The sequence below is a fragment of the Paraburkholderia sp. J7 genome (genome assembly GCF_905220155.1).
GTDB lineage: Bacteria > Pseudomonadota > Gammaproteobacteria > Burkholderiales > Burkholderiaceae > Paraburkholderia.
This window is the reverse complement of record NZ_CAJMYZ010000024.1, coordinates 1-55768: the sequence shown is the minus strand read 5'-3', so window position 1 is coordinate 55768 and position 55768 is coordinate 1. Positions and strand designations below refer to the sequence as shown.

At 63.1% G+C, this 55768-nt stretch carries 55 protein-coding genes and 1 pseudogene (1 of these 56 cut by a window edge); 21 read left to right on the top strand and 35 right to left on the bottom strand.

Features of this window, described 5'->3' with window-relative positions; genetic code table 11:
• Window positions 1–219, bottom strand: partial view of a DMT family transporter gene (locus U5A58_RS32060; RefSeq protein ID WP_321964414.1) — the 5' end (the start) only. 693 nt of this gene lie to the left of the window's left edge; 219 of the gene's 912 nt are visible here — the first part of the coding sequence; it begins with the start codon at window positions 217–219; the stop codon falls past the left edge of the window.
• Between the two features lie 124 nt (window positions 220–343).
• Between U5A58_RS32060 and U5A58_RS32055 the strand changes: the two genes are divergently transcribed.
• From U5A58_RS32055 to U5A58_RS32045, 3 genes are all read left to right on the top strand, one after another.
• The gene (locus U5A58_RS32055) at window positions 344–1258 is read left to right on the top strand and encodes a LysR family transcriptional regulator (RefSeq protein WP_321964413.1); all 915 of its coding nucleotides are present in this window, start codon (window positions 344–346) and stop codon (window positions 1256–1258) included.
• Between the two features lie 139 nt (window positions 1259–1397).
• Entirely contained in the window at window positions 1398–2795 is a 1398-nt protein-coding gene (locus U5A58_RS32050; RefSeq protein WP_321964412.1) for a dihydrolipoyl dehydrogenase, read from the top strand.
• Window positions 2796–2847: 52 nt separating this feature from the next.
• Window positions 2848–3828 (top strand): zinc-dependent alcohol dehydrogenase family protein, encoded by a 981-nt coding sequence (locus tag U5A58_RS32045; protein ID WP_321964411.1) that lies wholly within the window; start codon window positions 2848–2850, stop codon window positions 3826–3828.
• A gap of 641 nt (window positions 3829–4469) precedes the next feature.
• Here U5A58_RS32045 and U5A58_RS32040 read toward each other — a convergent pair.
• From U5A58_RS32040 to U5A58_RS32025, 4 genes are all read right to left on the bottom strand, one after another.
• On the bottom strand, window positions 4470–5357 hold the full coding sequence (locus tag U5A58_RS32040) for an ABC transporter permease (RefSeq protein ID WP_321915177.1): 888 nt from the start codon (window positions 5355–5357) through the stop codon (window positions 4470–4472).
• Entirely contained in the window at window positions 5354–6211 is an 858-nt protein-coding gene (locus tag U5A58_RS32035; protein WP_321964487.1) for an ABC transporter ATP-binding protein, read from the bottom strand. Before U5A58_RS32035 ends, U5A58_RS32040 begins: the two co-directional genes overlap by 4 nt.
• Before the next feature lie 261 nt (window positions 6212–6472).
• Complete coding sequence (locus U5A58_RS32030) at window positions 6473–7528, bottom strand: ABC transporter substrate-binding protein (protein ID WP_321964410.1); 1056 nt, start codon at window positions 7526–7528, stop codon at window positions 6473–6475.
• 62 nt (window positions 7529–7590) lie between these two features.
• Window positions 7591–8511, bottom strand: coding sequence for a TauD/TfdA dioxygenase family protein (locus U5A58_RS32025; RefSeq protein WP_415774323.1), 921 nt, complete (start codon window positions 8509–8511; stop codon window positions 7591–7593).
• Between the two features lie 538 nt (window positions 8512–9049).
• Here U5A58_RS32025 and tkt point away from each other — a divergent pair.
• On the top strand, window positions 9050–11167 hold the full coding sequence (gene tkt, locus U5A58_RS32020; RefSeq protein ID WP_321964409.1) for a transketolase: 2118 nt from the start codon (window positions 9050–9052) through the stop codon (window positions 11165–11167).
• A gap of 4 nt (window positions 11168–11171) precedes the next feature.
• On the opposite strand, the gene U5A58_RS32015 is transcribed toward tkt, so the two are convergent.
• Both U5A58_RS32015 and U5A58_RS32010 read right to left on the bottom strand, forming a co-directional pair.
• Window positions 11172–11459, bottom strand: a complete 288-nt coding sequence (locus U5A58_RS32015; RefSeq protein ID WP_321915181.1) for a DUF1488 domain-containing protein — start codon at window positions 11457–11459, stop codon at window positions 11172–11174.
• A gap of 72 nt (window positions 11460–11531) precedes the next feature.
• Window positions 11532–11693: a DUF1328 domain-containing protein gene (locus U5A58_RS32010; protein WP_158761410.1), complete on the bottom strand. Its 162-nt coding sequence runs from the start codon at window positions 11691–11693 to the stop codon at window positions 11532–11534.
• A 196-nt stretch (window positions 11694–11889) separates the two neighbouring features.
• Between U5A58_RS32010 and U5A58_RS32005 the strand changes: the two genes are divergently transcribed.
• Both U5A58_RS32005 and U5A58_RS32000 read left to right on the top strand, forming a co-directional pair.
• Window positions 11890–12876, top strand: a complete 987-nt coding sequence (locus tag U5A58_RS32005) for an alpha/beta hydrolase (RefSeq protein ID WP_321964408.1) — start codon at window positions 11890–11892, stop codon at window positions 12874–12876.
• Between the two features lie 156 nt (window positions 12877–13032).
• The gene (locus U5A58_RS32000) at window positions 13033–13851 is read left to right on the top strand and encodes a sulfotransferase (protein ID WP_321964407.1); all 819 of its coding nucleotides are present in this window, start codon (window positions 13033–13035) and stop codon (window positions 13849–13851) included.
• A 149-nt stretch (window positions 13852–14000) separates the two neighbouring features.
• Here the strand turns inward: U5A58_RS32000 and U5A58_RS31995 are convergent, their stop codons facing one another.
• Window positions 14001–14690, bottom strand: coding sequence for a carboxymuconolactone decarboxylase family protein (locus U5A58_RS31995; RefSeq protein WP_321964406.1), 690 nt, complete (start codon window positions 14688–14690; stop codon window positions 14001–14003).
• An 84-nt stretch (window positions 14691–14774) separates the two neighbouring features.
• Window positions 14775–15203, bottom strand: a complete 429-nt coding sequence (locus tag U5A58_RS31990) for a cupin domain-containing protein (RefSeq protein ID WP_321915187.1) — start codon at window positions 15201–15203, stop codon at window positions 14775–14777.
• 117 nt (window positions 15204–15320) lie between these two features.
• On the opposite strand from U5A58_RS31990, the gene U5A58_RS31985 reads away from it, so the two are divergent.
• Complete coding sequence (locus U5A58_RS31985) at window positions 15321–16220, top strand: LysR family transcriptional regulator (protein WP_321964405.1); 900 nt, start codon at window positions 15321–15323, stop codon at window positions 16218–16220.
• Window positions 16221–16330: 110 nt separating this feature from the next.
• On the opposite strand, the gene U5A58_RS31980 is transcribed toward U5A58_RS31985, so the two are convergent.
• From U5A58_RS31980 to U5A58_RS31970, 3 genes are all read right to left on the bottom strand, one after another.
• Window positions 16331–16705, bottom strand: a complete 375-nt coding sequence (locus U5A58_RS31980; RefSeq protein ID WP_321964404.1) for a gamma-glutamylcyclotransferase family protein — start codon at window positions 16703–16705, stop codon at window positions 16331–16333.
• A gap of 291 nt (window positions 16706–16996) precedes the next feature.
• A complete protein-coding gene (locus tag U5A58_RS31975; protein WP_321915191.1) occupies window positions 16997–17200 on the bottom strand; it encodes a hypothetical protein in 204 nt (67 codons plus the stop codon).
• 397 nt (window positions 17201–17597) lie between these two features.
• A complete protein-coding gene (locus U5A58_RS31970; RefSeq protein ID WP_321964495.1) occupies window positions 17598–17837 on the bottom strand; it encodes a hypothetical protein in 240 nt (79 codons plus the stop codon).
• Here U5A58_RS31970 and U5A58_RS31965 point away from each other — a divergent pair.
• Window positions 17766–17930: a zinc ribbon domain-containing protein gene (locus U5A58_RS31965; RefSeq protein WP_321915192.1), complete on the top strand. Its 165-nt coding sequence runs from the start codon at window positions 17766–17768 to the stop codon at window positions 17928–17930. The genes U5A58_RS31970 and U5A58_RS31965 overlap by 72 nt on opposite strands.
• Window positions 17931–17945: 15 nt before the next feature.
• Here U5A58_RS31965 and U5A58_RS31960 read toward each other — a convergent pair whose 3' ends face one another.
• The 3 genes from U5A58_RS31960 to U5A58_RS31950 are packed head-to-tail and all read right to left on the bottom strand — an operon-like array spanning window position 17946 to window position 23777.
• Window positions 17946–20999 carry an efflux RND transporter permease subunit gene (locus U5A58_RS31960; RefSeq protein ID WP_321964403.1) on the bottom strand — a complete coding sequence of 1018 codons (3054 nt, stop codon included), beginning with the start codon at window positions 20997–20999 and terminating at the stop codon, window positions 17946–17948.
• Between the two features lie 11 nt (window positions 21000–21010).
• Window positions 21011–22162, bottom strand: a complete 1152-nt coding sequence (locus U5A58_RS31955; RefSeq protein ID WP_321964402.1) for an efflux RND transporter periplasmic adaptor subunit — start codon at window positions 22160–22162, stop codon at window positions 21011–21013.
• A gap of 37 nt (window positions 22163–22199) precedes the next feature.
• Complete coding sequence (locus U5A58_RS31950) at window positions 22200–23777, bottom strand: efflux transporter outer membrane subunit (RefSeq protein ID WP_321964401.1); 1578 nt, start codon at window positions 23775–23777, stop codon at window positions 22200–22202.
• Window positions 23778–23921: 144 nt separating this feature from the next.
• Between U5A58_RS31950 and U5A58_RS31945 the strand changes: the two genes are divergently transcribed.
• Entirely contained in the window at window positions 23922–25448 is a 1527-nt protein-coding gene (locus U5A58_RS31945; protein WP_321964400.1) for an FAD-dependent oxidoreductase, read from the top strand.
• Between the two features lie 21 nt (window positions 25449–25469).
• On the opposite strand, the gene U5A58_RS31940 is transcribed toward U5A58_RS31945, so the two are convergent.
• From U5A58_RS31940 to U5A58_RS31915, 6 genes are all read right to left on the bottom strand, one after another.
• Window positions 25470–25814, bottom strand: a complete 345-nt coding sequence (locus U5A58_RS31940; RefSeq protein ID WP_321939508.1) for a hypothetical protein — start codon at window positions 25812–25814, stop codon at window positions 25470–25472.
• Window positions 25815–25831: 17 nt separating this feature from the next.
• Window positions 25832–26173 carry a hypothetical protein gene (locus U5A58_RS31935; protein WP_321964399.1) on the bottom strand — a complete coding sequence of 114 codons (342 nt, stop codon included), beginning with the start codon at window positions 26171–26173 and terminating at the stop codon, window positions 25832–25834.
• Window positions 26174–26259: 86 nt separating this feature from the next.
• Window positions 26260–26781, bottom strand: a complete 522-nt coding sequence (locus U5A58_RS31930; RefSeq protein WP_321964398.1) for a hypothetical protein — start codon at window positions 26779–26781, stop codon at window positions 26260–26262.
• A 267-nt stretch (window positions 26782–27048) separates the two neighbouring features.
• A complete protein-coding gene (locus U5A58_RS31925) occupies window positions 27049–27741 on the bottom strand; it encodes a CBS domain-containing protein (protein ID WP_321964397.1) in 693 nt (230 codons plus the stop codon).
• Window positions 27742–27946: 205 nt separating this feature from the next.
• Window positions 27947–28216: a hypothetical protein gene (locus U5A58_RS31920; RefSeq protein ID WP_321964396.1), complete on the bottom strand. Its 270-nt coding sequence runs from the start codon at window positions 28214–28216 to the stop codon at window positions 27947–27949.
• A 351-nt stretch (window positions 28217–28567) separates the two neighbouring features.
• Entirely contained in the window at window positions 28568–29368 is an 801-nt protein-coding gene (locus tag U5A58_RS31915) for a helix-turn-helix transcriptional regulator (protein WP_321964395.1), read from the bottom strand.
• Window positions 29369–29617: 249 nt separating this feature from the next.
• Here U5A58_RS31915 and U5A58_RS31910 point away from each other — a divergent pair, with 249 nt between their 5' ends.
• The 4 genes from U5A58_RS31910 (at window position 29618) to U5A58_RS31895 (ending at window position 34042) form a co-directional block, all read left to right on the top strand.
• The gene (locus tag U5A58_RS31910; protein ID WP_321964394.1) at window positions 29618–30592 is read left to right on the top strand and encodes a LysR substrate-binding domain-containing protein; all 975 of its coding nucleotides are present in this window, start codon (window positions 29618–29620) and stop codon (window positions 30590–30592) included.
• A gap of 100 nt (window positions 30593–30692) precedes the next feature.
• Window positions 30693–31751 carry a proline racemase family protein gene (locus tag U5A58_RS31905; protein ID WP_321964393.1) on the top strand — a complete coding sequence of 353 codons (1059 nt, stop codon included), beginning with the start codon at window positions 30693–30695 and terminating at the stop codon, window positions 31749–31751.
• Between the two features lie 11 nt (window positions 31752–31762).
• The gene (locus U5A58_RS31900) at window positions 31763–32695 is read left to right on the top strand and encodes an ornithine cyclodeaminase (protein ID WP_321964392.1); all 933 of its coding nucleotides are present in this window, start codon (window positions 31763–31765) and stop codon (window positions 32693–32695) included.
• Between the two features lie 210 nt (window positions 32696–32905).
• Entirely contained in the window at window positions 32906–34042 is a 1137-nt protein-coding gene (locus U5A58_RS31895; protein ID WP_321915213.1) for a branched-chain amino acid ABC transporter substrate-binding protein, read from the top strand.
• 98 nt (window positions 34043–34140) lie between these two features.
• Here U5A58_RS31895 and U5A58_RS31890 read toward each other — a convergent pair whose 3' ends face one another.
• The 7 genes from U5A58_RS31890 to U5A58_RS31860 all read right to left on the bottom strand — a co-directional run bounded on the left by U5A58_RS31890 (window position 34141) and on the right by U5A58_RS31860 (window position 42262).
• Window positions 34141–34953, bottom strand: coding sequence for a class I SAM-dependent methyltransferase (locus U5A58_RS31890; RefSeq protein ID WP_321964391.1), 813 nt, complete (start codon window positions 34951–34953; stop codon window positions 34141–34143).
• Window positions 34954–35068: 115 nt separating this feature from the next.
• Window positions 35069–35353 carry a DUF3303 domain-containing protein gene (locus U5A58_RS31885; protein WP_321915214.1) on the bottom strand — a complete coding sequence of 95 codons (285 nt, stop codon included), beginning with the start codon at window positions 35351–35353 and terminating at the stop codon, window positions 35069–35071.
• Between the two features lie 342 nt (window positions 35354–35695).
• Window positions 35696–36364 carry a response regulator transcription factor gene (locus U5A58_RS31880; RefSeq protein ID WP_321964390.1) on the bottom strand — a complete coding sequence of 223 codons (669 nt, stop codon included), beginning with the start codon at window positions 36362–36364 and terminating at the stop codon, window positions 35696–35698.
• An 18-nt stretch (window positions 36365–36382) separates the two neighbouring features.
• The gene (locus U5A58_RS31875) at window positions 36383–37288 is read right to left on the bottom strand and encodes a S1C family serine protease (protein ID WP_321964485.1); all 906 of its coding nucleotides are present in this window, start codon (window positions 37286–37288) and stop codon (window positions 36383–36385) included.
• Between the two features lie 206 nt (window positions 37289–37494).
• The gene (locus tag U5A58_RS31870) at window positions 37495–40236 is read right to left on the bottom strand and encodes an MGH1-like glycoside hydrolase domain-containing protein (protein WP_321964389.1); all 2742 of its coding nucleotides are present in this window, start codon (window positions 40234–40236) and stop codon (window positions 37495–37497) included.
• Window positions 40237–40352: 116 nt separating this feature from the next.
• Window positions 40353–41093, bottom strand: coding sequence for an acetoacetate decarboxylase (locus U5A58_RS31865; protein ID WP_321964388.1), 741 nt, complete (start codon window positions 41091–41093; stop codon window positions 40353–40355).
• Entirely contained in the window at window positions 41090–42262 is a 1173-nt protein-coding gene (locus U5A58_RS31860) for a patatin-like phospholipase family protein (RefSeq protein ID WP_321964387.1), read from the bottom strand. The genes U5A58_RS31865 and U5A58_RS31860 overlap by 4 nt, the downstream gene beginning before the upstream one ends.
• 310 nt (window positions 42263–42572) lie before the next feature.
• On the opposite strand from U5A58_RS31860, the pseudogene U5A58_RS31855 reads away from it, so the two are divergent.
• The 3 genes and pseudogenes from U5A58_RS31855 to U5A58_RS31845 form a co-directional block, all read left to right on the top strand.
• A pseudogene (locus U5A58_RS31855) lies at window positions 42573–42692 on the top strand (DUF3300 domain-containing protein); the annotation flags it as partial.
• Window positions 42693–42951: 259 nt separating this feature from the next.
• Complete coding sequence (locus tag U5A58_RS31850) at window positions 42952–43275, top strand: HdeA/HdeB family chaperone (protein WP_321915221.1); 324 nt, start codon at window positions 42952–42954, stop codon at window positions 43273–43275.
• Between the two features lie 416 nt (window positions 43276–43691).
• Window positions 43692–44279 (top strand): YSC84-related protein, encoded by a 588-nt coding sequence (locus U5A58_RS31845; RefSeq protein ID WP_321964386.1) that lies wholly within the window; start codon window positions 43692–43694, stop codon window positions 44277–44279.
• A 141-nt stretch (window positions 44280–44420) separates the two neighbouring features.
• Here the strand turns inward: U5A58_RS31845 and U5A58_RS31840 are convergent, their stop codons facing one another.
• Window positions 44421–45215, bottom strand: a complete 795-nt coding sequence (locus tag U5A58_RS31840; protein ID WP_321964385.1) for an HpcH/HpaI aldolase family protein — start codon at window positions 45213–45215, stop codon at window positions 44421–44423.
• Between the two features lie 346 nt (window positions 45216–45561).
• Here U5A58_RS31840 and U5A58_RS31835 point away from each other — a divergent pair, with 346 nt between their 5' ends.
• On the top strand, window positions 45562–46584 hold the full coding sequence (locus tag U5A58_RS31835) for a hypothetical protein (RefSeq protein ID WP_321964384.1): 1023 nt from the start codon (window positions 45562–45564) through the stop codon (window positions 46582–46584).
• Window positions 46585–46591: 7 nt separating this feature from the next.
• On the opposite strand, the gene U5A58_RS31830 is transcribed toward U5A58_RS31835, so the two are convergent.
• Both U5A58_RS31830 and U5A58_RS31825 read right to left on the bottom strand, forming a co-directional pair.
• Window positions 46592–46789, bottom strand: coding sequence for a hypothetical protein (locus tag U5A58_RS31830; RefSeq protein ID WP_321964383.1), 198 nt, complete (start codon window positions 46787–46789; stop codon window positions 46592–46594).
• A gap of 151 nt (window positions 46790–46940) precedes the next feature.
• Window positions 46941–47447, bottom strand: coding sequence for a hypothetical protein (locus U5A58_RS31825; protein ID WP_321964382.1), 507 nt, complete (start codon window positions 47445–47447; stop codon window positions 46941–46943).
• A gap of 559 nt (window positions 47448–48006) precedes the next feature.
• Between U5A58_RS31825 and U5A58_RS31820 the strand changes: the two genes are divergently transcribed.
• Genes U5A58_RS31820 through U5A58_RS31810 form a run of 3 tightly spaced genes read left to right on the top strand, consistent with a single transcriptional unit; the run spans window position 48007 to window position 50493 of the window.
• The gene (locus U5A58_RS31820) at window positions 48007–48783 is read left to right on the top strand and encodes a DUF4118 domain-containing protein (protein WP_321964381.1); all 777 of its coding nucleotides are present in this window, start codon (window positions 48007–48009) and stop codon (window positions 48781–48783) included.
• Window positions 48784–48799: 16 nt separating this feature from the next.
• Window positions 48800–49705, top strand: coding sequence for an alpha/beta hydrolase (locus U5A58_RS31815; RefSeq protein ID WP_321964484.1), 906 nt, complete (start codon window positions 48800–48802; stop codon window positions 49703–49705).
• On the top strand, window positions 49705–50493 hold the full coding sequence (locus tag U5A58_RS31810; RefSeq protein ID WP_321964483.1) for a MipA/OmpV family protein: 789 nt from the start codon (window positions 49705–49707) through the stop codon (window positions 50491–50493). The genes U5A58_RS31815 and U5A58_RS31810 overlap by 1 nt, the downstream gene beginning before the upstream one ends.
• Window positions 50494–50527: 34 nt before the next feature.
• On the opposite strand, the gene U5A58_RS31805 is transcribed toward U5A58_RS31810, so the two are convergent.
• The 4 genes from U5A58_RS31805 to U5A58_RS31790 are packed head-to-tail and all read right to left on the bottom strand — an operon-like array spanning window position 50528 to window position 54983.
• Window positions 50528–51760 carry an FAD-dependent oxidoreductase gene (locus U5A58_RS31805; protein ID WP_321939541.1) on the bottom strand — a complete coding sequence of 411 codons (1233 nt, stop codon included), beginning with the start codon at window positions 51758–51760 and terminating at the stop codon, window positions 50528–50530.
• Window positions 51761–51787: 27 nt separating this feature from the next.
• Window positions 51788–52141, bottom strand: coding sequence for a RidA family protein (locus tag U5A58_RS31800; protein WP_321915231.1), 354 nt, complete (start codon window positions 52139–52141; stop codon window positions 51788–51790).
• A gap of 2 nt (window positions 52142–52143) precedes the next feature.
• Window positions 52144–53670, bottom strand: a complete 1527-nt coding sequence (locus tag U5A58_RS31795; protein WP_321964482.1) for an amidase — start codon at window positions 53668–53670, stop codon at window positions 52144–52146.
• 26 nt (window positions 53671–53696) lie between these two features.
• The gene (locus U5A58_RS31790) at window positions 53697–54983 is read right to left on the bottom strand and encodes an MFS transporter (RefSeq protein ID WP_321964380.1); all 1287 of its coding nucleotides are present in this window, start codon (window positions 54981–54983) and stop codon (window positions 53697–53699) included.
• 102 nt (window positions 54984–55085) lie between these two features.
• Between U5A58_RS31790 and U5A58_RS31785 the strand changes: the two genes are divergently transcribed.
• Window positions 55086–55727 carry an XRE family transcriptional regulator gene (locus U5A58_RS31785; protein WP_321964379.1) on the top strand — a complete coding sequence of 214 codons (642 nt, stop codon included), beginning with the start codon at window positions 55086–55088 and terminating at the stop codon, window positions 55725–55727.
• The last annotated feature ends 41 nt before the right edge of the window (window positions 55728–55768 follow it).

The following is a 55768-nucleotide window of genomic DNA, read 5'->3' as shown; positions in this document are numbered from 1 at the left end:
GCCAAGCACGCCAATGCGCTCGCGCCACATCACGTGACGCAACCCGCGCAGCGCGGGCGAAAGCAAAACAAACGTGATGCCAAAGCGCAGGGCAAGCAGCCCCAGCACCGGGTAGACGAGCAGCGCGCCCTTCACCACGCCATAGCTCGTGCCCCAGATGAGCGCGACGACAACGAGCAGCAGATCGACGGTGCGGGACGAACGGGTCAGGGCATTCATGGCAACGGGCTTGCGGATTGGTCAGGGACGAGCACATTGTCCGATAATGCTTTCGCAGCGATAATCCACTTCACCGGAACATCATTTATGCTCTGGATGCACAGATGATTTCGCCCAGCCAGCCATGACTCCCTCCGACCTCCTGCCCCTGCTGCCCGATCTGGCCACCTTCGCCCGTGTGGTCGATGCCGGTAATTTCTCGGTTGCGGCGCGCCAGCTCGGCAGCACGCCTTCCACCGTGAGCCGCCAGATGCAGCGGCTCGAACGCGCGCTCGGCACGCGCCTGCTGGAGCGCTCCACGCGCAGCCTGCGGCTCACGGAATCGGGCGCGGAGGTCTACCGGCACTGCACGGACATGGTCGAAGCCGCCGCGAGCGCGGCCCAGGCCGCCAGCCGCCTCACTGGCCGCCCGCATGGCCGCGTGAGCATCAGTGCCCCCATTTCGTTCGCGCAGAGCGTCGTTCATCCCCTGATTTCCGGCTTTTTGCGCGCATATGAGGAAGTCGCGGTGCAGCTCATCTTCACCGACCGGGACGTCGACCCCGTGCGCGACAGCGTCGATATCGTGATTCGCCCCACGCCCACGCCGCCGCCGGGGCTCGCGGCGCGCCGGCTCGGCACGCTGCAATGGATGCCGTGCGCGTCGCCCGCTTACCTGCGCGAGCGCGGCACGCCGAAGCACCCGAAGGACCTCGCGCGCCACGACTGCCTCTATCTCGGCGAAACGCCCGACGACAACCGCTGGACGTTCCGGCGCGGCGCGCAAACGCAAACCGTCGAGGTGAAGGGCCGCTATATCGCCAACGACGTGGGCGCGCGGCGCGACGCGGCGCTTGCAGACTGGGGCATTGCGAGCCTGCCAGAATTCGCCACGGCGGATGCGCTGCGCGACGGCCTGCTCGTGCGCGTGCTGCCCGAGTGGTCATTGGAGCCACGTGCGTACAGCGGCCCGGTGTGGATGCTCTATCCGCCCAATCGCTTTTTGCCGCCGAAGGTGCGCGTGTTGATCGACTGGCTCGCGCAGCATATGCCCGAGTGAGCGGCGGCCCGCCTCACCTTGCCTCGCCTTGCGTGAGACGATCGGGCATGAACTTGAGCAGCGCCGACATTCACCCACGTACGTCGACCTCCTAGACTGGCACATGTCAACGAATGCATGAGCCCTTCAAGGAAACACGATGCAAACTCTGCGAACGGATGTCGCCATCATCGGCGCCGGCACGGCCGGACTCTCCGCTTACCGCGCCGCGAAGGCGGAAGGTGCGAGCGCAATCATCATCGAAGGCGGCGCCTACGGCACGACGTGCGCGCGCGTGGGCTGTATGCCCTCGAAGCTGTTGATCGCAGCGGCCGAGGCGGCGCACGCGGTGAGTCTGGCGCCGCGCTTCGGCGTGAATCCGCGCGGCATGGAAATCGACGGGCGCGCCGTGATGGCGCGCGTGCGCAGCGAGCGCGACCGGTTCGTCGGTTTCGTCGTGGAAAGCACGCTCGCACTGCCCGAGGCGGACCGCCTGGTTGGGCATGCACGCTTCATCGACGACGGCCTGATCCAGGTTGGCGAGCACACGCGGGTGCGCGCAAAGAGCGTCGTGATCGCAACGGGATCGACGCCCACGATACCCGGGTCGCTCGCGGGACTTGGCGACCGGCTCATCGTCAACGACGACGTGTTCGCGTGGGAGGACCTGCCGCGCAGCGTGGCGGTGGTCGGTTCGGGTGTGATCGGCCTGGAACTTGGCCAGGCGCTCGCGCGGCTGGGTGTGCGGGTCACGTTGTACGGCGGCTCGCACGGCAGCGTGGGACCGCTCACAGACCCGCGTGTGATCGCCGAAGCGCACCGCGTGTTTGGCGCGGAAATGCACTTCGAAACGCAGGGACGTGTCGTATCCGCGACGCGCAACGATGCGGGCGTGACGCTTCGCTACGCCCGCGCGGATGACACGGAGTCCGAAGAGACATTTGATTACGTATTGGCGGCAGCGGGTCGGCATGCCAACGTGGCGACCCTTGGCCTCGCGAACACCTCGCTCGAACTCGACGCGCACGGTGTGCCGCGCTTCGACCCGGCTACGCTGCAAGCCAGTGGCGCGCCGGTGTTCGTGGCGGGCGACGCGAACGACGTGCTGCCGCTGCTCCACGAAGCCGCCGACGAGGGCCGCGCAGCGGGCCGCAATGCGGCGCGCTTTCCGGAGATCGAGGCCGTTGCGCGCCGCGCGCCGCTTGCCATCGTCTTCTCCGACCCGCAGATCGCGATCGCCGGCAAGTCGCACCGGCAACTGGCGGCGGGCAGTTTCGTGACGGGCGCCGTGAGCTTCGAGGACCAGGGTCGCAGCCGCGTGATGCTCAAGAACCACGGCGTCGGCCACGTCTACGTGGATCGGGCGACACGGCGCTTCGTGGGTGCGGAATGGTTTGGACCGGCGGCGGAGCATATCGGCCACCTGCTCGCGTGGAGCGTGCAGATGGGGCTGAGCGTGGACGACATGCTGGCGATGCCGTTCTATCACCCCGTAGTGGAAGAAGGATTGCGCACCGCGTTGCGTGACGCCGCCTCGCAACTGAACGACAAGGGCTAAGCAAGTTTTGCTTAGGCAACCTCACTAACTCACAAGGGCACACACACCGAAAATGAAAGCGCTCGTTCTCAACCAATACGATGGCCCGCTCGAACTTGCCACGCTCGATCGTCCGCAGCCGCAAACGGGCCAGGTGCTCGTGCGCATTCATGCGGCGGGGCTCAATCCGCTCGACGTGAAGATTCGCGCGGGCAAGGCCGACCATGCGAAGCATCCGTTGCCGCTCGTGCTAGGTATCGATATGGCGGGCGTGGTGGAAGCGGTTGGCGCGGGCGTCACGCGTCTCGCGCCGGGCGACGAGGTGTACGGCATGACAGGCGGCGTGGGTGGCATTCAAGGCGCGTTGGCCGAGTACGCCGCTGTGGATGCGGACCTCCTCGCGCGCAAGCCCGCGAATCTGTCCATGCGCGAAGCCGCCGCGCTGCCGCTTGCATTCATAACGGCTTGGTCGGGCATTGTCGATCGTGCGCATCTGGCGGCGGCTCAGAGCGTGCTGGTTCAGGGCGGTGCGGGGGGTGTCGGACACGTGGCCGTGCAGATTGCGCGGGCGCTTGGCGCTGAGGTCTTCGCGACGGGAAGCGCACGCAACCTGGATGTTATTTCGCAGTTGGGCGCGACGCCTGTTGACTATGGCTCGCTAAGTGTCGAGCAGTACGTTCAGGCGCACACGGCAGGCGCGGGCTTCGATCTCGTGGTGGATACCGTGGGCGGCAAAACGCTCGACGCTTCGTTTGCCGCGGTCAAGCATTTCGGGCATGTGGTGAGCGCGCTCGGGTGGGGGACGCATGCGCTCGCGCCGCTGTCGTTTCGTGAGGCGACGTATTCGGGTGTGTTTACGCTCTATCCGCTGTTGAGCGGGAAGCATCGTGCGCATCACGGTGAAATGCTCGCCGAGGCGACGCGGCTTGCCGAGGCGGGCAAGCTTGCGCCCCGGGTGGATGCGAGGCGCTTTGCGTTCGCGGATGCTGAGAGCGCTTATGGGGCCGTCGCCGACGGTAGTGCGGCTAGTAAGATTGTTGTTGAGATTGGTTGAGGGCTGCTTTGCGCGGGGCTTTTTTTTGCGGGTCCTGGCGCTTTGGCCTTTCCTTGTGTTCGTGTCGGTGTGCCAGCGTTGCCCCTGTGCGGGGCGGCACCTACTTTTCTTTGCAGCGGCAAAGAAAAGTAGGCAAAAGAAAGCCGCTCAAACCGCCAATGCCTGCCACAGTTCATCTCGCACCACGACAGGTGAATGGCTCCGGAGCGTCTGTCGCCTCGCACCATTCTCGTTAGTGACAAGGGGCTCGCCCGTTCCCGCTGCTCGCTACGCGCGCAGCGGCCGGGTCTGCAAGGGAAACCAGGGGTACGAGTCAGCTTTGCGGGAACTCACGCGCCGCAATGGTTTGGGGTTATGCCCTTCGGGGCGCGCAGCGCCGCCGGAAGGATGAGCGCCTTGTCACTCAGTCCAGTGGTGCGAGGTGACAGACGCTCCGGAGCCATTCACCTGGGGTGGTGCGAGGTGAACTGTGGCAGGCATTGGCGGTTTGAGCGGCTTTCTTTTGCCTACTTTTCTTTGCCGCTGCAAAGAAAAGTAGGTGCCGCCCCGCACAGGGGCAACGCTGGCATACCGACGCGAATACAAGGAAAGGCCAACCCGGCAAGAGAGCCACAAAAACAGCCCCAGCGGAGCCCACACTCTTAATGCTGCACACCCCAGCGCCGCACAGTGAGCCGCTCCAGCGTATCAAACACCAGATGCTCAACGAGCAGCCCAATCACAATAACGGCAGCAAGCCCGGCAAACACACGATCGGTATAAAGCTCGTTGCGGTTCTGAAAGATATACCACCCAAGCCCACCCTGCCCGGCGCTCGCGCCAAACACAAGTTCCGCGGCGATCAACGTGCGCCAGGCGAATGCCCAGCCTACACGCAGTCCCGCGATGATCGAGGGCAACGCCGCAGGCACGAGAATCAGCACGACCTGGCGCAGCCCGCTCAACCCATAGTTGCGCCCCGCCATGCGCAGCGTCGCGGGCACGCCCAGAAAACCCGTGTACATGTTCAGCGCGAGCGGCCACAGCACGGCATGCACGAGCACGAACAGCAAGCTGCCGGTGCCGAGCCCAAACCAGAGCAGCGCAATCGGCAGCAGTGCGATAGAAGGCAGCGGATTGAACATCGCGGTAAGCATGGAAAGCAAATCGCGACCCACACGCGTGGAAACCGCAAGCGACGTGAGCACGAACGCCAGCACCACGCCAATCGCATAGCCGCGCAGCAGAACCGACATCGATATGCCCGTTTTCACGAGCAATTCACCGCTCACAATGCCCTGCACAAACGCGGCAAGCGTCGCGCCGAATGTCGGCACGAGCAAATCGTTCGCTACCACGCGCGCCGTGACCTCCCAGCCCGCAATCAGCACGAGCGCGATGAGCGTGCGCCGAAACCAGCCCGCATCGAGCACACGCCGCGCAAGCGGCAGCGGCGCGGAGTCGGCGCCTGCCTGCACCGGCAGCAAGGGACGCTCGTATTCCGCGCGCACAGGCGGCAAAGGCGGCAGCGTAGGGTGTGGCGTGCTCATCGGCCGGCCTCCTTTTCAGCTTCGTTGTCGGCTTCGTTGTCGGCTTGACTGCCGGCTTCAGTATCGGTATCGAATAGCAGGCGATGGATGCGCGCCACGCTCTCGCGAAAGTCCACGCCACCCATGCTCGCGTGCGAATACGCGTGACTGTTCACCTCGGCGCGCACGCGCCCCGGGTGCGGCGAGAGCAGCAGAATGCGGTTGCCGACCACGAGCGCTTCCTCGATCGAATGGGTGACGAACAGCAGCGTGAAGCGCGCGTCGTCCCACAGGCGCAGCAGTTCCTCCTGCATCTTGCGGCGCGTGAGGGCGTCAAGCGCGGCGAAGGGTTCGTCCATCAGCAGCACGCGCGGCTGCATGGCGAGCGCACGCGCAATCGCCACGCGCTGCTTCATGCCGCCCGAAAGCGTGTGCGGGTAAGCATCGGCGAACGCGGCGAGTCCTACCTTGTCGAGGTAATGGAGCGCGCGCTCGCGTGCTTCGGCGCGCGGCAGTTTGCGCGCCACGCGCAACGGAAACGCCACGTTCTCGGCCACCGTCTTCCAGGGCGGCAACTGGTCGAACTCCTGGAACACCACCACGCGGTCGGCGCCCGGTCCGCGCACGGGTTCGCCCGCCAGCGAGATCGATCCCGACACCGGCTCGATAAAGCCAGCAATCGCCTTGAGCAAGGTGGACTTGCCGCAACCCGAAGGGCCCAGCAGCACGAAGCGGTCGGCGCCGTAGACGTCGAAGCTCACGTCCTGCGTGGCGCGCACGATGCGCTCGCGGCTGCGGTATTCGAGGCTGACGTTTTCGATGGCAAGCAGGCGTTCGCTGTGCGCCCCTGCCTGCTCTGCGCGTTCGGTATGCACTGGCCGCTCGCTCGCAGCGACGCGTTGCGCCGCGCCCGCTTCACGGCGCACGGCCGGTGCGCGCTCCCAGAATCTGGTGGTGGTGACGTTCACTTTTCGCAAATCCAGCAGATAAAACGTCAACATACGGGCACCCGGCGCGCCGCCCAACCAATGAATCGACATATTCAAACCAGGCCTGCATATAAGCGCTGGATGCTTGCCATCAATGCAAACGGGCCCACAAGGGGGCCCGTTATCCGGTGCTCGAACCGCGCTGGCTCAACTGCCGTTGGCAACCGCCGGATCGTCGAAGAAGTAATCGCGCCACGACTTCGGCTCGTTGCGGATCGCGCCCACGCGATACATGAATTGCGCCAGCGCGAGCGTATTCTGCGGCGCGGTCTTGAACTGCACCTGCGGATCGCGCAGGATCTTCAGGAGCAGATTGCGGTCGATCTTCGAGTCGTTCACGCGAATATAGATGTCCGCCGCCTGCTCGGGATGCGCGGCGATGAAGCTGGCCGCGTCGGCGAGCGCCGCCACGAATGCGCGATACGTCTTCGGGTTCTCGTCGCGGAACTTCTGCGTGGCGTAAAGCACCGTGGCCGAACTCGGGCCGCCCAGCACGTCGTACGAGTTGAGCACGATATGCGCCTTCGGGTTGGCCGCCAGTTCCTGCTGCTGGAACGGCGGATTGCCGAAGTGCGCCGTGATCACGCTGCTATTCGCGATGATCGCCGCCGTCGCGTCCGGGTGCGGAATCGCCTGACTGGATGCGTCGAGCCGGTCGAACTGCTTCTCGCCCCACTGTTTCGCCGCCGCGTATTGCAGCACGCGCGACTGCACGGAAACGCCCACTGCCGGCACGGCAATCCGGTCCTTGCTCGTGAAGTCGGCAATGGTCCTGACGTTTGGATTCGTGGTGACGAGGTAGTACGGCAGATTGCCGAGCGACGCCACGCCTTTCACGTTCTGCTTGCCGTGCGTGCGGTCCCACACCGTGAGCAGCGGGCCCACGCCCGCACCGGCCACGTCCACTGCGCCGGAAAGCAATGCATCGTTCACGGCCGCGCCGCCGGAAAGACGCAGCCAGTCGACCTTGATGTCGATGCCGGCCTTGCGGCCCTCCTGCTCGATGAAATGCTGGTCGCGCGCGACATTGAGCATCAGGTACACAACGCCGAACTGCTCCGCAATGCGGATCTGCCCTTCCGCGCGCGCCGGCGCAGGCGCGCTCAGGCCAAACGATGCGAGCACAACGGCGAGTGAAGCGGCGCCCGCGCGCCGCCACGCGTTCGCGCGGCTGGCGAACACATTACCGATAGAAAGCGACATGCTATGGATTCCTTTTTATTTTGTGCAATACGCTGCGCGCGAGAAGCGCGCCGCAGCGCGTATCAAAACGGCGTGTCGCCTTCGATGGTGGTGCGATAAAGCTTGCGGCGCAGATGATCGGGCGTGCCCGCCGCGAGATGCATGAGCGAACGGTTGTCCCAGAACACGAGGTCTTGCTCGCGCCATTCGTGGCGGTAGCAATGCTCCACCCGCACGCTGTGGGCGAACAACTCGTCGAGCAGCGCGCGGCTTTCGTCCTCAGGCAGATCGACGATGCGCGTCGTGAAGTGCTCGCTCACGAACAGCGCTTTGCGGCCCGTTTCGGGGTGCGTGCGCACGACCGGATGCACAACGGGCTTGACCTGCGCGATCTGCTCCGCGGTGAGATTCGGCCGCCACGGGCTGCGCGCCTGAAGTTCCGCATAGCGCGCGAGATAGGTGTGCTCGGCGCGCCGCCCTTGCACGGCGCTGCGCAAGTGCGCAGGCAGCGTGTCCCACGCGAGATGCATGTTGGCAAACAGCGTGTCCCCGCCCTCCGCGGGCAACTCCTGCGCGTGCAGCAGCGAACCGAGGCTCGGCTTCTCCTTGTATGAAAGATCGGAATGCCAGAAATGGCCCGCATCGCCAAGGCCAATGGGCTTGCCGTTCTCCACGATGTTCGAAACGATCAGCACTTCCGGGTGGCCCGGCAGCGCGAACTGGTGCAGCACGTGGATCTGCAGCGGCCCGAAGCGGCGGCTGAACTCGACCTGTTGTTCCGGCGTGATGCGCTGGTCGCGAAACACCAGCACGTGATGATCGAGGTGCGCGCGATGAATGCGTGCGAAATCCTCGCTTGAAACCGGCTTCGCGAGATCGAGGCCGACGACTTCCGCGCCAAGTGGCGCATTCAAGGGAACAATCTCGAAGTGCTGGGACGCGGCGGCCGCGCTCGAAGGGGCAAAAGCAGCGGCAGAAGCCGTGAATGTGGCGGGGGTAGTCACGCAGCAAGCCTTTCAGGTAAGCAATAGCTTCAATCTACGTGATCCGCACGCCGGCTGACAACGAAGCAAATCCGATACGTTTATCCGTTCGAGTCATAAAGGCGCTGTTAAGGCATACGGCGCGTGCGCCGGTGAAGCACGCGGCGTACCGCCATTTCGCGCACACCGCGCATAACTTCCATGCGCGGTGCGCGCGCCTGGAGCGAGCGTGTCCAAATGGGAATACGATCACAAGCGTGAGCACCCCTGCCTGCGCGAACGGGCACTGCCTTCGCCACACCGCCCATCAACGTTTGAACGTCCCGCTCCGTGAAGCGCGGCGCGCCCACGCTCGCGCCGCTCTCGGCAGCAACCTTGTGATGCGCTTTCTATGCATCGGCTCGGTAAGCCAAATGGAGGGACGCGATGGTGCCAATCCGCAAAACGTGCGCCCCCAGGGTCCCAAGCGCGGTTGACTAGCTGGCACCGCTTTTGCGCATCCATGCCTTCGCGCGCTGCCGCCCGCATGCAGCGCGCCCCTGCCGAGGAGTCCGAGCTCATGTCATCGAATGCAACCTCGAATGCCACGCCCACCAAGGCCGATCCATCCGATCTCGACCGCCGCGTCATCGACACGATCCGCACCTTGTCGATGGACGCCGTGCAAAAAGCCAATTCCGGCCACCCCGGCACCCCCATGGCGCTCGCGCCGCTCGCATACCAGATCTGGCAGCATCATCTGCGTTATGACCCTGCCGCGCCGCTATGGCCAAACCGCGACCGCTTCGTGCTCTCGAACGGTCACGCTTCCATGCTGCTCTACTCGCTGTTGCACCTTACAGGCGTGCAAGCCGTAGACGAGCAAGGCAAGCTCACGGGCAAGCCCGCGGTCTCGCTCGACGATATCAAACACTTTCGCCAGCTCGACAGCGTGACGCCGGGGCACCCGGAATATCGCATGACAACGGGCGTGGAGACGACCACCGGGCCGCTCGGCCAGGGGCTCGGCAACAGCGTGGGCATGGCCATGGCCGAGCGCTGGCTCGCGCAGCGCTTCAATCGCCCCGACGCCACGATCTTCGACTACCGCGTCTATGCGCTGTGCGGCGACGGCGACATGATGGAAGGCGTCTCGCACGAGGCGGCTTCGCTCGCGGGCCACCTCGGTCTGTCGAATCTGATCTGGTTTTACGACAGCAACCACATCACGATCGAAGGACGCACCGACCTCGCCTATCGCGACGACGTCGAATCGCGTTTTCGCGGCTACCACTGGCACACGCTGCACGTGGACGACGCCAACGACACGAACGCGATCGAAGCCGCCATCGAAGCAGCGCAGGCCGTGACCGACAAGCCGACGCTCATCGTGGTGAAAAGCATCATCGGCTGGGGCGCGCCGAACCGGCAGGACACGGCGGCGGCGCACGGCGAGGCGCTGGGCGAAGAGGAAGTGCGCCTCGCCAAGCGTGCGTACGGCTGGCCGGAGGACGCTCAATTCCTCGTGCCCGATGGCGTGTACGAGCGTTTCGCGCAAGGCATGGGCGCGCGCGGCACGGCGGCGCACGAAACGTGGAAGCAACGCTACGACGACTATGCGAAGCGCTACCCCGAGCCGGCGAAAGAACTGAGCCTGATGCTCGAGGGCAAGCTGCCCGAGGGCTGGGACGCCGACATTCCGACCTTCGAAGCCGATGAAAAGGGCCTTGCCACGCGCGATTCATCGGGCAAGGTGCTCAACGCCATTGCGCAACGCGTGCCGTGGATGATCGGCGGCGCCGCCGACCTCTCGCCCTCCACCAAGACCAATCTCAAGTTCGAGGGCGCAGGAAGCTTCGAGCGCGATCACTACGACGGCCGCAACCTGCACTTCGGCATTCGCGAGCACGGCATGGGCGCGGTCTGCAATGGCCTCGCGCTTTCGGGCTTGCGACCGTTCGCATCGACGTTCCTCATTTTCAGCGACTACATGAAGCCCCCCATCCGGCTCGCCGCGATCATGGAGCTGCCCGTGGTCTACGTGTTCACGCACGATTCGATTGGTCTTGGCGAGGACGGGCCCACGCACCAGCCGATCGAGCAACTCGCCGCGCTGCGCAGCGTACCGGACCTCCTCACGCTGCGCCCCGCCGACGCCAACGAAACCGCAGAGGCCTGGCGCGTGGCGCTCACGCGTGCGCATGAACCGGCCTGCCTCGTGTTGACACGCCAGGCCCTGCCCACGCTCGACCGCACGAAATACGCGAGCGCACAAGGCGTGCGGCGCGGCGCCTATGTGCTCGCCGACGCACCCGATGGCAAGCAGCCCGAAGTGCTGCTCCTCGCCACGGGCAGCGAAGTTTCGCTATGTATTTCCGCATACGAAACGCTGCAAAACGAGGGGATCGCCGCGCGCGTGGTCTCGATGCCTTCATGGGGCCTGTTCGAGCTGGAAGACGAGGCATACCGCGATTCGGTGCTGCCGCCGGGCATCCATGCGCGCGTGGCCGTGGAGCAAGCCGCTTCGCTCGGCTGGGACCGCTACGTCGGCCGCTTCGGCGCGCAGATCGTGATGCGCACATTTGGCGCCTCCGCGCCTATCAAGGCGCTGAGGACCAAATTCGGCTTCACGCCGGAGCACGTGGTGGAAGAAGCGAAGAAGCAGATTGCGCGCTGCAAGTCGGGAGCCCGCGAGTAAGCCGTCAGTGCCTGCTTGTGCCGTACATGCGCAAATAGCCACTGTGAAGCGTCACCGGCTTGCCGTCCGTCTCCTCGATGAGCCGGGCGGCGGCCGCTTCGATGGCGGCGCGGTTGCGGTGGAACGCGAGGCGCAGGTCGGGCTCGCGCAACGATCTCGCGCCGAAGCGATCCTCCAGCGCTTCAGCGGTTATCGCGCAGTCCACCGGGACCGAATCCGCCACGGCAACAAACGTGAGCGCGTACTCCTGCGTGTCGTACTCGACCGGACCTTCGGGAAAGGAAATGTTCATGACGGGTGGACTCCTGAATATCGGGCGCGTAACCAATCAAGCGCCGCCGCGTGGCGGCGCGCAGGCGACCTGTCAACGCCGCGAGATGCCGAAAAGCAGGCTGGCCAGGAAGAGAATCACGAATATCAGGAACAGAATCTTGGCGATGCCCGCAGCACCCGCGGCGATCCCGCCAAACCCGAAGACAGCCGCGATGATGGCTATGACGAAAAATACGATCGCGTAGTAAAGCATTGCCGGCTCCTTTGGAAGTATCCCTCCTCTATGCGCAACGGCCGTGCCCGAGCGGACTTTCGCGCAGGCGCGAGAATTCCCAAGCCTCCAGTGGGGACAGTTCCAACATGTCTCACGGCGCCTGGGCGCGCATGGCCACGCGTAGCGAATCTTGTAGCGAGAAGGTGGAGACATTCCCAATCCCTACGGAAGCACCATGACGACAACCCACAACAAACTTCGGTATGCCGCTGCTTCGATATTGACCGTGCTCTTCTGCCTGCTTGCGGCAACCGCACACGCGGCAGGCTTCAAGCGGCTCGACATTCCCGCCGACGCCAACGGCCCGGCATTGAAAGCCATGGTATGGACGCCATGTGCCGAGCCCGCGGAGGACGTGCCGTTCGGTCCATACATCCTGCGCGGGCGGCGCGACTGTCCGACGACTGGCGAGAAGCTCCCGCTCGTCGTCATTTCGCACGGCCACACCGGCTCGTTTCTGGGTCATCATGACCTTGCCGAGACGCTGGCCGACGCGGGCTTCGTTGTGGCCGCTATCAACCACCCCGGCGACTCGTTCGCCGATCCGGGCCGCTCGGGCGATATCTCCGTGTTCATCGAGCGGCCGGCCGATATCAAGCGCGTGATCGACTACATGCTGAGCGCCGCGCCAGACGCCGCGAAAATCGACCCGCAACGCATTGGCTTCTTTGGCTTTTCGCGCGGCGGCTATACGGGTCTTGTGTTAGCGGGCGGCGTGCCGGACTTCCAGCACGCCGATGTGCCTTGCCCGGACCCGCGGCCGCCGGTCTGCGACGAAGTTGCGCGTGGAGACGTGCCCACGCAGCCGCTGCCGGCCGACGCGCGAATCAAGGCGTTCGTGCTCGCCGACCCGCTCAATGAATTCCCTGCCGCGAGCGATCTGAAGAACGTCACCGCGCCCATCCAGATGTGGGCTTCGCAGTATGGCGGCGACGGCGTCATGCCCCACAACGCGCCCGCGCTCGCGAAGACACTGCCCCGCAAACCCGACTATCACTTCGTGCCGAACTCGGCGCATTTCGCCTTTCTCGCGCCCTGCGCCGAGGCTATGAAAGAGCAGATGCGCGAGATTTGCGTGGATGAGCACGGTTTCGACCGGGTCGCCTTTCATCAGGCATTCGACGCCAGCGTGCTCGCGTTTTTCCAGGCGAACTTGCGCTAACTTTCCCGCTTCCCTTCGTGCGGCCCTGTGACCCAGCCGCCGCATTGTCGCTTCGGCCATCGCGTCGTCAGTTTCGCGCCAGCATCGGCAGGTAACATCAGTGCAAAGGAAGGCATCACGCGAAACCGGCGCAAGACGAAACAGGGAGATGGCTGAATGCGTTCTTTTCCGCTATTCATTGTCGGCGCACCGCGTTCGGGAACAACGTTTCTCTGCTCTGTTCTCAATGCGCACCCGCACATCCAGCTAACCAACGAATGCCGGGTTTTCGCGCTGGTCAAGGAAATGCTGGATGTGGGCAGCCAGCGCCCCGATTTGATGAGCGGCGCCTGCCGCGACCGCTTCAACGCCTTTGGCCGCCGCACGCTTGGCGCCTGGGTCGAGCGCTTCTATCGTGAAGACCTCGAAATGTCGGCGCCGATCTGGGGCGACAAACATCCCCCTTACGCCGATCCTACGATTCTTTCCGGCCGCATCGGCGCAATCGAGCGCTTGCCGCGCTCCGGGTCGTGCCTGCGGCTCATCCACGAACTGTTGCCCAATGCGCGCTTCATTCATCTTCATCGCGACCCCGGCTGGGTCGCCAATTCGCTGGTGCGCAAGCACTGGATCGGGTCCGTCAACGACGGCGTTCGCGTGTGGGGGCAGTATGTGACCGAAATCATCGACTTCTTTGCGGAGATTCCGGCGGAGCAGACTTTGACGGTCGGCTATCGCAATCTGATCGAGGATGCGGACACGACGATCGCAAGCATCGGGCGCTTTCTGGGCCTCACGGACGCTTCGCCGATCCGCGATTTCCTGCACGCCCAGCGCAGTGCGCCAACGCCGTTCAGCGACCCGGTGACCGATATCGCCGATCTCTACGTCGTCCCGCCTACCCCAACAACGGATAACGCGCTGCTCGCCCTTGCGGAAAAGGCGGCGACGCAACTTGGCTATTCGGCACCCGCCACTCTTTCGGAATCCATATAATTACTGCAAAGCAGCGCTCGAAAGACGAGGTACGCACGCGATTGCAGGCACGGCGAATTAAGCACGATGATGAGGCAGTCGGTAGCCTGGCGTTCGGAGAAGTCCGCACCGAAGGTCACGGCGCGGACCAGGAGAACCTGATATCGGCGTCAGGCATTGCCACCCGCGCGACTCTCCAGAACGCTTCTTACCACCGGAACGGCTGAAAAGGCGTTCGGCCATCCCGCGTACCAGGCAAGGTGAGAGACCGCTTCGGAAACCTCTTCAGGTTTCAGCCCGTTGTCCATTGCCTTGTTCAGGTGGAACGTCACCTGCGCGACGTGTCCGGCGGTGATCAGCGACGCAACCGTCACGAGACTCCGGTCGCGTGGCGACAGATCGGGCCGAAGCCAGAGGTCGCGAAACAGAACCGCACCCGTGTCGGCCACGAGTCCCGGTGAAGCCGTGCCGACCATTTGCTCCACGGCCTGCGCACGCCTCGCCTCCGCCTGCATGTCCAGCGGCATCAAGGCCGGCGATTCAGCGGGAAGCTGATCTTCACCAATGGCCCGGTCGGCGAACACACGCCCGATAGCGGCCGCCGCCGTCGTGCCGGTGCACCAGCCCGCATAGAACGCGAGATGCGTCACGATCTCCGACATCTCTTTTGGCGCGACGCCGTGATCGAGGGCGAAGTTCGCGTAGAACGGCAGCGCATCGATTCGCCCCTGGGTGATAACAGCCGCCAGCGTGACAATGCTCCGATCCCTTCGCGAAAGGCCGGCGCGCGACCACACCTTGCCAAAGAGCGCTTCCTGCTCATAGCGAGCCAGTGCCGGAGAGCAAGCGTAGACATCCATAATATTCATTCGTCATCCTGAAGAAAGAGGAAACGCTCACGGTGTGCTCCCTCGACGATTTCCTTGCGGATACTGACGCCAGAATTAGTCGGTGACCAGCGGGCCCGACGTGTATTGCTCGTCCGTAACGGGCTCCATCCATTCGACGTTCTTTCCGTCGAGCATCTCGGTGATCGCGACGTGCGACATCGCAGTGGTCGGCGCTGCGCCGTGCCAGTGACGCTTGCCGCATGAGCAGGCGACGATATCGCCGGCCCGGATCTCCGTGCGTGCACCACCCTCGCACTGCGTCCAGCCCACGCCCGACAGCACGACCAGCGTTTGCCCCAACGGATGGGTATGCCAATGCGTGCGCGCACCGGGCTCGAATGTCACGATGGCGCCGCCGGCTCGGCCAGGTTCCTCCGCCTGGAACGGGCTGTCGATCCGCACCGAGCCCGTGAAGAAGCTCTCCGGCCCCTTGATCGAAGGCTTTGTTCCGTTGCGGATGATGGTTTGTGCCGGCGTGGTCATGATTTGCGTCCTTTGCAGTGTGGTCCGATGGTGAAAACACCCAACCGACAATCTAGTTCTTCAGCCGTGCGCCGACTAGATGGCAGAATCGGCATAGATTTATGCTATGGTGCATAAATGGAAATTCCCGACCTGAACGAACTGATCGCGCTGCTCACAGTGGCACAGGAGCGCAGCTTCACGCGCGCCGCGAGAAGGCTGGGCGTATCGCAATCGTCGCTTAGCAGGAGCGTGGCGGCGCTCGAGCGGCGGCTAGGCTCGCTGCTGCTGGTGCGCACCACACGCAGCGTGTCGACCACCGAGGCCGGTCAGCAGCTCCTGAACGGTGTCACGCCCAAGCTCGAAGAGATCGACGCCGAACTGCGCGCGATAGCCGAATTGCGTGAGCGCGCCGTCGGAACGGTCCGCATCACGGCAACGGACTATGCGGCCAACCAGTACATCTGGCCGAAGCTTCAGGGGGTGCTGCGCGAGAACCCCGATCTGCGCATCGAACTCATCAACGACTACGGATTTACCGACATCGTCGCCGAGCGGTTCGACATTGGTGTGCGGCTCGGCGATCAGGTGGAAAAAGACATGATCGCCGTGCGCATTGCGCCGGACGAAACGCTCGCGATCGTGGGCGCGCCCGACTATTTCGCCACAGCGCCGGCGCTCGCGCATCCACGGCAGTTGACGGCGCACAACTGCATCAATCTCAGGCTGCCCCGCACCGATACCGACCTGCCGTGGGAGTTTCACAAGGGCAACAAGCACATCGAGGTCAGGGTTCGCGGCCAGCTCGTTTTCAATAATTCGTATCAGATGCTCGACGCAGCCTTGCGCGGTTTTGGACTCGCCTACATTCCGCGCGCATTGGCCGAGCGCCATGTGCGCGAAGGCCGACTGCAATGGGTGCTGGAAGACTGGTTTCCCACCTTTACCGGCCACCACGCCTACTATGCGACGCGGCGCCAGTCCGCGCTCGCGGTACGGCTGATCATCGCTGCGTTGCGTGATGGCGCGGCCGATTGAATGAACTCATCGACTGCGAGGTGATTGGCGACTGAAGTCGTGGATAGTAAGATGTGCTAATGCTTCGGGGTCGCCGCTAATGGAGTGAGTGCGGCCTTGCGTATGCCTGCTCAAGTTTGCCGCGGCGACTCGGCGTCTACGTACACCCATGCCGATGCGCCTGAAGCAAGAACGACGCGATCACGCCGATATGCATCGACTTCGTAGTCGTCCGCATGTTGAAGTTCTTCGGGTGTGATCGCGAAGACCATACCGCTCACCTTGTCGGTCGTGTTGGCCGTATAGGTCACGACAGGATGATGCGTCTTCCCGCTTGTCCTGACGACTTCGGGGTCGTCGATCTTCAGCATGGTCAGTGAATAGCCGGGCATGTCATCAGCGTGGCCGTCAAGTTTCCGGCCAAACGTTGCCAGTTGCACCTGCTCGAGCTGAAGCGTGCCGTATGAAAAGAGATTTTCTGAAAATACCTGATCAGTGTTAGCCATAATGTCCAAGCAAGACGCGTGTGGGCCCGTATTTTACAACCGGACACGAATGGCTTGCCAGCCGGTTTGCCGAGTTCGATGGACCATGGTCGTGGACATATTGCGTTTGCGCTGCCAGCAACCAGGCGGATCGGTGAACTTGCGGTCATCGCTCTGGATCTCGTGCTCGCCCAGTCGTTCGATAACCTGCCGCAGATGATCAGGACGCGAAACGCGAAAACCGCGGGCGTCGACCGATCGATCGAACGCCGACGCCCTTGTGGACCGGGCACGTGGATGCGCCCAGCCTGACTACTGATCGTGTGCGAGTGCTTCGAGACGAGCGTGGCCTGCGTCTTTCGCCGCGCGCTCCGTGGCGAAGGGTTCTTCGGCTACGAGCGAGCGCCGCACTTCGCGCGCATCGAAGTCGACGAGCGAGATAACCCACACCCATCCGCCGATCTGCTCGGCCGTCTGCACGAATGCACGCACGTTGCCTTTGTCCTTGGTGTTCATTTCACCTCCTCGACAGGAAAACGCCGGTAGCGGCGCCTCGCGCAGCGGGGGAGCATGCGTCCCGCGGGCGCCCTCACAAATCAAGTCAGCTCGCAGATCATCGCTCAGACGACCTGATCGGTGATTTGTGCAAGCACTCCATAACTCGCCATCGCGGTTCCCCATTACGAGCCAACGTCCGGGAGCGCCGCATGGGGTACGGCCCTGCTGCCCCTCCCCTTGCAACACTTTATTTTAGGCAATGGGAATGGACATGCCACTGGGCCCCCTGGACGCGCCCCCTGCTGCACGCGCCGGTCGAAAGTGATCGGCACGACAACTTTCGGGGCAAAATCCGCCGCCCCGGCACTAGAATTCAGACATGGTCGCATTCCCGAAGGAGGCTGCCATGACTCAGTCAATGATCAGTTTTTGGGTTGGCCTTGTGGTTCTCGTTGTCATTGCCATGGCCCTGTCCCGTCGCTACAGGCGCGATCACCCGGGAGAGAGCCTGAGCCAGTGGCTCGACGCGCACCATATGAGCTGGATGCATCGCAAGCACTAGTGTTCTCCTTAGAGGAATACCATGCCGACTTACCAGTACCGGTGCGAGAAGTGCGGTGAGATGTTCGAGCATGCCGAGCATCTTGCCGAACATGCAACCGCTCATCCGCCTTGCCCCAAGTGCGGCAGCGAGAAGGTTCAGCACATACCCACACCCTTTGTGGCGAAAACATCCAGAAAGTCGTGAAATCTCTTCAGTCGCTCAGGTCTGTGCCGGTTGCACCCTGTCCCGATGATGGTCCGCGGCAAGGAACATATACATCGCAGGAACGACGAACAGCGTAAACAACGTGCCGATCGACATCCCCGTGAAGATCACGAGTCCCATCGCGTTGCGGCCGGCCGCGCCCGCACCCGATGCGATCACGAGCGGCACGACGCCCAGCACCATCGCGGCCGTCGTCATCAGGATCGGCCGCAAGCGCACGCCAGCCGCTTCTTCGAGTGCCTCGCGCTTGCGCCGCCCCGCGCGTTGCAGTTCATTCGCGAACTGCACGATCAAAATGCCATGCTTGCTGACGAGGCCCATCAGCGTGACGAGGCCCACCTGCGTGTAAATGTTGAGCGTCGTCAGGCCCACGTTGATGAAGATCAGCGCGCCGAATAGCGCCATCGGCACCGACACGAGAATCACGACCGGATCGCGAAAGCTCTCGAACTGAGCAGCAAGCGCGAGAAACACGATGATCGTCGCCAACAGCAGCGTGGTCACGAAGCCGCCCGATTCCTGCACGAACTGGCGCGACAAACCCGAATAGTCGGCCGTGTAGCCCGTCGGCGCGGCGTCGGTGGTGGCGTGGCGCAAGAAGTCGAGCACTTCGCCCTGCGAGATGCCCGGCGCGAGCACGCCGGAAATCGTTGCCGAATTGAGCTGCTGAAAGTGATTGATCGACTCGGGCACGACGTTGCGCTTCAGATGCGTGACCGTCGATGCGGGAATCACGCTGCCGTCGGGCGTGCGCAAATAATAGTCGAGCACTTGCGACGGGTTCAGCCGGTCCGTTTGGAGCACCTGCGGAATCACCTTGTACGAGCGGCCAGCAATCGAAAAGTAGTTGACGAAGTTGCCGCCGAGCGCCGCGCCCAGCGTCTGCCCGATATCGCTTTGCGTCAGGCCGAGCGACGCGACCTTGTCGCGGTCCACGAGCAACACGCTTTCCGGCTTGTCGATCTTCAGATCGCTGTCGACGAAGAAGAACATGCCGCTTTCACGCGCCTTTTGCAGCACGGCTTGCGACACTTCATTCAGGTTCTCGAACGGCTCCGTCGTGCTGATGACGAATTGCACGGGCAATCCTTGCGCGCCCGGCAAGGGCGGAAACTGAAATGCCGCGACACGCGCGCCCGCGATGCCGTTCCACTTCTGCTGCAATTCCTGCTGCAATTGCGTTGCGCCCTTCTTGCGCTGGTCCCACGTCTTGAAGAGCACGCCGCCGATGCCCTGGTTCAGCGTCGGCACACCCGTGAGCTGGAACATCTGCGCGTATTCGGGCAACTGCTTCGAGATCTCGAAGACCTGATCCGCGTAGGTTTGCATCTGCTGGATCGTCGCATCGGGCGGCCCCAGCACCTGGGACAGCACGATGCCCTGGTCCTCCTGCGGCGCAAGCTCCGATTGCGAAGTCATGAAGAGATAGACGGTGCCGCACAGCAGCAGCGCGCCCATCACGACGAACACAGGCCACGTGTCGAGCATCGAATGCAAGAGGCGCCTGTAGCCGTGATGCACCCGCTCGAACTGCCGGTCGACGAAGCGCGCGAAGCGGTCCGACTGCTGGTCCGTGCGAAAAAAGCGCGAGCACATCATCGGCGAAAGCGTCAGCGCGATCACGCCCGATACGGTGACGGCGCCCGCCAGCGTGAACGCGAATTCGGTGAAAAGCGCGCCCGTCAGTCCGCCCTGAAAGCCGATGGGCAAGTACACGGCAATCAGCACGACCGTCATCGCGAGAATCGGGCCGCCGAGTTCGCGCGCGGCGATCAGTGCGGCGTCGAAAGGCTGCTTGCCCTCCTCCTTCATATGCCGGTCGACGTTCTCGACCACGATGATCGCATCGTCGACGACGAGGCCAATGGCGAGCACGAGCGCAAGCAGTGTCAGCAGATTGATCGAATAGCCGAGCACCTGCATCACGAAGAACGTGCCGATCATCGAGAGCGGCATCGCAATCACGGGCACGATTACCGCGCGCAAACTGCCAAGGAAAAGGAAGATCACGACGGTCACGATCAGCAGCGATTCGACGAGCGTCTTCACCACCTCTTCGATCGCCGTGTTGATGAAATCGGTCGCGTCGTAGACGATGTCGCCGGTCATGCCCGTCGGGAACTGCTTCTGCAGGTCCGGGAAGAGGGTTCTCACGCGCTTCGCGACGTCGAGCACGTTCGCATCGGGCGCCACCTTGATGCCGATGAACACCGATCGCTTGCCGCTGAATGCGACGTTGAAGTCGTAATTGTCCGCGCCGAGCACGACGTTCGCGACGTCTTCGAGGCGCACGATCGCGCCGTTCTTCTGCGTGACGACGAGCTTCCTGAAGTCTTCGACGGAATGCAGGTCGGTGCCCGCATTCAGATCGACGCTGATCATCTGGCCTTTGGTCGTGCCAAGCGTCGCCAGATAGTTGTTGTTGCCGAGCGCCGTGAAGACGTCGGCGGCCGTCACGTTGTGTGCGGCGAGCCTGCTCGAGTCGAGCCATGCGCGCAGCGCGAACTGACGGCCGCCGAGCACTTCCGCCGTTTGCACGCCCTGGACCGAATCGAGCTTCGGCTTCACGACACGCAGCAAATAATCCGTGACGTTGTTGCTCGGCAGCACGTCGCTGTAAAAGCCCATGTACATCGCGTCGGTGGTTTGACCCACTTGCACGGTCAGCACCGGCTGTTGCGCCTGCGGCGGCAACTGGTTGCGCACCGAAGCGATTTGCGTGTTGATCTCCGTGAGCGCGCGATTGGAATCGTAGTTGAGGCGCAGCGTCGCGGTGATCGTCGAAACGCCCGTCGTGCTCGTCGACGACATGTAGTCGATACCTTGTGCCTGTGCAATCGCGGCTTCGAGCGGCTGCGTGATGAAGCCGGCCATCGTGTCGGCGCTCGCGCCGTAGTACGCGGTGGTGATCGTCACCACGCCGTTTTCGGTTTGCGGATATTCGCTGACCTTGAGCGCCGCAAGCGAGCGCAAGCCGAGCACGAGTATCAGCAAGCTCACCACCGATGCGAGCACCGGGCGTTCAATGAAGATGTCGGTGAATTTCATCGCGCGCTCTTCTATTGTTCCTGAGGCGTCGGGTTCGCGCTGTCCGCAGGCAGCACGCGGTTGTCGATCACGAGCGGCGTGCCGTTCTTCAGTTTCAACTGGCCGCTCGTCACGACCTGGGTGCCTTCGCTGATGCCCTTGAGAATCGCGACCTGATCGCCACGCGTCGGCCCCGGCGTGACGAACACCTGTTGCGCGACGGGCATGATCTTGCCTTGCGCATTCTTTTGTTCGCCGGACTTCACGATGAACACGGTCGCGCCATAAGGGTTATAGGTGATCGCCGTTTGCGGCAAGGTCAGATAGCGCTGCGCGCCGCCCGCGTCGATCTTCACGTTCGCGTACATGCCGGGCAACAGTTTGCGCTCGCGATTGTCGACGCTCGCCTCGATCTGGACGTTGCGCGTCGTGCTGTCCACGCGCGGATTGATCGAGCGGATCTTGCCGTCGAACGTGCGGTTGCCGAACGCATCCGTATCGACGACGATGGCCTGGCCAACCTGCAACTGGCCGAGTTGCTGCTGCGGCAGAAAGAAGTCGGCGTAGATCGGGTCGATGGCTTGCAGCGTGACGATGGCGTCTCCCGGATTGAGATACTGGCCGGGATTGACCGTCGTGATGCCCACGCGTCCCGCGAATGGCGCGCGAATCGTCTTCTTTTCGACGAGCGCGGCCTGTTGATCGACCTGGGCTCTCTTACTCTTGAGGTCGGCGGCGTCGGCGTCGAGTTGCGCCCTCGCAATCGCCTGAATGCCGAACTGCGCCTTGTCGCGGTTGTAGACCGTTTGCGCGAGGTCCGCGGCTGCTCGCAGCGACGCGAGCTGCGCGCGGTCCGAGTCGTCGTTCAGGCGCACGAGCACCTGGCCCGTCTTCACTTCCTGGCCCGAGTTGAACGCGATCTCGCGCACGAGCCCGGCCACTTCCGTCGTCACGTCAACGCCGCGCACCGCGCGCAGGCTACCCACTGCGGCAAGCTGCGGCTGCCATGTTTGATAGCTTGCGACAGCGGCCGTGACGGTGGCGGGCGGCGCGGCGTTGCTCGCCATGAACTGCTTGATCATGTGCGCCCTGAACAAATTGAAGCCGACCAGCGCGGCGAGCAGCAGGCCCACGCAGATCAGCATGATGATCATCCGCTTTGCCATCGGTTTTTTCGTCGTCATCGTCATGTCCTGGCAAGGGCAGCCATTGCACAAGGATTCATTTCGGCGCAGCCGGCGTGGGCTGAGCTGCCTGGCTCGTCGTCGTGTCGTTCCACCAGCCGCCGCCGAGCGCCTGAAACAACGCCGCCGTGTCCGCATAGCGCGCGGCCTGCGCCTGCGCGAGGTTCACGACGGTCTGCTGGTATTGACGCTGTGCATCGAGCAGCGCCAGATAGCTGACTCCGCCGATGCGAAACTGGCCGCGCGTCAGGTCGAGCGAATCGCTGGCCGCGCGCCATGCTTGCGTCTGCGCACTCAGGCCGGTTGCGTCGTGTTCGAGCGCGCGCAACGTGTCAGCGACGTTCTGGAATGCGAGCAGCACGGTTTGGCGGTATTGCGCGTTGGCCTCGTCGAATGCCGCTTCTGCCGCGCGCTTTTGCGCGCTCAACTGGCCGCCGTGAAAGATCGGCTGCGTGATGCCTGCACCGATGCTCCAGATCATGTCGGCGTACTTAAGAAGGCCCGCGGGCGTCAGCGCCTGCGGACCGTAGCTCGCGGAGAGCGTGAGCTGCGGGTACAGGTTCGCTGTCGCTACGCCGACCTGGGCACTCGCCTGATGCAGTGTGGCGTCGGCGGCGAGAATGTCGGGGCGTTGCCGCACGAGCGAAGACGGCACGCTGACGGGCAAGGTTTGCGGCAGCGTGAACATCGACATCCTGAACTCCGGCACGTCCGTATCGCTTGGCGGCTTGCCCGCCAGGACCGCGAGCTGGTGACGCGTCTGGTCGAGCGACTGACGCAACGGCGGCAAGGTCGCGCGCGTTTGCGCCACGAGCGTTTCCTGCGCAAGCACCGCGGTGCGGCTTATGCCACCCAGTTCGAGCTGCTGGCGCATGATGCGAAGCTGCGCGTCTTCGTCGTCGGCGATGCGCGCGGTCGCTTCGATCTGCTCGCGCAGCGAGGCTTCCTTGATGGCCGCCGTCACGATATTCGCGGTCAACGCGAGATACACCGCCTGCAACTGGAAGCCCTGGTAATCGACCTGCGAGCGCAGCGATTCGAGCTGGCGCCTTCCGCCTCCGAACACATCGAGGTTGTACGACACGTTCACCGAAGCGTTATAGAGGTTCAGCAGTTCCGTGAGTTGCGGCTCGCCGAACGTGACACCGCTGAACTTCTCGCGCGTCGCATTGGCCGTTGCATCGACGGACGGATACAGCGTGGTGCCGATTTGCGCACGAAGATTTTCGCCGGCCTGCCTGAGCGCCGCTTGCGCCGCGGCGACGTTGGGGCTGTTGCCGAGCGCTTCGCGAATCAGCGCGTCGAGCGGCTCGCAATGAAAGAGCGTCCACCACTGCGCGGGAATGTCCTGTGCGGCCACGAAATGTTGCGGGACACCCGAAGCGCCCGGCGCCGAGGCCGTTTGATCGGGCAGCGGCGTGGACGTGTAAGCGCCGGTGGCGGGCGGCGCGGGCGTATGGTAATTCGGGCCGACCGTGCAGCCGGACAAGGCGATCAGGACGGTGACCCATGTGGCACGCGCAACCGTCTCGCATGCTGCATTGCGGCGAGATGCACTGCGCGAATGCCAGTGCAGGCGGCTGCGACTGAAACCGTGGTTGACGTCGTCGATCATCGATCCACCTTGTTTCACTGCGTGGAAAACGAACGAAACGGCAGATGCAGAGCTTGAAATCATGCCACAGGTGGCGCGGGTCTGATCGACGTGGACTACCATGGGATCTACGCTCTTGCTGGCGGCGTGCCCACGGAGGTCGACATGAGCAGTGACGCATCGAATGAAAACGGTCCCGATCTGGCCCAAGGCGTGCCCATCGAATCTCTCGGCGAAGCGGGCATGTTGTCCGGACACGTCGGTAACGACGCCGTGCTGATTGCACGGCTCGGCAATGAATTCTTCGCGATCGACGCCGCCTGCACGCACTACCACGGCCCGCTCGCCGAAGGGTTGATCGTCGGGGAAACGGTACGGTGCCCATGGCATCACGCGTGTTTCAGCTTGCGCACGGGGGAAGCGGTGCGCGCGCCTGCGCTCAGCCCGGTCGCGTGCTGGTCTACGGAGATCCGTGGCGACAAGCTTGTCGTGCTGCACAAAAAAGCGCCGCCCGCGCGTTCCGTGACCCCACCGGCCGACGCGCCACAGAAGATCGTGATCGTCGGCGCAGGGGCTGCAGGCTTTGCTGCCGCCGAGCGTCTGCGGCGCCTCGGCTACGCGGGCAGTCTCACGATGCTGAGCGACGACGACGCGCCGCCGGTGGACAGGCCAAACCTCTCCAAAGACTATCTGGCCGGCAGCGCGCCCGAGGACTGGCTGCCGCTTCGCGACGACGCTTTCTACGCCGATCAACGCATCGATCTACGGCTGAACGCCGGCGTCACCCGCCTTCACGTCGCCGCGCAGGAAGTGGAACTCGCGGATGGAAGCAGGGTGCCCTACGACCGCCTGCTTTTGGCCACAGGAGCCGAAGCGGTCCGCTTGCCGATCCCCGGCATGGACTTGCCGCACGTGCATACCTTGCGCACATTGGCCGACAGCCGCGCCATCATCGCTCGCGCGGCGAATGCGCGGCGCGCGGTTGTCATCGGAGCCAGCTTCATCGGGCTGGAAGCGGCGGCGTCATTGCGCGCGCGTGGACTCGAGGTCCACGTCGTGGCGCCGGAGCAGCGTCCGATGGAGCGTGTGCTGGGGCCGCAGATGGGTGAATTCGTACAGCGGTTGCATGAAGAACACGGCGTCGTCTTCCACCTCGGGAACACCGCCAGCGCGATCGACGCGCAGCAGGTATCGCTCAAGGCGGGCGGCAACCTGGCGGCTGATCTGGTGGTGGTCGGCGTCGGCGTGCGGCCCAGACTGGCGCTGGCCGAGCAAGCCGGCCTCGCGATCGACCGCGGCGTGGTGGTCGATGCCTGCCTGCAGACCAGCGCGCCTGGCGTGTTCGCTGCCGGCGACATCGCGCGTTGGCCCGATCCGCACAGTGGCACGGCAATTCGCGTGGAGCACTGGGTTGTCGCGCAGCGCCAGGGACAAACTGCGGCGATGAACCTGATTGGCGGACGCGAGAAGTTCGACGCCGTGCCGTTCTTCTGGAGCCAGCATTACGATGTCCCGATCAATTATCTCGGGCACGCCGAGAGCTGGGACGAGATCTCGGTTGATGGGGATATCGCAGGACGCGACTGCTTCCTGCGCTACAAGCGAGACGGACGCGTGGTCGCCGTGGCCTCTATCTATCGCGATGCAGAAAGCCTGCGGGCAGAAGTCGAAATGGAGCGCGACATGCGTTGACGGCGGAACGCATCGCACCGGTCACCGCCCGGTCAGACTTTTGAGGATTTTCCGAACGATGCGCTCGTGCCGCGCGAGCGCCTCTTCGAGTGTGCTCGCGCCATAGCTCTCGTTGTCATCTCGCGCTTGCATTCCGGCGATACGCGTCACGAAGAGCGCGGGTTCCCCCTCTTTCGTGTCGGCCACACCGCGAAAGCGCGTCGTGACTGTCACGCCCGACTCTTCGAGCAACGTGCGGCGAAAGATCAGTTCGTTCTCCGCCATCCAGCGCGACCACTCGCTGCGGTCGAACACCTCGAAAGGTCTGTTCTTTGCGTCGAGCACGTAGAAGCGTTCACCCTTGGGCGGGACAGTGCGGGTTCCCATCTATTTCGCATCGGCGACTAGTCGAGCTTCATGATGCCCATATGCATCGCGGTGTCCGCACACATGACGACCAGCTTGTCGTGCGAAACACCCTCGGTCAACCCATGATTGAGCACCTCGTCGAATGTCCCGGCGCACTGCGAGACCGCGCTCATCGCGTCTCCTTCCGTCCGGTTGTAGGCGCCAGCGAGCAGCCATCGCGCGCGGCATTTTGCGGCGTCTATCGTTTCCTGAACTGAAGCATCAGGGCCGGCTGCATGACATTCGGGAATCGCCACAGGCTGGAATGCTTGCGACAAGCTGGGGATGAGGAAGGCAGCGGCAACGATGTATCGACGGCACATGGCAGCTCCTTTCATGAGGATCTTCTTACCGCCGTTGATTCGCGACGATGAGTCAATCGACAATCTATCACTTCTGCCAGCGAGGGTGCGTGTGCCAGCCGTCACATCAGCGCCGACGCATTCTGCCCGGCGCGGAGTCGATCAATCAGGTCGTTGGTGACCCGGCGAGCTGTCGATAAATCGCGCCGCAACCGTTCGAAGGCAACCATGGCCCATGGCGCGACAAATACGAATACAACGCATTCAAATCCGGTAAGCACGGCTGCAAGCGTCTGGTTTGCCTGCGTACCGCTATGCGGCAACCCGTGGCGGAGCCACATGAATGCCGGTTTGATCCCAACGTCGAAAGTCGTCGCCAAAGCCAGGATCAACGCGACATGCAACGCCAGCTGCAGGTCGAGGAAAGCCGCCGTGTCGTCATTTTCCTGGTGAATGAGCACGATCATCCGGCCAGCGATCGCAAGCGTCATCAACACGAGCGCGCAAAAACAACTCCATTCGAACATATGATTTTGTCGCCCCAGTTTTTCCGTTCCATCGCGCATGGCCAAGCGGATCGGAAACGAGAACGGCGTCCTGCACATCAGGTCTTTCAACCCGTTACGCAGGACGCCGTTGTCCAATGAGCCCGTTGGCGGGCGGTTCAGTATTCAGTCATGCTCAGTGCCATGGAGCGAATCGCCGTTGACACGCCCCGGCACAAGGCAACGCAAGGGCCGTGCCAGTCCTTATCGCCCGTTGCGGGCGTGATAGCGCTGCACGGCGGCGCAGCGCGGCACGGTTCTGGTGCGCAGCGGCACCGATCATGCGATCTGATGAGAGCTTTCCCGAGCGCGCCGTTGCCTGAACTCCAGATGCTCATTCACATCAGGGCCGGTTCACCACACGGACTACAGCGCCGGAATCACGCTTGGAGACTCAAGATGGGACACCACGCACTTGATGCCCGGCACGCTCTCGGCCGCAATGCGGATGGCCCGCTTTTCTTCTATGGATTCGATCACCCCCCATAGATGCGCGACACCGTCCTTGACGCGCACACCGTGTCTGGACAACCCCCAGCGCTGCCCGTGCATGGCCTGGACTATCGCGTTGCACAGGCTCGCATCGTCGCACGGAGCGAGTGGCACGACGGGAGCCGCCCGCGCGATTGCGCGAACCAGGTGCGAACGACTGACTTGTCCGATCAGCTTGCCGCCCCTCAGCACTGGCACGCTGTCGAGACGTCGACGCTCCAGAAGGTCCACGATTTGCTGGAGCGGCATATCCCCCGGAATCGAAATCACCTCTTCGCACATCACGTCGCCGACGACGTGCCCGTGCTCCTTCAGATACCTCGCGGCCTGAGCACGGGGGGACGACAACAGGAGTTCGTGCCACCACTTGCGCTTACTCTGGCAGGTGCCGTTCTCTACGCGATGTAGAAGATCGTGTTCGCCGACGATACCGACAACCTCTGCGTTCTCGTCGACGACCGGCATGCTGCCGATATGGTTGTCGACCAGCAGTGTTGCCGCTTCGTGGATCGTCATATCCGGTGTGGCGGTAATGACGGACGCGGTCATGATGTCTCGTGCGCGCATGGTTGCTTCTCCTGCGTATTCGCGACGGGTCCTCATCGGGTGCTCCCTCGCGTGGCTTTGGCAGACCGCCCCGGGTCGATCGCCCGGTGCTGAGGCGCCTTGATTCCACAACCTGATTTCATTGCGGCCTCGCGCGCCGCTGCGTGGGCAAAGCCCCGCCTTTAACAAGTCTGCCCTGTTGTTGAGCGCGCCCGTGCCGACGGTCCTACCGGGCTTCTAGCGAGCAATAGAGGTCCGGAATGCAAAGGGCAATCGTGTTATCCAGCGCCGGCTGCGGAGCAAACGAAATGTGCGATGGGCCGAAGCGCGGAAACGGCGTGTATCCCGAAGCATGGGGCGCCGGGGCGGAGTCATCGAGCCCGGAATCGAAATCGGCGTTACCGGTCGCAGCAATGCAGCACTGGAACCCGGCGGTGGCCATCGCCGTGAGCACGCAATAAGCGAGAACGGTTGTGATCCGGCTCAGGTAGCTCATGTCGAGGCTCCTCAAAGGCCAGTTCAAAAAGTGCGCGTAACGGCAGATTGCTGCTCCGCCAAACGGCTAATTTGCCTCGCAAAACGCGGCGCAAACGATACCCCTGGCGCCTGCGGCGCCTCGGAGAGTACGGCATTCAATGGTCTCCTGCTGCGCTGTCGCCGGCGGCACGTTCAAAGCGGGCACGCTGCAATACAACGGCATGGAGTCAATCGTAGAGGTTTCGCGAACACCCGAACATAACCTGAACAGGTGAGCGTGTGACCAATCCACTTCGGACAGGCAGCCTGGCCACTTGCCTTGCGCAGGCGGCGCGGCATCGTTGCCCGCGGCACTACCGCCTGCGGTTCGCTATCTCAACTTGCCGAGCCACAGCGCGGTGAGTGTTGAGCGGCTTCCGACGTTGAATTTGGTGTAGATCGACTTGATATGGACATGCGTCGTGTTCGGACTCTGGTCGAGCGTCTGCGCGATCTGCTTTTCCGTAAGTCCGTCGAGCAGCCCCAGCAGCACCCTGCGCTCGGCCGACGTCAGGGGCGCTTCGGCGATAAGCAGGCCGTGGCTGAGCAGTTGCTGCCGGCAGTACCATCTCAGCCCATGCATCACGAAGCCGAGAAGCTCGAGATCGGGCGCGGTGAAGCGAGGCGCCTGTACCTCGCGAAACACGAAGAGATGAATCCGCACGTCGTCGTTGAGGGCGCAACGCATCTGGATGCTGTCGCCGTGACCCACTTCGAGGTAGTGACGGCGGTAGTGCTCGCCTTCAAACCATTCGGCGGGCATCGCCTCGAAGAGCAGGTTGGCGAGGAACGGCTCGTTCCCCGACGCGGCCACGACATGTGACGAGTCGACCTTGCCGGACCAGAGCGTGTCGTATTGCTCCTGCACGGACGCGATCACCGCGGGTACCGGATGCAGAAGCCGAACCAGACGTGGACGCCAGCCGAACAAAGGATCGTTTTGCGCAGGCGACGGCAATCGCACCACGACGGCCCAAAGCGCATTCTGTGCCGCGACCATCGCACAGAGCGTGGTTAGCAAGTGGGTCAGTGCGGCATCGCCATCGGCTGCGGAGAACCCGGCCAGCCGGTCCCAGAGTGCAAAGATATCTTCCTGGACTGCAGGATTGGCGGAATTCGCGAATGGGTGCATGTCGTCCCCAGGAAGGATCGGCGGTTCACCGATCTTCGGTGATTTCGGCCTCGCCTGACAAGGAACTTCGAGCGCAAGCCCCGTTCGTTGGGCTCACCCATCGCACCGATCCGGCGCCGCTCCAGTGACGCGATGGTTGTCTTGAACATTTCCCGTCACGATATGAGAATGGCCGCGTTGTCTTATGCAGTCTCGGGCGGGTCCTTGCTTCGGACTCTATCGTGATCAACCAGGTCGGTCGACATCGTCATGGCATCTCAATTCGAAATGAGCGAAACCCTGGTCGGTGCGCTTTCGCTGCGGGCCATCAAATCGTTTCTCGCTGCTGCCAGATTCAGGAGTTTTACCGGGGCGGCCAATGCATTGAGCGTGACCCCCGCAGCCGTAAGCAAGCAGGTGCGAGAACTGGAGGACTACCTTGGGACGACGTTGTTTGTCCGCTCGGGCAGGACCGTCGCATTGACGGCCGACGGGGAGATGTTCAAGGATGCCGCCCAGCTTTCGCTGATCAATCTTCATCAAGCCGCCGAACGCCTGCGCAAGAAAATTCCCGCCAGGCAGACCCTGACCGTATGCTGTTCGCCCGCGTTTTCGGCGCTGTGGCTCCACAGGCGACTGCCCGAATTCCTTCAGAACGCTCCGGATATCGAACTCACCGTGCTGGCCACGCAGAATTTCGTTTCGATGGAAGCGGGCGTGCAGCCGGACGTGTACATCGCCAAGCTGGCCAGCGTGCGCGACGGATACGACAGCGAGCACCTGTTCGACGACGAGGTCTATCCCGTTTGCACGCCGCAGTACCTGCAGGGGCACGGCCCGATCGAGGCGCCCGAAGGACTGCTCGACATGTCGCTGCTGGACCTCAGCGCCTACGGTCGATCGCAGATTTCCGAGCATATCGACTGGAAAGTCTGGCTGGCGCTGCATGACGTGTACACCAGCTGGTGTGCCGACATTCCGCGGCAGCTGTTCACCAGCAACGACTATCCGGCGATCGTCCAGTTGGCGCTCGCACATCAGGGCGTGGCGTTGGGCTGGCATCATCTCGTCGGACACCTGGTCGACAGCGGCGCCCTGGTGCGTCCGCTGCCGCACAAGACGATCATGAGGAACCGCGGTCATTACCTCTCCGTGCGCAAAGACAAGGCTGACACTGGCGTGTGCGAACGATTCTGCCGGTGGATCAGGCAGCAGCTCGCCCTGCCTTCTTCAACCAAAAGTTGAAGCAATGCCGGAGGAAATGTCGTTTTCGTTACCGGTGAAACGAGCCTAAATTTCTCTTCACGCCGCTCAGGAGTGGCGATACGGAAGAGGAAATCAGCTCATGGGTTTCAAGAGAAGCATCCACGCTGTGGAGACCCATTCGGGTATCCCGATGCGCGTCGTGACTGGCGGCATCCCCCATATTCCCGGCGACACCGTGCAGGCCAAGATGAAATGGCTCGAGGCCAATGACGACGGCCTGCGCAAGCTGCTGCTGCGCGAGCCGCGCGGTTATCCGGCCCACTGCTGCAACATCGTCGTGCCTCCCTGTCACCCGGAGGCGGATGCGGGTTACATCATCCTGGAGCAAGTCGAGTACCCGATGATGTCGGGCGGCAACACCATCTCCGTGGCGACCGTACTGCTGGAAATGGGCATGCTTCCGATGCAGGAGCCGGTGACCGAGTTGACGCTGGAAGCGCCGGCGGGGCTGATCCGCATTACCGCAGAATGCAGGAACGGCAAGGTCAATAGCGTGAAGTTCACGAACGTACCGGCGTTCGCCGCGCATCTCGACGCCGTCATCGACGTGCCGCACCTGGGCAAGGTGCGAGTGGATGTCGGCTGGGGCGGCATGTTCTATGCCATTGCCGACGTGCGACAGTTTCCGGGGCTCGAACTCAAGCCCGAACATGGCAAGGAGATTGCGCGGGTCTGCGCCATGATCCGGCAGGCCGCCATCGAGCAATTGCCGGTTGCGCATCCCGACTATCCAGGGGTTGGCATCACGATTTCCCAGCTCTCGGGACCCACCGACGACCCGCGGGCCGACTGGAAGAACGTGGTTACGATGCCCACCGGCCCGCTCTCATGGGACGATCCCGCCACCTGGACCGGCGCGATCGACCGCTGCCCCTGCGGCACCGGCACCTGCGCCAAGATGGCGGTGCTGCACGCCAAGGGCGAATTGCCGTTGCACCAGGACTTCCGGCACCAGGGCATCCTCGGTACGGTGTTCACTGGCCGCCTGGAGCAAACGACCCGGATCGGCAAGCAGGCGGCCGTGGTGCCGACACTGGCCGGCACCAGCTGGATCCATGGCATCCACACCATCGTGCTGGATCATGACGACCCCTTTCCCGAAGGCTACACCCTTGGGGATATCTGGCCGAAACAGTAGGAACGCTAGCCATGCAGACGATATCCGCGCAGCAGATCCAGTCCGTACTGGACTGGTGCGGCATTCTGGAGGCGTTGCGCCAAGGGCATTCCGGACCCCGGCCCATCGGCGACGGTTATTTCATCGGGGACGCGAGCTTTGGCCTGTTCAGCCGCGGCGTGATCCTGCCGGGCAAGGGTGCCGGGGTCAAAATCGCCTCGATCCATCCGGCCAACGGCGCCGCCGATCCTCCCCTACCGACGGAGCAGGCTGCGTTTCTGGTCTTGGACGAGCGTACCAAGGGGCTCGCCGCCATGCTGGACGGCCCCGAAATCACGCGCTGGAAGACGGCGGCCGATTCCGCCCTGGCGGCGCGATGGTTGAGCGGCGAGCACAGCGAGGTCTTGCTGGTTTTGGGCGCGGGTCCGGTTGCACGGTCCTTGACGGACGCTTACCTGCACATCCGGCCATCGATCCGCGAAGTGTTGTTGTGGAATCGCACGCGGTCGAAGCTGGAAGCCGCACGCCTCGCGCTCGAAGCGAGACACCTCCGGGTACGGATTGTCGAGGACCTCGATGCCGCGGTTGCCAGTGCAGACATCATCGTGGCCGCCACCAGCGCAACCACGCCCATGATTCGGGGCAAGTGCGTTCGTCCCGGTACCCATGTGGATCTGGTAGGCGGATACCGGCCCGACATGCGGGAGGCCGATTGCGATGTATTCCGGGGTGCCCGCATCTTCGTGGACGACCGCCAGAATGCTGCCGAATCGGGCGACATCCAGATCCCTATGCGAGCGGGCGTGATTGCGGAGGGCGACATCGAGGCGGATCTGTTCGATCTGTGCAGGATGCACGCATTCCGTCGCTCGCCCGGAGACCGGACGGTTTACAAGAATGCCGGCGGCGCGCATCTGGACCTGATCGTCAGTCAGTATGTTGTCGAGCAATTGAAAGCACGCTAACGGCGCCCGGTGTCGATAGCAACGAAGTTATCAGAGCGCTTTACTGGATAGCCACCGGTTTCTTTTGGCGCGGACTCAAGCAGAAACACGTGACATCGGGGATGTACTGGATGCCAAAAAATTAATCATTAGTAGTACGTATGCCATGCTATTTGGCGCAACGATGCCGCGAATTCGGCAAATTGAACATTGATTGAACGGGTGCCTATCATGCGAAAATCCCTTCTATTCATCCTCGTCACGACTATCCTCTGCGGGATAACAGGTGGGGCTCTCGCGCAACAGGTTGTGAAGATAGGCATCTCCGCGCCGCTCACCGGCATCGGCGCGGCGAATGGCAAGGACATGGAGAACGGCGCGCGCCTCGCAGTCGAAGAGGCGAATGCACAGCATCTTCATATTGGCGGCCAAGAGGTCAAGTTCGAACTTGATTCCGTTGACGACCAGGGCGACCCGCGAATCGGTGTTCAGGTGGCGCAAAAGCTGGTCGACGACGGCGTGGCGGCAACCATCGGTTACTACAATTCCGGCGTCGCCTTGCCGTCTGCGCCCATCTTTGCGAAGGCGGGTATTCCGCTACTTGACCCTGCTGCGACCAATCCACAAATCACGCGCCTCGGACTCCCGAATGTGTTCCGGATCATCGCCACAGACGTTCAAAACTCGGGCAATGCGGGTAAGTATGCCGTCACCGTAACAAAGGCAAAGCGAATCGCAACAATGGATGATCGAACTGCCTTTGGATCGGGTGCGGTCGAAGAGTTTAAAAAGGCCGTTCAGGCGGCAGGCGGATCGATCGTCACATCTGAATACACAAACGACAAAGCCGTTGAATTTAACGCGCTGTTGACGAACATAAAGGCGGCGAACGCAGATCTGCTATTTTTCTCCGGCAGTAATGCCCAAGCTGGCCTGATCGCGAAGCGCATGAAACAACTTGGGATGCACACCCAGTTTGTCGGAAGTGGAGGCATCGCAGATACCGTTTTTATCCAGTCGGCCGGAGATGCTGCGGATGGATCGATGGCGTGGGAGTATGGACGCCCGATTGACGCTCTGCCAGCAGGCCGAGCGTTCGTCCAGAAATACAAGAAGCGGTTCGGCACGGACCTCCTCACATATTCACCGTTCTCCTATGACTGTGCATGGATAGCCATCGATGCGATGAAGAGGGCAGGCTCGACAAACCCGGCCGTCTTTATGTCGGCGCTTCGCTCAACCCAGTATGACGGGATCACGGGCCACATTTCATTCGACAAGATTGGAGATTTGACCAATCCCACCTCAACGCTGTATCAGGTTAAAAACGGCAAATGGGTCCCCGTAACAACCATTGGGGCAAGGTGAACAAGGTGGAATCGAAGGCTCCTGTGCCACGGTACGCGAAGCCCGAGTTGGAAATGTTCGCGCTCGCCACCGCTCGAGAGGCCCGCGCCGAAACTCCACTATCCTGACGCCACGATCACATGCGCCTGGATCTTGCCGGCGACCGGGCCTTCGCCATGGACACGGGCAATTGCCTGCGTAGCGCGATCCACAGCGAGTTCAAACAAGTTGGCGTCACGCGCCTCGATTTCGTTGCGCAGCGGCGTCCCCAGGCAATAGGCGATGGCAGCGTCGCGCGCCGAGTTCGCGCGACTCACTTTCTCGCGTGTCTCGATCTCGATGTCGGCGAACCCTGCGCGCCTCAACTCCGCCCGGATCAACGCAACATCGTGATACCCGTGCGGCGTGCGCGCGAGGAATCCCGGAGGATCGTGCGGAAACACCGTGGCTACGGCGTGGGTGACGTTTTCAGCAAAGTCGTTCTCTTCGATGCGGTCCCAGACATTGAAGATAAAGCGCCCTCCAGGTCTGAGCATGCGGCGCGCCTCGGTATAGCCGAGGACCCGGTTCGGAAAAAACATCGCACCGAACTGACAACAAACGACATCGAATGATCGACTTTCGAACGGCAGGTCGAGCGCGTCCGCCTGCCGCCATTGGATGCGGCTATCAGACACCTGCCTGGCGGCCGCATGGTCGAGCATGGGCTGATTGAGGTCGGTCACGACGTAGCGCGCGCCGGCGTGGAGTTTTGGCGCAAGCGCCCGCGTGAGCACGCCGCTGCCAGCCGCCGTTTCAAGCACCGCGTCGGGTGAGGAGGCCGCGACAAGCTCCGCCACGTCAGCGGCATAGTCCTCGAAGATCAGTGGGACCATCAGCGTGTCGTAGAACTTCGGGATCGAGCCTGCAAACACCTGATCGCGCTCAGACATGGTGCCCCCGCATTGATGCCGGACGCCAAGGCGGCGGCAAGGCATGACGTGAATATGCCCTGAGCGCGCCCCCTCCGGCGCGCTCCAGGCCCCGGCTATCCAACGCTTGTGGATTTCAGTTTGCCGGCCGTTGCTGAGACGCCAAAACAGCGCCGAGTTCCTCGTCAGTCAGTGCGGCCGCCGTTGTGAAGGAGAAGATATCCCCCCACTGGATTGTCATTGCCGCAACCGCGCTGGCGTCCGCCGCTTCAACGATGGCCACGCCCCTGAACTCGCCGGCTGCATGCCAGCGACCCAGCATCGTGACATTGTCGGGCGGCTGGCCGCCTGTTTTCATGAAGCGCTCAATTGCGGCCTGCTGCGTTGCCGGCTCACCTTTCCATTGAACAATGAATTTCATGGCGAATGTCCCCTCCAGGATCGCGACGCCGGCTCGTGGCACGCCCGCACACGGTGGTGGACGCCTCGACATCGCGACGGTTCGTCGCCCACTTGCCCGCATGGAGTCTTCGCATTGTCCATGTCGTCGGGCGAAGCCACGAGATAGCATCGAGGATAGGTCAACCAGATAGCCCCCGGCTCCACCCCGGTGAGCGAAGTGTGCGACACCGCACATACGAATTCGATGACTTGCCGGGCGATCGGACGATGGTTCTCAGGTAAGGCGAATCACTGCCCCCTGGCGATGGTCTGCAACGACCGTTCCACTCAGATACCCGCCCTCGCAATTTCGGCTACGCGGCTACACCATGATGAGTCCGTGCCGCATCGCGAGCATGACGGCTTCGGTGCGATTGGCCGCGCCGAGTTTGCCGAAGATGGTGGAGAGGTGCGATTTCACCGTGTTGTCCGAGATGTCGAGTTGCCGCGCGATCTCCTTGTTGCCGAGTCCGTCGGCGAGCATCGCCAGCACTTCTACTTCTCGTAACGTCAAGGCTTCGAACGGCCCGCTGGGCGCCGTCCATCGCAACGGCTTTCGCCCGGCCAGCAGCCTTGCGAGGACGTCGGGCGACAGCACGCACAGGCCGGCGGCCACGGCTTCGATGGACGCGACGATTTCGGCTGGCATCACGTTGCGCGACAGGATCGCGGCCGCGTCGGTGGGCAGCGCGTCAAGGACCCAGTCGCTATCCAGATCGTCGAGCAACAGAACAAGCCCCGGTGGTGTGTGCTCGCGTTCGAACAGTGCCTTGAGCGGGTCGCTCTCATCCGGCTCGCTGTCGATCACGACCACATCCGGCACCGAACCTGCGAGACTTTCGACGAGCGTGTCGGCGTCGGCTGCGCTACCCATGACGCTGAATGCCGGGTGCGCCTCGACAATCGTTTGCAGGTTCTCGCGCACCTGCGACGATGCCGCAATCACTGCGACGCGCACCGGGCCTATGTGTACCATCTGTCGATCCGACATTTCGCCGCTTCCGGGACCTCACCTGCACGCATTCCGTTGGGGGCGCTCGCCCACTGTGACCGCGCACGTATGGCGCTCGCCGCCTCGGATCAACGCGATTTGCAACGGCTGTCCGATGCTTGCTGAGCCGAGCACGGCGTACAAATCGTCCATGTCGCGGCAAGGTTCGCCGTCCACTTCGATCAGCACATCGCCGATGAGCACACCCGCCTGATCTGCTGGACCACCCGGCGCAAGCGAACTGATCAGCAATCCGCTACTGAGCGACAGATTCATTTTGCTTACCCAGGCATCCGGCAGGCGGACCGTCTGCGTGCCGACGCCAAGGTAGCCTCTTGAAACGCGCCCTTTCGCCAACAGTTCGTCGGTCACGCGCTCCACCGTCACCCCGGGAATCACCATGCCGGGACCGCGCATCAGTGCCGACGTGCAGAGGCCCACGACCTGCCCGTGCATATCCGCAAGCGCCGCCCCGGAGAAACCTGGGCGCAATCCGCCGTCCAGCCGCACGAACACATCGAGTTGCCCACCTCTCCACGTACGCCAGGGGCCGCCGGTGCTGCCGATCACGCCAAAATCCGTGCTGATGCCGAGTTCGTCGGTACGCGCGACGGCGAGCGCCAGATGGCCCGGTTTCAGTGAGCGGGCATCGCCGGCTTCGACTGGGTCCAGGTCTACGCCATCCAGCTTCAGCACGGCGAGATCGGTGCCCGGATCGAGCCCGGCGAGGACTGCAGCGACCGTGCGGCCGTCGCTCAGTGTGACTTCGATCCCGCCCTCGCGCCGGATCGTGTGTGCAGCCGTCACGACGACGCCGTGGCGCCAGATTACCCCGCTTGAGGGCACGCGATGCCGGCCGTGTACTGCCACGACACTCTGCCCGACGCGCTCGGCAATGCCGGCCAGATTGTCCGATAAATCCACTAAGGGACTTCCGCTCGAGGAAGGGGTTTCCATTTCGAGTCTCCTGTCATTTGCGGGTTCACAATGACAGAACGACAAGCGGCGCGCACCACCCAAATGGGTAGTCGGTAGATCGTGGTGGAATTCGTTGCCGAAGGCTCTCCACGGCAAGCGGGCCGCCCCCACGCGTGAGCGTCGTCCGCAGAACCTTTCGACGCCAGCCGACCTCAACGTCCCTCGCTCTGCGATCCGTCCAGCCGCTGCCCGACTACGCCTGCCATGACACGCCAGCGATCGCTTTCCAGAACGGTCTGGGCGTCGATACGCCTGAACAGGTCCAGGAGCGGCGCGACAAGCCCTGTCCAGCCTGTCTGGTGACTTGCGCCCAAGCCTGCGCCGTTGTCGCCGTGAAAATATTCGTAGAACAGAATCAGGTCACGCCAGTGCGGATCATTCTGGAACTTGCCTGTTCCGCCATAAACGGGCCGCCGCCCGTCCGGCCCGCGCAAAAACGTACTCGTCAGGCGGCGAACGATCTCTTGCGCCACCTCGTATAGCGTCATCATCTGCCCTGATCCCGTCGGGCATTGAACCTTGAACTCGTCGCCGAAAAATCCATAAAGATTCGTCAGCGCTCTCACGATCAGGAGATTCACTGGCATCCACACCGGCCCTCTCCAGTTCGAGTTGCCGCCGAACATGCCGGTATTCGATTCTGCCGCCAGGTACTGTACCTTGTACTCTTGCCCGCTCACGTTGAGTACGTACGGATGGTCGAGATGATGTCTGGACAACGAACGAATACCGTGCGGACCCAGGAATTCGTTCTCGTCGAGCAAGTAACCGAGCACGCGCTCGAGTTTGCGCATATTCAGGATCGAAAGCAGTCTGCGCCCTCTATGGCCGGTGAAGCCACCATCGGTTGGCGCCACATGGCTCACCAGCTCGGGGTAGCGCGTTCGAAATTGCGCGATCAGCGCCATGAGTTTCGGACAACGCGAAAGTGCGTCGGCCTCGAAAACCGTCGATGCGCACAACGGCAGCAAACCCACCATGGACCTGACTCTCAGTCGCATCGTCTGGCCGTCGGGTAAACGTAGCAGGTCATAGAAAAATCCGTCCTGCTCGTCCCACATGTCGTCCGGATGATTACCGCGCCGATCCATCGCATAGGCAATCCACATGAAGTGCTGAACGAACTTGAAGGCGAGTTCCTCGTACATGGGGTCGTACTCGGCCAGGATCATCGCCATCTCGAGCATGCACTGGCAATAAAACGCCATCCACGCTGTGCCATCCGCCTGCTCAAGCGAGCCACCTGTCGGAAGCTGCGCGCTGCGATCGAACACGCCAATGTTGTCGAGTCCAAGAAAGCCGCCGGCAAAGACGCTTCGGCCCAACGGGTCCTTCCTGTTCACCCACCAGTTGAAATTGAGCATCAACCCCTGGAACGAGCGCTCGAGAAAGCGCGCATCAGCGCGTCCCAGCGCTTTCTCATACTTGTAGAGCCAGAGCGTCGCGGCGGCATGCACGGGTGGATTGACGTCGCTGAAGTTCCACTCGTAGGCCGGTATCTGCCCACTCGGGTGAAGATACAGAATGCGCAGCATCAACAGCAGTTGCTCCTTCGCGAAATCGAAATCGACAGCGGCGAGAGAAATGGTATGGAAAGCCAGGTCCCACGCAGCGAACCAAGGGTATTCCCATTTGTCCGGCATGGAGATCACTTCTGCGTTCAGCATGTGATACCAGTCGGTATTGCGCACCGTGTGCCGGCTGGCTTCGAGCAAGGGATGACTCCGGTGCTCGCGCAGCCACAGATCGAGATCAAAGTAGTAGTACTGCTTGCTCCACAACATGCCCGCCAGGGCCTGCCGATGCACCCTTCTCTCGTCGTCGGACAGCACCTTCGGCGCAATACGTTCGTAGAACGTGTCTGCCTCCGCGATACGCTCGTCGAAAGTACGTGCGAATTCATCGAACGCATGGTCTTGCCTGGCTGCGCACAACCGCAGCCTGATGATCGCGCTGCCGCCGCCGGGTATATCGCACACGTACTGCGCTGCGGCCTTGGTCCCGGTCCGAGCCGGGTTCACGGCCTCGCGCCGCCCGGCAATGACATAGGCGTGGAACGCGTCCTTCACATAAGGTGATGCGTTGGGCTGGTTCCACAAACGCTGTGCGTTGCTTTCATTTTCCGTAAAGAGCAGTTCTGTCGCGCCGTCGCAATAGAGCCAGTACTCGCCCAAGTCCTGATGCGTTGCACGAATCACACCGGTATCCGCTTCGGCTAGCGACGGTTTGCAATCGTCGTAGCCCCACGACCAGGTGTTGCGAAACCATAGCGTTGGCAGGACGCGAAGACGCCCCGCTTCCCGTGCGCGGTTGAACACCGAAACGCGTATGAAGATATCTTCCGGGGCCGCCTTCGCATATTCGACAAACACGTCGAAATACCGGTCATCATTAAAAACGCCGGTATCGATCAGTTCGTACTCGAATTCGTCTCGCGATCGCTTTCCGTTCGTCTCAACCAGATCCCGGTACGGAAATTCCCTCTGCGGATACTTGTACAGATACTTCATGTACGAGTGCGTAGGCGTGCTATCGATATAGAAATAATATTCTTTCACGTCCTCGCCGTGATTGCCTTCGCCATTGGTCAGGCCGAAAAGGCGCTCTTTCAGGATTGGATCGCATTCGTTCCAGAGCGCCAACCCGAAGCACAGCCTTTGCTTGTCGTCGCAAAGCCCGCCGATCCCGTCTTCTCCCCATCTATAGGCCCGCGAGCGCGCTTGATCATGGGTGAAATAATTCCAGGCGTCGCCGTCTGCGCTGTAGTCCTCGCGGACCGTCCCCCATTGCCGCTCGCTGAGATAAGGCCCCCACTTCTTCCACGGCACTTGCGCAGTACGCGCGTCGTCCAGACGCTTTTCTTCTTCTGTCGCGTCGTTCATTGCAGGACACATGTTTGCCTCCGTCGCGACGCACGCTGAGAACGCCCGACATGACTCACGTCGCGTCACGCATCGCCCGGGCGATGGCCAGCCTGCTGTACGCAGCGAGCGCGGCGCCCGCCGTCGCGTTACCCGGCGAGATAGTCGTGCACCACCGTGCCAAGCCCGAGTGTCAGGTCAGTCAGAATATGCACGCCCGATATAACCTCGAGCACCGGCAGCGCCGCAACCGGCGCGAGCGCGTGATGGAACAACTCGATCGCGGCCGGCCCTTCCCAGGCTCCCTTCACCGTGACGTCTTCGCAGAAGTAGCGCACAAGCTCGCAGATGCGCACGGTGCCGTCCACGTGGGGAATGATTTTCAGGAGAAAGTTCGGCGCCGTGAGCGAGGCGAGCATTTTTTCGGTCGGCACCGGGCGATGCTTGTAGCCCATCGTTGCGACCGCTATCGGGATGTTGTTGTATCGAAGCACGCCGCTGATCGTGTCCTTTTCGACGTGCAGCACTGGCGCCGCGAGCTTCTTTGGAAACCCCCAGATTTCGCGCCCGCCGGCGATCGGCGCCTCGTCGTCGAGAAACATGGCGTGGACGTAGCCGCCTAACTCGTTGTGAAACCTCACAGGAATCACCTGTCCGCTCTCGGTATAGTCGCCGAAGCCCGTCGAGTTCGGCATCCGGATGAATTCGAACTTCACGATCGGGTCCGTCATCTCCAGCGGAGCCGGAATGACGCTAGCGAGCACGTCCGGGTCGGTTCGGTATGTGATGATCAGGAATTCGCGATCGACGAATCGATAGGGGCCCGGGGGAAACGCCGGGCTCGTGAGCGGCATCGCGAATGCACGCTCCAGCACTTCGGATTCAGTCATCTTGGTGGCTCCCGTTGAGCAGGATTCGTCGGTGTGAGGTCGCAAACGTGGATGCCTTGCGCCATTTCCGTTGCATTGCGCCAGGCCTCGGTGGCAATCGCGTGGCGCACGTCGCTATGGCCGCCTTCCCACAAATCCAGCACGGTCGCGCGCGAGAACTCATAGTCCTTGAAGTCGGAGGAGCGTGTGTCGTGGCGGTTGGTGAAATGCACGAGCATGACTTCGCCACGAGTACTGACCGCGGCAAGCTGCTCGACGTCCGGGTCTGACCGGGCATCCTCTGGCAGCATCGCCAGCACGCGCCGCAGCGACGCGCGCAACGCCTCCTGCTGCTTGACGCGGGCGGCGTTAAAGCGCGTCTTGCTGGCGTACTGCAGGTCCTTCATCCGCTCTTGCACCTGACTCAGGTTTTGCGGCAGCGCGCCCGCGCCGCTGAACACGTCGATCTGCAGCACGAGCCCACTTTCACGGTAGGCTTCGTCGACCACGTACCAGAGCGGCGTGTTCGACGAGATGCCGCCATCCCAATACCATTCGCCGTCCACTTGCACGGGCGGAAAACCGGGCGGTAGCGCGCCGCTCGCCATGACGTGCTCGGGACCAAGCGGCGTTTTCGTGTTGTCGAAATACACGGACTCGCCTGTACAGACGTTGACCGCGCCGAGCGACAGGCGCACCGCCTTGCTGTTGATGAGATCGAAGTCGGCCAGCTCGTTCAGCGTGGCCCTGAGCGGCTCGGTGTCGTAGAAACTCAGCGCCGCAAGTGACCCCTCGGGCGCGATGAACGGCGGCAGCATGCGGGGCGAAAAAAATCCTGGAATGCCGAAGGAAACCGCTGAAGCGGCGCTGTACAAGTTGAAGAGGGGGCGCATCGAATCGAGCGACGAAGGCGGCTTGAAAGGCGCCCATGCCGAGGAGCGTTCCCAGAATTCGCGCAGTCGCTCGACGCGGCGCTCGGGCGGATTGCCGGCGATCAGCGCGGCGTTGATCGCGCCGATCGACACACCCGCGACCCAGTTGGGAACGATACCCGCTTCGGCGAGCCCTGCGAACACACCGGCCTGATACGCACCGAGGGCGCCACCGCCTTGCAGGACGAGGATCGTGTTGTCGAATTTGACGACGGGCAGCGAGGGGATGGGCGCTGCCGCTTTGCGTGTACGGGCCATGGTGGTCCCCGGCGGTGGGCGATGCTGCGATCGATCGAACTGGCCTCCATAGGCAAGGCCGCCTGCATGGACATGTCACCGCACCAGATCGCGCCGACGATCAAGGAGCTAAAAGAGCCTACGTCGCCCCCTGCCCGTGAACAATCGGACCTTGGTCCTATCCCCGCCAGCCTCTCCGCTTTCCAGGCGGATGTATATCTGCCTGGGGCACGCGAAAAACCGCGGTGCGTCGCTCCTTTGCGCGACGCTCGCAGCCGCGCTGCTCATCGTGACGGTCATGCTGCCCACCGCAGTCTGTGCGCAAAGCGCAGCGGTCGCATCGGAGCCGTGGGATCCGAGCGTACAGTCGCTCGTTGCCTTTGCACAGGTGATTGCCACGATGGGCTCGAAACCGGAGTGGGTCGAGCAACTTGGCGACGCGTTTCTCGCGTGCGCAGGACTGCGTGCAGGATGGCATGGCGCGAAGCAAGTTCAAGCTACGCGCCCAACATGCATGATGTTGGACTAAGGTCCTATTGTACTTTTGGTGCAAGTGTCAATACTGATCATCCTAAGAGACACGAACAGCAGAGGCTTCGCGTACCTGCTGCGAAACAGGTCGGGTCAGCTTTCCCGCGGTTTCTCTCGTTGTTTAGAGCACCAGCGGAAAGTTTCCGGCTTTTTCGTGTGGAAACTTCCAGGAGTGCAAGATGATCCGTACCGTTGTTGCCCTGCTACTGGGTTCAGCCCTCGCGCTACCGTCATGGGCTCAGGCGCCCACAAAAACCAATCCTCTGAAGATGAAATGCGAGGACTTCCTTGCCGTCGGCGAAGTCTACCGGCCGGCTGTCGTCTATTACCTGGTCGGAGTAGACAAGCTCGGTGTCACGGAAACCGACACCATGGTGGAAGACACAGCAACGCCGGTGGCCGCAATTGTTGCCGAATGCCAGAAGGCGCCGAAGGCATCGCTCCATACAAAAGTCAAAGAGATGTACAAGAGTGGTCAGATCAAACTCTTTGAGCACCATTGAAAGAGCGGTTCTGGTTTTCACGTGTTGCCGGACTGCCGGGAATTCACGGCGGGAATTGCATCGACGGCCCCGTCGCGCAGCCCTTCCTTGGCTGCCGTACATTGGGCGATTCATGTCGTTCCGGTATAGGTTTGCCAATCACGACAACACGCAATCGCCTGTTGATAAGGACTACGCGTTTTTCCGGTCGCCCGTGACGGATTCGCAGAAAAACGAACACGGGCGCAAAGCGCTTGCCTGTCACGCGCAGCATCACGCGGTGAAACCTGCGCGGGGCATCGACGTTTGCAACCGCACGCACGCCAACGGCCAATGGGCAGCCGCCATGACTCAAGCAGGCGTGTTGGGGCGCAGGCGTGACGCCGCTCGCACGATTGGCTTGCGTGATACGTGACCGAAGCACCAAGGAGTCGACAATGAATCGACGAAATGTTCTGTGTGCCGCTGGGGCCACGATCGCGCTCTCAGGTTTCGCTCTAACCGGATGCACGATGACGGGAAACTCGGCGCCAACAGCCGCTGGTAACTCGGACAAGCGTCAATCGATCGATGCGGGCGTCGACGGCACGATGTCCCGGCTCTACACCACGGTGGGCGGATCGCGAGAACTCGTTGCCAAGGCGAATGGGATTCTCGTCTTTCCATCGATCATCGAAGCCGGCTTCATCGTCGGGGCGCGATATGGCGAGGGCGCGTTACGCGTCGGCGGCGCCTCGGTTGGCTACTACAGCACCGTTTCCGGTTCGTTTGGCTTCGAGGTCGGCGCGCAGTCGAAGGCGCTTATCTTCCTGTTCATGACTCAGGATGCGCTCGCGAAGTTTCGTAGTTCGAAAGGCTGGACGGCTGGCGTCGATTCGTCGGTTGCGCTCGTGAGGGTCGGCGCGAACGGCGTGATCGACGCGACCACGGCTACGGAGCCCGTCGAGTGCATTGTGCTGACCAACGCGGGACTGATGGCCAATCTGTCACTGCAGGGAACCAACGTATCGCCCCTGGATATCTGATGACGGCTGCACTCAGCCACTTCGCGCATGCTGCATTTGCCCCCCGAAGTGCGCCTGCCGCCGGCACGCTGAGGCGAGCAATGGCGCTCCGCTCGCGAGGCCCGCTATCGGACCATGGTCCGATAGCGGCGCCTGCGCTCATCAGGCTTTTAACCGACGAATGCCGTCAACGGCCGATGCGATTCCTCTTTGGAGCAAGGACCAGTCCATACCGACGACGATCGCACGGTAGCCGCGTGCAATCATGGCATTCGCCAGGTCGGCGTTCGGCGCGACGCCGCCGAGCGAAACCTGACTCTTCAATATGGGCGCCTCGAGTTGCGCGATCGCCGCTTGCACCTCTGGAAGATCCGTCTTGCCTCGGTGTCCCATGCTGGTTGCAAGGTCCCCCGGTCCGATGAAGACAAGGTCGAGTCCGGGCGTCGCGACGATGTCGCCAATATTGCCGATCGCGTCGACATGCTCGATCGTGCCAATCGCGAGCACTTCCTTGTCTGCGCAATCCAGATACTCGCGCATCGACAAACCCCATCTCGGCGGCGCGTAGAACGGCCCCCAGAAGCGATCGCCGTCGGGCGGGTAGCGGACCGCCCGGACCGCCGCCTGCGCGGCAGCGCGGGTCGTCGTCATCGGAAAACAAATGCCGAGAGCGCCGAGGTCGAGCGGGACCTTGGCGTGCCACGCATCGGTTGCGGCAACCCGAACAAGCGGGACAAGGGGAGTGCCGGAGGTCGCGCAGATCATCGCGTGCGCCGAGCCCGCATCGATTGCGCCATGCTCCATGTCGATAAGAACCCAATCGAGACCGGCGCGCGCCATGATCTGGATGGTTTGAACTGACGGCATTGTCGCGATCGCGCCGAGCGTCGCCTGGCCATTTCGCCACATCGATTTCAGCCGGTTGATGCCACCGGGCGCCGGAATAGCAGTCGTCATTTTGGCTCCTCGCACGTACGCGCTCGCTGCCAATCAGTCTATGCATGGCGCGACGGCGTTGCCAGGCGGTCTGCCAGGATCGCTGGGCGAATGCCTGTTGTCCCGCATCGCCGGCGGTCAGCCCGAAAGGAAAATGAAATAAATTACCGAGGGCCGCGTGTTCGACGTCATCCAGCCGGCGCCGAGCCGAGCCGCCCGACCGGGTGCCGGCGGTGGTTGCTGGCGCAAGCGTCGCCGGGGTTGAGCGCTTGCGTTCGGCCGCATACTCAAGGGGTTTCCCGCCGCTTGAATGTCATCGGCCGCGTAGTACGATTAGATCATCGAAAAACGAAATAAAGGTCCCGCCATGGACACGACCGCAAGGCACGCGACGGCCCTCGCATTGCTTGCAGTGGGCTGCGCGATATCGGCAGCGTCCCACGCGTATAGCAAGGAAGAAGAAGCTGCGGCGCAGGACCGCGAAGTCCAGGCGGCCTACGACCGGGGCTACAAGGCAGCCAGGGAGGAGATGGCGCAGGCGGGTGCGCCTGCCGCGGCGCCGGCTACAGCGCCCGCAAAGAAGGCAGCCGGCGCAGCAGCCCAGAAGCCGATCCTCGACATCAAGCACACATATAGCGACGCGGGCGAGGTCTCGACGGTCATGACCGTGCCGGTGGTGGTCAAGCCGCTCGCGGATGAACAAGGCGGACAAGGCGCGCAAGGAACCCAGGAAGCACAAGAGGCGCAAGACGTGCAGGACTCCACCGCCGCGGCCCCGGCCGAAGCGGTAGCGCCCGCGCAGACGACTGCACACGCGAACGTTGCCAACGCCAGCGCAGCGCCCGCGCAGGCTGCCCGGCAAGCACAGCCGCAGCCTCGCACCTATGCGCAGGCAGGCGCCAACCACCACGCTGTTGCGGCAACGCCGCCCGCGCAGGACGACGTTGCGCCGCCGGAGTCGCTGGCGAACGACGAAGCCGTCGACGAATCGGAGCCGCCGCGCTCCGCGCAGATCTACTCGACGCAAGGCCAGGGTTACGCCCAACCCTATTCTCAACCGGCGCAACCACGCGTCCCGCCCCAGGTCCAGGCCCAACAGCAGATCCAGCAATACGCACCGCCGCCCCAGCCGTACGGTTATGCCCAGCAGCAGCCGGCGTATGCGCCTCAGCGGCCGGCCTACGCGCAACCGCCCGCCTATGCGCAGCAGCAGCAACCGGTGTATGCGCAGCAATACGCCCAGCAGCAATATCCGCAGCAGCCGCCCATGTACGCGCAGCCTCGGCCCGCTTACTACCCGCCGCCCGCACCGTGGGGCTCGCAGTACCAGCAACCGCCGGCGCGCTGGGTGTACTGGTCGCCGCAGTACGGGCGGTGGATGTACTACTGAGCGCCGCTTACCAGCGCGCGTCGTTCATCTGGCAGGCGAGCAGGCAGCCCAGCGCGGAGATGGTGCCGACCGAGCCGATACCCAAACCCAGGGCGATGTTCTCTGCGGTCGTGGCGCAGCCTTGCAGCATCAGCGTCGAGCTGAGCAGCACGGGGAGCAGGAGTTGACCCAGGATGCGCGAACAGGTTGGGCGTCGTTGTGACATAAGGCGTGGGTCCGGGGAGGATTCTTTTGCGGGATGTGAGCTTGTCAGCTTACTGGCTCGCCTTATCCGCATTCCCGGGAGCAACGTGTGACAACGGCAATCCCTTACCGATTACCTGGCGGCGGTAAGGAAGTGGGCGGCGGGGGATTTTTTAGAACCCGTGCCGCGCGCTGATAGCCGCGCCCGTATCGTGCGAGCGCGTGAGCGGAAGATGCGCATCGGCGGAGAGGTCCCAGTCGCCAACCGAGACGAGCGGCGGCGATTGCGGATGAAGCGCCTGGTTCGGGATGCCGTTACTGTCGACCTGGGCTCCGGGCGCGCGCAGCCCATTGCCCGCCGCATCGAGTGCGCTATTGGCGTAGTCCGGAGTGCCAGGCGTTGCAGCGGTGGTTTTCCCCAAACGCGCGTTGTACTGCCTTTCAAACGGCGACTGGTATTCGTAACGCTTCGCAATGGCGGGCAAGGATACTGAAGGCGCCGCCGGCGCAGGCGCGGCCGCGACGGCGTGCTTCGGGGCGTCGTGGCCCCTCGCGTGTTTCTGGACGTGCTTCTGGACTGGCTTCTGGGTGTGCGCCGCCTTGGCGGGTTCGGCCGCCGAGACGCTGGCGAGCGCCAGAAGAAAGACACCCAAAAGCCATCCCTGGATCGGATGCTTCATGGAACGGAATCTGCGTTGGAAAACTGGTGCCGCATCGAATCGACGCGCGACACTCGCCCCTGGAGTCTAGATCAATCAGAAGTACGACCAATCGGGGTCTTCCCTCGTCTTGCGCCCGCATCTTCACGTCGGCAACGGCGCCGCCCGCTCCAACTCAATTCAGTCGCTTCTCTCCATCAGAATGGAATCTCCGTTCTGCTTAGCAATTCTGACTTCGCGGCTTTACCGAGACTGGAACTCGCCCGTCTTCTCAATGGATTTGATGCCCTGGACAATCGACTGCCAGGACCTCCGCTGCCGTTCCCGAGCCGCCGTCGTGCCAGCCTGTGTCGCGTCGCGGTTTCCGGCGGTCCGGAGTCGCCAATCGCATGCTTGTAAACAGTGGTAATATTCCGGACGCAAAATCCGTCGGAGCACTGACAGTAATTGGTCGGTCACCGCCGCTCCGTTCCGCCGTTCCTGTCGAATTCCTTGCACTGCTTACAACTAGAGCGTCTGCGATTGCCCATGCGCAATACGCGCGCAACAGCCCGTCACGAGGCGGGCGACCCGGGAAATCATGAAAGTCCGTAACGCCCGCCTGTGGGCGCCAAGAGGCCCGCGCCGCTGGTGTATTGCCGCTGGCGCGCTCGCGCTCGCGAGTGCCATCCGTTTCGCTCTGCATCCCGTGCTCGGCCCGATGATGCCGGGCACGACGTTCTGTATCGCCGCTTCGCTGGTCGAATACTTCCTCGGCCTCGCGCCTGCGCTGACCGTGATGGTGCTCGGTCTCGCCGTTGCGGACTATATGTTCGTGCCGCCCTACAACTACATTACGTATCTCGACACCCACGATCTGATTTTGCTGGTGTCGTATCCGCTCGTCACAGTGCTCGTGATCACGCTGATCGAGCGCCTGCGGCGCGAACAGTTCCGCGCGCAGTTGATCGCCTCGGTCGCGCAGTCCCGCTATGAAATGCTGCTGCGTCAGGATAACGAGCGCGCGCGCGCCCGCCGCGCCATCGACGAGACGCATCGCCTGCTGCGCCACCTCGCGCAGCATCACGAGGGGTTCATCCTGATCAAGGGCCTCGAGCGCAATGCCGCCCAGCGAGCGAGCGTAGGGCAGAGCATGTCGCAAGCGCTGCCGGCCGCCGCCGAAGTTGCGCCTGGCCCGCTCTTCGACGCCCTGCATCCCGACGACGTGCAGCGCCTGACCCACGCACTCTCGCCGGGCCATCATCGCGTGCGTTTGCGCAGCGAGCAGCACAAGCGCGAATACCGTCACGCCAACTGCAGCTGCGAACGTTTCACCACTCACGCAGGCGATTTTCTCGTGCTGCGCACGGAGAGCTGACATGGCCACGCTCGAAATGGAGCTGGCCGCGACCGATGCGCCAGCCGTGCAATCCACGCGCTTTTTCTGCGAAGGCGACGGCCACGCCGTCCTCATGCTTCACGGCCTGTCCAGCTCGCCAATCGAACTGCGCTATCTCGCGCGCTATCTTCAAGGCGAAGGATTCACAGTGTGTGCGCCCGTGATCGACGGGTATAGCGCCGGCACGGGCCAGTTGCCGATGGAGCAATGGATCGAAAACGCCGCGCGCGAGTTCGACGCACTCGCGGCACGCTACGAGCGCGTCTCGATCTGCGGGCTTTCGATTGGCGGCGCGCTCGCGCTGCGTCTGATTCGCGAGCGGCCCGCGGCGCAGTCGCTCGTCCTGCTTTCGCTCACGCTCGCCTACGACGGCTGGGCGATCCCGTGGTATCGCTTCCTGCTCGACTGGGCGTATTTCACGCCGTTGCGCCACCGCTACCGCTATCGCGAGGCCGAACCGTTCGGTGTGCGTAACGAAGCGCTGCGCAAGAAAATTGCGCGCGCCATGCAACGCAGCGACTTTAGTGAAGTCGGTCCCTCGACGATTGCCCTGCCCGCCCTGCATCAGGCGCTGCGCCTCGCACGCGCGGCCCGCAAGGACGTTCCCGCAATCGAGAACGACGCGCTCGTCATCCACGCGATCGACGACGAAACATCGAGTCCGCGCAATCCGCGCCACGTGATCGACCGTATCGGCTCGAACTTCCTGCGCACGCTGTGGCTCGACGATTCGTATCACATGATCACCTCGGACAACGAACGCGAGATCGTTGCGCGCGAAACGGCCCTGTTCCTGCGCGAGAGCGAAGTCGCGCGCGGCGCGAAGGACGCGCCGGTCGTCTCCAAGGCGCTTGCCCGGCGTCTGCGCCAACTGGCGGCAGTGGGAAGGAAAAATACGTGATGCAAGCCGTAGCACTGAAAGGGCTGGCGTGCGTGGCCGCGCTGACCCTGGCCTCGCACGCGTGGGCCGACGCCGATACGTCCAGCACCGCCACGACCGACTCGCCGTGGAAAATCTCGATCGGCCCCGGCGCGTATTTCGCGCCTGAGTATCCGGGCGCGCGCCACATGAAGGTCTATCCGTTCCCGTCGCTCGACATCTCCTACCGCGACCGCTTCTTCTCGCAAGGGCCGGACGTGCTGGGCGTGAACGTGATTTCGGCGCCGAACTACCATGTGGGTGCTTCGCTGAGCTTCGACTTCCAGTCGCGCACCGTGTCGGACGACCCGCATCTGCATGGCCTGAGCAATGTCGACGACGGCCCGAAGCTGCGCCTCTTCGCCGACTACACGCTGTGGGCGTTCACGGGCGCCGTGGCCATGTATCAGGACATCAGCGGCCACGGGCAAGGTACGACGGCAACGGCGGATCTTTACGTGTCGCTGCCGCTGACGGGGTGGCTCTTTTCGGTGGGACCGGGGCTCACGTGGGCCAATGGCGTGTACACGCGCACGCTATTCGGCGTAACGCCTGACCAGAGCGCGGCATCCGGCTTGCCGGCCTATTCGCCCGGCGCGGGCATTCGCGATGTGCATATGACGTTCTACATGACGCACGACTTTTCGAAGCATTGGGTCGGCTCGGTGAACGCGACGTTCGGACGCCTCCAGCATTACGCCGCCGACAGCCCGATCACCGAGAGCCGCCGCGAAATCACGGCGTTCGCGGGGCTCAATTACCGGTTCTGAACGCGTACGCCGGGTCTCGCCTCGCCGCTGCGAGTCAAAACCGCTCGGCACGGAATGGCCGGGGGTCCACCACGGTCGGCGCGCCCGTCATCATTTCCGCGATCAGGCGCCCCGTGACCGGGCCAAGCGTGAGACCGTGGTGCGCGTGACCGAAGGCGAACCAGAGGTCATCGTGCCTGGGCGCGGGCCCGATGATCGGCATCATGTCCGGCGTGCAGGGGCGCCGGCCCAGCCACGGGTCGGCGTCGAGCCGCGCGCCCAGCGGGAAGATGCCGCGCGCGAGCGGTTCGACCGCTTCGAGCTGAACGGGCGTTTTGGGCGAATCGCGCAAGCCGAGTTCAACGCCGGTCGTGAGGCGCGTGCCGCGCAGCATCGGCGTGATCAGGAAGCCCGCTTCGGCGTCGAGCACCGGCTGGTTCAGCTTCGCGCCATTCGCAACCGCATAGTGCATGTGATAGCCGCGCTTCACGGCGAGCGGCAGCGTGTAGCCCAGCTGCGCCGTGAGATCGCCCGACCACGGCCCCATGGCAATGACCGCCGACTTCGCCAGCACGGGACCGTCCTGCGTCATGACGCGCCACGATGGTTCGAGCGTCGCGGCGTCGCCCACCAGCACACGGCCGCCTAGCTGCTCGAAGAGCTTCGAGTAGGCCGTGACCAGTCCCTTCGGATCACTAACCGAATCGGAATCGGTGTAGCGCACGCCGCCCACCAGTGTGTGGCTCAGTGCGGGCTCGGCGGCACGCAGCGCCGCGGCGTCCAGCGCCTCGTGACCCACGCCGTACTCGCGCTGCCAGCGCTGTGCCTCGGCCACCGTGGCGTCCATGGCGGCCGCGCTGCGAAACACCTTCATCCAGCCGTTGGTACGCAAGAGCGCCTCAGCCCCCGCCGCCTCGATCAGCGCGCGATGCTCGGTCACGCAATGCTCGATGAGCGTGGCATACGCGCGCGCAATTTCGGCGTGCCGGTCGGCGCGCGAATGGTGCCAGTAACGATAAAGAAAAGGCAGCAGCTTCGGCATGGCCCCCGGGTGATAGCGCACGTCTGTCGAGCGGTTGCGCGCGTAGCGCAGCAGCGTAGAAAGCTCGCGCGGAAACGCGTAGGGGTAGACGCCCTCGCGCTGAATTAATCCCCCGTTGCCGTGCGAGGTTTCATTGCCCGGCGCCCTGCGGTCCACGAGCGCGACCGCAAGACCGCGCCGCTGCAACTGCAAGGCCACCGACACACCGACGATACCGCCGCCAAGCACGACCGAATCGAATTTCATCACGCAATGTTCCTGGCTCGAAGGCGCTCAGGCGAGCGCGGTGACGGCCACTTCGACATCGAGGCCCGGGCGCATCAGCAATGCCTGTACACAGGCGCGCGTGGGCGCGTGGCCTTGCGGCACCCATGCATCCCATACGGCGTTGAAGGCGTCGAAATGCTTCGGGTCGCTCAGCCACACATTTGCGCTCAGCACGCGCGTCTTGTCCACGCCTGCCGATGCGAGCAGCTTGTCGATGCGCGTGAGAATTTCGGTAGCCTGAACGTCGATCGGCGCGCCTGCCGTATCCGGCACCTGGCCCGAGAGATAGACCACGCCACCCGCGATCACGACCTGGCTCATGCGCGCATTGGTTTGCAGTCTTTGAATGTCGTTGCTCATGTTCATACCGCCGAAAGACCCGCGGCGTCGCCGCCGGTTGGGTTGTAAATGGGAGGCGCCGTCACGATGGAAGTCAGCGCCGGATTGGCTTGCGCCAAACGCGCGATATCGGGGCGCGGGCGACGCAAGTCAGGATACGCGGAAAACGCCGTTTCCAGCGCCTGCGAGACCGCTAGCGTCTTCATGTCGCCGCGGAACGGTCCAACGATCTGGAGTCCGAACGGCATGCCTGCGTGATCCATGCCGCACGGCAGCGCGAGCGCCGGATGGGTGGTGAGCGTGACGACATAAGTCAGCGCGAGCCAGCGATAGTAGTTCTCTTGTGCGCGGCCGTCGATCTGCGCGGCGTACAGTTCGCTCCACGGGAATGGCGTAACCGGCGTGGTGGGCGAAACGATTACGTCGTAGCGCGCGAATGCGCTCTGGAAGCGCTGGAAGATGCGCGTTTGCTCGGCTTGCGCCCACGCGCTGTCCGAGAGCGACATCTTCGCGCCCATTTCGTAGTTCGCACGCGTGTTCGGGCCAAGCGCGCCAGGGTCGCGCGTGTACGCGGTATGCAGGCCCGCGACGAAGCTTTCCGCGCGGATCACGTCGAAGCAGCGATGCACGTCGCCAAGATCGAACTCCACGGGCTCGCACGTGTGGACGATGCGTTTGAGTTCCGCCACGCGCGCGCGGAACACGGCGCGAATTTGCGGGTCGACGTCGCAGCAGCCGAAGTCTTCGGTATAGCCGATGCGCAGCGTCGATGGATCGATATGCGGGGGAAACGCGAACGCGTTGGCGTCCACGGCGTAGCTCAGCGGATCGCCCGCCGATTCGCCCGCCGTTGCCGCGAGTTGCAGCGCTGTTTCGGCGACGTCGCGCCCCATCGGCCCAACCACCGAGATCGGCGTCCAGCCGAGCAGGCGCCGCGAATTGGGCACGAGCCCCGGCGACGGACGAAAGCCCACGACACCGCACTTCGCCGCTGGAATACGCAGCGACCCGCCGGTATCGGAGCCGGTGCAAACCGGCAACATGTCGCACGCGAGCGCCGCCGCCGAGCCGCCCGACGAACCGCCGGCGTTGAGCGTGGGGTTGAACGGATTGCCCGTCGCGCCCCACACAGGGTTGCGCGTATTCGCGCCCGCGCCTAACTCCGGCACGTTCGTCTTCGCCACGAGAATCGCGCCCGCCGCGCGCAAGCGCTCCACGAGCACCACGTCACGAGACGGCACGTGGCCGCGTGACATCGGCGAGCCGTAGGTCGTGAGCAGGCCCGCCGTATCTTCGAGATCCTTCACGCCGAGCGGCAAACCGTGCAGCAAGCCAAGAGGCTTGCCGTCCATGACGGCCTGCTCGGCGGTTTTGGCCGCTTCGCGCGCGGCATCGAAACACGTTGCCGTAATCGCATTGACGGCCGGATTCACGGCTTCGATGCGCTCGATGCACGCATCGAGCAGTTCAACGGGCGAAATGGCCTTTGCGCCGATCAGGCGGCGCAGTTCGACGGCGGACAGACTGACCAGTTCGGTCTTGTCAATCATCATTCGGTTTCCTGATGAAATGAGGTTCAGCCGATGGCCTCGCCGGTGCGGTCGCGCAGCCAGACGAGCGGGATCAGCGAAATGGCGCAGGCAGCCGCGACATACCAGGCGGGCGCGAGCGGATTACCTGTGCGCGCAACGATCCAGCTTGCCACAAGCGGCGAAAATCCGCCGAAGATCGAGGCGCTCACGACATAGGTGAGCGCAATGCCTGTCGCCCGCACTTCGCGCGGGAACAGTTCGGGGATCATCACGAGCACCGGCACGACCTGCCCCGCCACGAACACGGAGAGGAAAGCGGAGACCGCGCAGAGTAGCGCCATGGAAGGCGCGGCGGAAAGCCATGCGAACGCGGGATACACGCTCAGCAGCAGCACGACGCGCGAGATCACCAGCACGCGCTTGCGGGTGTAGCGGTCGGCGAGCTTGCCCACGAGCGGCGCGGAGACGAACAGCACGAGCGAGCTGACCACACCCGACGCGACCGCCGCCGTGGATGAAAGATGAAGCACGCGCACGGCATGGTTCGGCAGAAAAAACGCGGTGATGTAGATGGATACCGAACCGCCGAGTTCGGCGAAGGTCCCGAGTATCGTGAGCTTGAGGTGCGTAGTGAGCGCGGCCTTCAATGCGCCGCTACGCTTGGCGCCGTGCGCGGGCGCCGCGCTCAGCGTTTCTTCCAGGCGGCGGCGAATCAGCATGCCTACCGGCGCCGCCACGATCCCCACGAGGAACGGAATGCGCCAGCCCCAGCTATCGACCGCCTCCTTGGGCAGCAGCACATTCACGAGCGTGGCGACCGCCGCGCCGAGCGCGAGGCCAAGCGCCGTCGCCGCGAAGTTCCAGCTCGCGAAGAACGCGCGCGTTGTGTCGCTCGCATATTCCACGAGCAGCGTGGTGCCGGGGCCGAACTCGCCACCGGCAGCGAAGCCCTGAATCAGGCGCGCCGCGAGCACGATCAGCGGCGCCGCGATGCCCGCCACCGCATACGGCGGCGCGCAGGCGATCAGCGCGCAGCTCAGCGCCATCAACATGATGGTGAGCACCATGGCGCGCTTGCGCCCGGCGCGGTCCGCGTAGGCCCCGATGACGATGCCGCCCAGCGGACGCACCACGAAGCCCACGCCGAAGAGGCCGATGGAAAGCAAGAATTGATTGACCGGCGACGCGGAAGGAAAGAACAGCTTGCCGATCTGGATCGCGAAGAAGCTGTAGATCGTGAAATCGTAGTACTCGAGCGCCGTGCCCAGTGTGGTGGCGGCAATGACCTGGCCCTTCGATAGGCCGGCTTTTCCCAGTGCGATTGAGGCCACGACGCTGCTCCTTCAAAGGGGAGTCGAGATGCGAGTTATCATATACGAGAAAAAAATAATTCTCGTATACGACAAAACCCCTAACCGGGAACCGTCCCTTCCATGACAAAGCGCGCAGCACAAGAGATCGCAACTGAGCAGGCCCCGACGGAGATCGATCACGCAGCCGTTGGCGCGCGTCTGCGCGAAGCGCGCAAGGCGCGCGAACTGACGTTGATGCAGCTATCGGAGTTGTCCGGCATCGCGGTCTCGACCATTTCGAAGGCCGAGCGCGGTGATATTGCGCTCACGTATGACAAATTCGCGGCGCTCGCACATGCGCTGAACGTGGACTTCGACACGATATTCGGACGCAGGAAGCGCAAGGCGGCCGGCCCGATGAAGCCGTCGCTCACGCGCGCGGGCAAGCAGATGATTTACGACACGCCGAACTACGAGTACGGCATGATCGCCAACGACCTCACCGGCAAGCGCATGGTGCCGATGCGCGGACGCATCCACGCTCGCACGATGGACGCGTTTCCCGATTACATCCGCCACAGCGGCGAGGAGTTTCTGTTCCTGCTAGGCGGGGAGCTGGAACTGCATTTTGAAAACGGCACGGTCTTCAAGCTGTCGCCCGGCGACAGCCTTTACTTCGACAGCGCCGTGGGGCACGTGTACCTCAGCACGGGTGCCGAGGATGCCGAGGTGCTGGTCTGTTGCGTGGACAACGACTCACACCGGCTTCCTGAAACGCTCTGAGCGAGGGTGACGCCGCCGCTTTCGAGCGGCGGCGTCACGTT

What these genes read in the sequence shown, in the direction of transcription:
- U5A58_RS32055 (WP_321964413.1), top strand. Translation starts at nt 344, where the DNA reads ATGACTCCCTCCGACCTCCTGCCCCTGCTGCCCGATCTGGCCACCTTC.
- U5A58_RS32050 (WP_321964412.1), top strand. Translation starts at nt 1,398, where the DNA reads ATGCAAACTCTGCGAACGGATGTCGCCATCATCGGCGCCGGCACGGCC.
- U5A58_RS32045 (WP_321964411.1), top strand. Translation starts at nt 2,848, where the DNA reads ATGAAAGCGCTCGTTCTCAACCAATACGATGGCCCGCTCGAACTTGCC.
- U5A58_RS32040 (WP_321915177.1), bottom strand. Translation starts at nt 5,357, where the DNA reads ATGAGCACGCCACACCCTACGCTGCCGCCTTTGCCGCCTGTGCGCGCG.
- U5A58_RS32030 (WP_321964410.1), bottom strand. Translation starts at nt 7,528, where the DNA reads ATGTCGCTTTCTATCGGTAATGTGTTCGCCAGCCGCGCGAACGCGTGG.
- tkt (WP_321964409.1), top strand. Translation starts at nt 9,050, where the DNA reads ATGTCATCGAATGCAACCTCGAATGCCACGCCCACCAAGGCCGATCCA.
- U5A58_RS32015 (WP_321915181.1), bottom strand. Translation starts at nt 11,459, where the DNA reads ATGAACATTTCCTTTCCCGAAGGTCCGGTCGAGTACGACACGCAGGAG.
- U5A58_RS32010 (WP_158761410.1), bottom strand. Translation starts at nt 11,693, where the DNA reads ATGCTTTACTACGCGATCGTATTTTTCGTCATAGCCATCATCGCGGCT.
- U5A58_RS32005 (WP_321964408.1), top strand. Translation starts at nt 11,890, where the DNA reads ATGACGACAACCCACAACAAACTTCGGTATGCCGCTGCTTCGATATTG.
- U5A58_RS32000 (WP_321964407.1), top strand. Translation starts at nt 13,033, where the DNA reads ATGCGTTCTTTTCCGCTATTCATTGTCGGCGCACCGCGTTCGGGAACA.
- U5A58_RS31995 (WP_321964406.1), bottom strand. Translation starts at nt 14,690, where the DNA reads ATGGATGTCTACGCTTGCTCTCCGGCACTGGCTCGCTATGAGCAGGAA.
- U5A58_RS31990 (WP_321915187.1), bottom strand. Translation starts at nt 15,203, where the DNA reads ATGACCACGCCGGCACAAACCATCATCCGCAACGGAACAAAGCCTTCG.
- U5A58_RS31985 (WP_321964405.1), top strand. Translation starts at nt 15,321, where the DNA reads ATGGAAATTCCCGACCTGAACGAACTGATCGCGCTGCTCACAGTGGCA.
- U5A58_RS31980 (WP_321964404.1), bottom strand. Translation starts at nt 16,705, where the DNA reads ATGGCTAACACTGATCAGGTATTTTCAGAAAATCTCTTTTCATACGGC.
- U5A58_RS31975 (WP_321915191.1), bottom strand. Translation starts at nt 17,200, where the DNA reads ATGAACACCAAGGACAAAGGCAACGTGCGTGCATTCGTGCAGACGGCC.
- U5A58_RS31965 (WP_321915192.1), top strand. Translation starts at nt 17,766, where the DNA reads ATGCCGACTTACCAGTACCGGTGCGAGAAGTGCGGTGAGATGTTCGAG.
- U5A58_RS31970 (WP_321964495.1), bottom strand. Translation starts at nt 17,837, where the DNA reads ATGTTCGGCAAGATGCTCGGCATGCTCGAACATCTCACCGCACTTCTC.
- U5A58_RS31960 (WP_321964403.1), bottom strand. Translation starts at nt 20,999, where the DNA reads ATGAAATTCACCGACATCTTCATTGAACGCCCGGTGCTCGCATCGGTG.
- U5A58_RS31955 (WP_321964402.1), bottom strand. Translation starts at nt 22,162, where the DNA reads ATGACGACGAAAAAACCGATGGCAAAGCGGATGATCATCATGCTGATC.
- U5A58_RS31950 (WP_321964401.1), bottom strand. Translation starts at nt 23,777, where the DNA reads ATGATCGACGACGTCAACCACGGTTTCAGTCGCAGCCGCCTGCACTGG.
- U5A58_RS31945 (WP_321964400.1), top strand. Translation starts at nt 23,922, where the DNA reads ATGAGCAGTGACGCATCGAATGAAAACGGTCCCGATCTGGCCCAAGGC.
- U5A58_RS31940 (WP_321939508.1), bottom strand. Translation starts at nt 25,814, where the DNA reads ATGGGAACCCGCACTGTCCCGCCCAAGGGTGAACGCTTCTACGTGCTC.
- U5A58_RS31935 (WP_321964399.1), bottom strand. Translation starts at nt 26,173, where the DNA reads ATGAAAGGAGCTGCCATGTGCCGTCGATACATCGTTGCCGCTGCCTTC.
- U5A58_RS31925 (WP_321964397.1), bottom strand. Translation starts at nt 27,741, where the DNA reads ATGCGCGCACGAGACATCATGACCGCGTCCGTCATTACCGCCACACCG.
- U5A58_RS31920 (WP_321964396.1), bottom strand. Translation starts at nt 28,216, where the DNA reads ATGAGCTACCTGAGCCGGATCACAACCGTTCTCGCTTATTGCGTGCTC.
- U5A58_RS31915 (WP_321964395.1), bottom strand. Translation starts at nt 29,368, where the DNA reads ATGCACCCATTCGCGAATTCCGCCAATCCTGCAGTCCAGGAAGATATC.
- U5A58_RS31910 (WP_321964394.1), top strand. Translation starts at nt 29,618, where the DNA reads ATGGCATCTCAATTCGAAATGAGCGAAACCCTGGTCGGTGCGCTTTCG.
- U5A58_RS31905 (WP_321964393.1), top strand. Translation starts at nt 30,693, where the DNA reads ATGGGTTTCAAGAGAAGCATCCACGCTGTGGAGACCCATTCGGGTATC.
- U5A58_RS31900 (WP_321964392.1), top strand. Translation starts at nt 31,763, where the DNA reads ATGCAGACGATATCCGCGCAGCAGATCCAGTCCGTACTGGACTGGTGC.
- U5A58_RS31895 (WP_321915213.1), top strand. Translation starts at nt 32,906, where the DNA reads ATGCGAAAATCCCTTCTATTCATCCTCGTCACGACTATCCTCTGCGGG.
- U5A58_RS31890 (WP_321964391.1), bottom strand. Translation starts at nt 34,953, where the DNA reads ATGTCTGAGCGCGATCAGGTGTTTGCAGGCTCGATCCCGAAGTTCTAC.
- U5A58_RS31885 (WP_321915214.1), bottom strand. Translation starts at nt 35,353, where the DNA reads ATGAAATTCATTGTTCAATGGAAAGGTGAGCCGGCAACGCAGCAGGCC.
- U5A58_RS31880 (WP_321964390.1), bottom strand. Translation starts at nt 36,364, where the DNA reads ATGTCGGATCGACAGATGGTACACATAGGCCCGGTGCGCGTCGCAGTG.
- U5A58_RS31870 (WP_321964389.1), bottom strand. Translation starts at nt 40,236, where the DNA reads ATGTGTCCTGCAATGAACGACGCGACAGAAGAAGAAAAGCGTCTGGAC.
- U5A58_RS31865 (WP_321964388.1), bottom strand. Translation starts at nt 41,093, where the DNA reads ATGACTGAATCCGAAGTGCTGGAGCGTGCATTCGCGATGCCGCTCACG.
- U5A58_RS31860 (WP_321964387.1), bottom strand. Translation starts at nt 42,262, where the DNA reads ATGGCCCGTACACGCAAAGCGGCAGCGCCCATCCCCTCGCTGCCCGTC.
- U5A58_RS31850 (WP_321915221.1), top strand. Translation starts at nt 42,952, where the DNA reads ATGATCCGTACCGTTGTTGCCCTGCTACTGGGTTCAGCCCTCGCGCTA.
- U5A58_RS31845 (WP_321964386.1), top strand. Translation starts at nt 43,692, where the DNA reads ATGAATCGACGAAATGTTCTGTGTGCCGCTGGGGCCACGATCGCGCTC.
- U5A58_RS31840 (WP_321964385.1), bottom strand. Translation starts at nt 45,215, where the DNA reads ATGACGACTGCTATTCCGGCGCCCGGTGGCATCAACCGGCTGAAATCG.
- U5A58_RS31835 (WP_321964384.1), top strand. Translation starts at nt 45,562, where the DNA reads ATGGACACGACCGCAAGGCACGCGACGGCCCTCGCATTGCTTGCAGTG.
- U5A58_RS31830 (WP_321964383.1), bottom strand. Translation starts at nt 46,789, where the DNA reads ATGTCACAACGACGCCCAACCTGTTCGCGCATCCTGGGTCAACTCCTG.
- U5A58_RS31825 (WP_321964382.1), bottom strand. Translation starts at nt 47,447, where the DNA reads ATGAAGCATCCGATCCAGGGATGGCTTTTGGGTGTCTTTCTTCTGGCG.
- U5A58_RS31820 (WP_321964381.1), top strand. Translation starts at nt 48,007, where the DNA reads ATGAAAGTCCGTAACGCCCGCCTGTGGGCGCCAAGAGGCCCGCGCCGC.
- U5A58_RS31815 (WP_321964484.1), top strand. Translation starts at nt 48,800, where the DNA reads ATGGAGCTGGCCGCGACCGATGCGCCAGCCGTGCAATCCACGCGCTTT.
- U5A58_RS31810 (WP_321964483.1), top strand. Translation starts at nt 49,705, where the DNA reads ATGCAAGCCGTAGCACTGAAAGGGCTGGCGTGCGTGGCCGCGCTGACC.
- U5A58_RS31805 (WP_321939541.1), bottom strand. Translation starts at nt 51,760, where the DNA reads ATGAAATTCGATTCGGTCGTGCTTGGCGGCGGTATCGTCGGTGTGTCG.
- U5A58_RS31800 (WP_321915231.1), bottom strand. Translation starts at nt 52,141, where the DNA reads ATGAGCAACGACATTCAAAGACTGCAAACCAATGCGCGCATGAGCCAG.
- U5A58_RS31795 (WP_321964482.1), bottom strand. Translation starts at nt 53,670, where the DNA reads ATGATTGACAAGACCGAACTGGTCAGTCTGTCCGCCGTCGAACTGCGC.
- U5A58_RS31785 (WP_321964379.1), top strand. Translation starts at nt 55,086, where the DNA reads ATGACAAAGCGCGCAGCACAAGAGATCGCAACTGAGCAGGCCCCGACG.